This window comes from Rhodopirellula bahusiensis (assembly GCF_002727185.1).
In the GTDB taxonomy this organism is placed as follows: domain Bacteria; phylum Planctomycetota; class Planctomycetia; order Pirellulales; family Pirellulaceae; genus Rhodopirellula; species Rhodopirellula bahusiensis.
Window position 1 is genome coordinate 288,358 of the sequence record NZ_NIZW01000007.1, and the last position, 57,671, is coordinate 346,028.

The window sequence follows — 57,671 nt, forward strand, 5'->3', positions numbered from 1 at the left end:
ACTCGTTCTCGCCCCGCGTTGATTTTTGTATGGCTTCGTTGTTCGTCATTCGAGGACGTGACCAAGGAAAACACTTCCAACTCGCGCCCACGGTCACGCGATTGGGACGTGAATCCAGCAACAACGTGCAGTTGCTCGACAACGAAGCCTCGAGAAGTCACGCCGAAATTCGCGGCGATGGGACCGGACGCCGGTATGAGCTGGTCGATTTAGGCAGCAGCAACGGCACGCTGGTCAACAATCGAAAGATCACGCGACACGTCCTGACCAGTGGTGACCGAGTCGAGATTGGATCGACGCTGTTGATCTTCACTGGCACCGGCAACGTTTCGGCTCTCGATGCAGCTCACGGCGTCGACATCGTGCGACAGGTCCGCGGCGGTGACGCCAGCAACATTGTTTCGTCGCTGTCTCGCGAAGGGGTCGTCTCGCCGTACTCACCGAGTGACTCATCCTCTACCGGCACCTCATCGGCAAAGAAGTCGTCTTCGCCAGCGGTGTTGCCGCCGCCAATTCCACCGCCCATCGAAAATGGTTCGGCACCACCTCGCGAGGAAGACAAAGCGTCGTCGGTGGTCACTGCAGAACGAACCGGCCAATTCCACGGCCCGCCCGTTATTGGCCGACTCGATGCCGACCGTTCACTTGAAGTCATGTACCTGACCGCGATTGCCGTTGGGCGGACCGATGACTTGGACGAGGTGCTCGACCGTGTTCTGAGATTGGTTTTTGATTGGGTCGAGGCCGATCGCGGATGCATCATGCTTCGTGACCCCGAGTCCAAACGGCTGACTCCCGCGGCCAGGTGTGACCGCGATTCAGCGACCGATGGAACCAAACCCAACCGATCAGCCAAAACGCAAGACCGCATCCAAATCAGCCATACGATTTTGGATTACGTGCTGCAACACAAACAAGGCGTTCGCACCAACGACGCACTCGACGACGAACGATTCGATTCCGCTGCATCAATTGTTCAAGGCGGAGTTCGCGAAGCCCTTTGCGTTCCGTTGCAAGGTCGATATGAAATCGTGGGCATGCTCTATGTCGACACCTACACCACGCCGGGCGAGCTTGTTCGCAAGGGCGGGGCAACGCGATTCCACGACGAACACCTGCGGTTGATCACCGCCGTGGGACACCAAGCCGCGCTCGCGATTGAAGACACGTTCTATTACTCGGCGCTTCTGCAAGGCGAACGCTTGGCTGCGATGGGTCAAACAATCGCGACGCTGTCACACCACATCAAAAACATCCTGCAAGGGGTTCGTGGTGGCAGCTATTTGATCGAATCGGGTTTACAGAAGGACGACACCGAAGCCATCCGCCGAGGATGGTCGATCGTCGATCGCAATCAAGAACGAATCAGCAACCTCGTGCTCGACATGCTGACGTTCTCGAAAGAACGCGAACCGGAAATGCACGAAGGCAACCTCAACGAGGTCGTCCACGACGTGGTCGAGCTCATGCAGAGCAGGGCGGGGCAGGGCGAAATCGAATTGACCGCCGACCTGGAAGAGACGCTACCGATCGCGAAGTTTGACGGCGAAGCGATTCACCGAGCCGTGTTGAACCTGGTCACCAATGCCATCGATGCAGCGACCAAGACAGTGGTCGTGAAAACGTTCTACGATGCCGCTCAAGGCTGGATCGTCGATGTGGAAGACGACGGTGAAGGCGTCCCCGAAGAAGACCGCGAACAAATCTTCTCGCTGTTTGAATCCAAGAAAGGTGCTCGCGGAACCGGGTTGGGCCTGCCCGTCAGCGCCAAAATCCTTCGTGAACACGGTGGCTCGCTGACCGTCGAAGACTCACCCAGTGGCGGAGCTCGTTTTCGAATGATCCTGCCCGCCACCGGAACTGACATCAGCGAACTGTCTCGCAGCGAAACCCAGGCGTAGAACAGTGCGAAAGAACGTGGCCCCGGGACAATCGCTTTACTCTGATTAGGCGACGATTTATGAGTGAGACATTGTGGCCAGGGTGAGATGCCGTCACTTGAACTCCAATGATTCGAAGAACTCGGAAGGCTTGTCCAGCTCACTCTCGTTGGATCTTGGTTCGCGTTGGCCGCCGACGAGGTCACGGATCTCGGAATAGGGCGAGTACATTGCAACGATGAGATTTCCGTTGTGCACGAAGATCTCGCAATCGGAGCCCTCGATTCCGCCCACGCCTGATTGCATCGTTCCCGCCATCCCGTTCACGCCCGATCGAGTGACCGGGTATTGATTGGACAAACGGATCAGCATGTCCCGCAACAACTCCTCAATGGGAATGTTTTGTCGAATGACCGAGGGCAACTTCGCCACCACCAATGAATACTGAGACCCGGTTTCTTTCCGCCGGCCCGTCAGCTCATGAACCGTTGTGCCGGGGAACTGTTGCGACTTGTCTCGCCGATCTTCGCCCGCCGGCATGTTGATCGTGTATCCCTTGTACTTCACCGACGTCCAACCACTGTGCCGCGAACCCAAGTATCCGATCGCGAAAATCCCTCCCGCACACATCAGGATGCTCAGCACCCCGACACCGGCGATCGTGCTGATGATTTTCAGAGCAGCGTTTGAACCACCGCCACGCTTCTTCGCGGCCTTGGGTGGCTGGTAAACGGTGACGGGTCCCGCGGGTCGGAAAACCGAACTTGGTGGCGAAGCGTTCGATGCACCCGAACTGGGCAAGCTATCGAACAGGTTTTCTTCGGGCACACTGACGGTCGCAGGAGCCCGGACGGCCAGCATCCGTTCGCACTTCGGGCACTTTACTTTTCCCGCACCCATGGTCGCGGGAAGCTGCAATGTGGTGCTGCATTGAGGGCATACAATTCGACGTCCGGTCATCGAAACTCCCACGCGGTCCATCACAGAAAACGTGATGCACGGTCAGTTTGGCTCTGACGCCAGTTTAACCCAGCGCGGCGGCGAGTGCTTCTCGAACGACGGGGAGAACTCGGCCCTGGACATCATCGAGCGTCCCTTCCAAGAAGGCTCCCGCGGCGGCCTTGTGACCTCCGCCGCCGAACTGCCGAGCGACCTCGTTGCAATCCATCCCGCAGCGACTGCGGAAGCTCAGCTTGAACCCGCCGCGAACTTGGCCGACGAAAATCACCGCGGCTTGGGTGCCGCGAATGGCGAGGGTCAAATTAATTGCATCTTCCGTATCGTTCGGCTGTGCACCGCACAACTCGAAGTCTTCTTTTTTGACGGAGGTGTAAACCAACGTGCCGTCCATTTCGGTGGTTGTTCGGGACAGAATCAAACCGCGAAGTTTTAACCGCCCGAGCGTGTCACGTTCATACAAGTCGCCATACACCTCGCTGGGGACAACGCCCGCATCCATCAAACGCCCGATCGTTCGGTACGTGTCCGAGGTAACGCTTGGGAACCGGAACCATCCGGTGTCGGTTGCGATCGCAGCAAACAACGGAGTGGCCATCGTTCGGGTCAGCGGTACGTTGAGCGCATCCGCGGCTTGAACGACCAAATGTCCCGTCGCTTCGGACTGGTAGTCCTTGTACATCCGAGCATCCAGTTCATCCTCACCGACGTGATGATCGAGCACCATCTTGTCGGCGCGAGAGGCACGGATGACGTCTCCCATGTCGCCGAGCTGAGCCCACGCACTGGTGTCGAGGATCATGATGCAGTCGGCCTTCACGTCTTCGGCTTCCACCGAATCACCCAGCACCTCAATGTTGCCAGCGGGATCCAAGAATGACAAAGCCGCAGGGGTTCGGTGAGCGTTGATGATTCGGACGTCTTTGCCGATCGCTCGCAGCACTTCTGCCATTCCGAGTTCACTGCCCAGTGCATCGCAATCGGGACGAATGTGGCTTACCAAGACAAACGATTGGTAGTGCTGGATTTGGTCAACAAATGCTTTCCAATTGACTCCCACGAGCGGATCTTTCTTTCAAGGACGAGAAGGCAGAGAAGAAACCGTCTCTCGAACGGTTTGCAAATCGATTTGCAATTGTTGTTTCAAAGCGGATGCGTCAACGAATCGTTGAACGCCGCGGACTTGGCTCACCAGTGTCAGTGACAGCATTTTGCCATAAAGATCACCCTCGTAGTCGAGCAGGTGCGCTTCAATTTTTGTTTCTTGGCGATCGTTGAAAGTCGGATTGGGCCCGATGTGAACCGCAGCGGGTTGGTTTGTCGGCTCATCACTTCCTTCGACGCTGGCCAGCGCCGCGTACACACCGTGTTCGGGCAGCAACGTCTGAACGCCATCCAAGTTCGCAGTCGGAAACCCGAGCGTTCGCCCGCGTTGTTCACCCGTCGCCACCGATCCGGTCAAACGGTACCGGCTGCCGAGCATTTGATTGGCCAGCGGAAGATCACCGGATGCGATCGCCTCACGGATTCGAGAGCTGCTGACCATCCGATCGTCTCGGACGGATGGCACCACAATTTCAACATCGATCTGACGTTCATCAGCCAACTCTTTCAAGCGAGTCGTGTTGCCAGCCCGATCGCGTCCAAAGAAAAAGTTGGGGCCCTCGATGATCGCCTTGGCCGACAATTGCTCCACGATCAGGCGCTGAAAAAACGCTTCGGCGGTCTGATTCAAAAATTCGCGAGTGGCCTCACAAACCAGCAAATGATCGATTCCCAAATCGGTCATCAGCTCCGCCCGACGGGGCAGGGCGGTCAAGCTGGGCGGCGCTCCATGAGGCCGCAACACCGACGCCGGATGAGGATCCATCACAATCGCGATCGCTTTGCCACCGACTCGATCGGCTTGCCGCCGAACCCGCTCCAGCAAAGCACGGTGTCCCAAATGCACGCCATCAAAGTTGCCAATGCTGACCGCGCCTCCTTGAAGCGATTGTTGCAGGTCGGAGTCGCCCGCAAGGTCGCTCAAGTGGATCAGGGAAGTCATTCAGTCGGGGCAGGGCAGGGGAGAAACAAGGAAAATCAGGCGGCGGCGGGCCAGTATGCCTGATTCACCTCGATTTCGTCAGCTCCCCTGTTCGTTTGCCGCTTCGGTCATCTCGTCGGCGACCAACATGAGTGCGTCCAAGACTTGTTGAGCGGTCATCCCCGCGCGACTGAACCGTGCCGCGGCTTCATCCCCGCTGCGACCATGAATCCAAACTCCCAACCTGGCCGCATCGGGGCCGCTTAATCCCTGTCCCAGCAAAGACGTCACGACTCCGGTCAAAACATCGCCGCAACCCGCAGTGGCCATGCCAGGATTGCCGGTCGTGTTCCGCCAGACATCAGCCTCACCGTTACCGTCCTGATAAACCACATGTGACGGGCCGCCTTTGACAACAATGGTCAGCCCCAAACGATTCGCCATCTCCGTGGCGGCCTCGAGTTGTCCATCGACTTCGCTCGCCGGTGCTCCCGTCAATCGCTGCAGCTCACCCGGATGAGGCGTCAGCACGCAAGCGGCATCGTCCTTGTTTCGTCCGAACCGGTCATCTGCAAACCAATTCTGCTGGGCGATGAGATTGAGCGCGTCCGCATCCAAAACCAACGGCAGGTCTTTTTTCGCGAGCAGTCCTTCCACCATCTTCGCGCCTCCGGATCCCGTCGTGATCCCAGGGCCGCACCCCACCGCGGCTTGAGCCGACAAGCGATCTTGCGTCGATTCCCACGCCGCATCCGAAAACCTCTGACCGTCATCCGGCAATCCGATTGTCATCAGAGCCGGATGAAAACCAGCCACACAATCCAAGATGCAATCGGGGACGGCAGCGGCCACCAATCCCGATCCCGTGTGCAAGGCCGCGATCGACGACAATGCGATCGACCCCGCCATGCCTCGCGAACCACCGACCAATAACACCCGACCAAAATTGCCTTTGTGTGCGGAGACTTCACGACTTGGAATCCGCAGCGGCGGCGGGCTGGTAGACTGAGTCACGATGGATGGCATTTCTAGCTCGCGGGTTGTTCGATCGTCGCATGCGTGTGGCGGTCAACGTATCAATTCGGGAGTCATAGGTGCAAACGGCGTGCTCTGTTTGCACCGCAAAGCTTGAGCCAGATTCACCAGGTGACTGGCTTTCTCCGATCCACTCATCTCTCACCGTTCACTTAATCGCCCACTTCCGTACGCCATGCAGCCCACACCGCTTCGTCGAATACTGCTCGGCCTCGGCGTGTTCTTGATGATTTGCGCGATCGCGATCGTTGCCTACATCCAAATGGGATGGTCAGTCAGCGATGCGATTTACATGGTTGTGATCACGATCTTCGGCGTCGGCTACGGCGAAGTCAAACCAGTCGACACACCCGCACTGCGGACCCTGACCATCGCGATCATTGTGCTGGGATATGGAGCCGCGATTTACACGGTCGGTGGATTCATCCAGTTTTTGGTCGACGGCGAACTACAAAGCCTCTTAAGGAATCGAAAAATGAGCCAAGGCATTGCCAGTCTTCGCGGGCACACGATCGTCTGCGGATTCGGACGAATGGGAGTTCGCGTTGCCGAGGAACTTCAGCAGCTCGACCAACCGTTCGTGGTGATCGACGAAAATTCATCGCGAGTGGAACTAGCTCAGCGAGCGGGCATGCTAGCGATGGTCGGCAATGCCACGGACGAAGACACGTTGCTGTCCGCCGGCATCAACCACGCTCGCGGTTTGGCCACGTTGCTTCCCGATGATGCCGCCAACGCGTTCATCTGCGTCACTGCGAGAGACCTGGCCGACACCGTCGAGATCGTTTCTCGAGCGGAGAATCACTCAGCTCAGAAAAAGCTGATTCGCTGCGGTGCCAACCACGTCGTGATGGCCGCGACGATCGGTGCGATGCGTGCGACTCAGTTGCTGGTTCGCCCCACCGCGTCCGCCGTTTTAGAATCCTATGGGTTGTCACACGGGATCAGTGAAGAACTGTCCGCGATCGGGTTGAGCCTGGAAGAATTGGAACTGTCCGGAAGCTCGCCCCTGGTCGGCAAACCGCTCGGCGACATCCAAGTTCGCGGCAATCGAGGATTTCTGATTGTCGGTGTGAAGCGGGGCGATGACCCGATTCAGATGAACCCCAGTGGCAGCTTGATCTTGAAAGCCAAGGACACAGTGATCGTGGTCGGCCATCAAGACGACATCACTGCCTTGTGTTTGGCTCACAAAGTTCAGCGGCACGAGATGCTCTACCGCGGCGTCAAAGTCTGACTCAAATCAACCGCCGCGACGCTTCCAACATCCGGCCGATCAGGCGTCTTTCGACGAAGCCGCCTCAGATTTCGCACTAGCGATTCCGCTGGCAATCAAACCGGCCATGTACCCGCCTTTGAATCCAGCATCGATGTTGACCACCGCCACGTTCGCGGCACACGAAGTCAACATTCCCATCAAGGGCGTCAGACCAGCAAAGTGGGCACCGTATCCCGTGCTGGCGGGAACCGCGATCACGGGAGTCGCCACGTGACCGGCCAATGCGGCGGGCAGGGCACCTTCCATTCCCGCGACTACCACGATGGCGGCGGCGGATCGCAATCGAGGCACCGCGGCCAACAAACGCTGCGGTCCGGCAACGCCGATGTCGTCGATCCGCTCGCAAGCGATTCCCATCCAAGCCAGTGTTTCAGCAGCTTCGTCGGCCACGTGCGCATCGGTGCTCCCAGCGGTGACAACAGCGACATGAGTCGAGTGGCCCTCGACGCCGATGGGTTCCAAGCTTTCGTCGCCACAACCAATTCGCAACGTGCGAGCGGACGGGTTGTACCGGGTGTTCTCGAACACCCGCCGCAGTTGAGCCGCCGCAGTCGCGTCGATTCGTGTGATCAAGCACGCTTGACCAACCGCGATCTGAGTTTGCACGATTTGGGTCATCAGGTCCGTTGATTTCCCCTCGCCGTAAATCACTTCGCCAAAACCACAGCGAGCCTGGCGTCCCAAGTCCACGGTCGCACCGGGCACCGTTTGCATGTCCGCAGACGCTCCCAACGAACTGGCCTGAATGGATTCCACCGCGGCTTCCACGTTGGTTTGCCCGGAAGCGACATCCTGCAGAATTTGAAGCAGGGCGGGGGAGGGCGGTTGATTGGAGGGTGGGTTCATAGCGTTCTGCTTGACTTTCCGGCCAGGATCCTTCTGACCGTCCTTGCGTGTTTCGCACCGGACAACTTAAATGCGAGACCTTCAAACATAGCCGATTCCCCCGCATTTGGATGCAGATCTGAGATGAAAAGTTGTGTGCTAGCCTATTCCGGTGGTCTCGATACGTCCGTCATTCTGGGCTGGCTCCAGGACCAAGGCTACGAAGTCCACTGCGTCTACGTTGATCTTGGACAACCCTGCGAGGACCGCGACGCCATCATGGAGAAGGCTCGCACCTGCGGCGCGAAATCGTCTCGCCTGGTCGACGTTCGCGAAGAATTGTGCCGCGATTTTGCGTTTCCCGTGTTGGCGTGGCAAGCCAAGTACGAGCAAATCTATCTGCTGGGCACCTCGATCGCTCGCCCGCTGATCAGCAAGGTCTGCCTCGAAGTCGCTCGCGAAGTCGGCGCGACCGCCTACGCTCACGGAGCAACCGGCAAGGGCAATGACCAATGTCGTTTCCAACTGGCCGCGGAAGCTCTCGATCCAGGCATCGAGATGATCGCTCCTTGGCGGATCAAATCGTTCCGCGATGCGTTCCCGGGCCGAACCGAATTGATCGAGTACTGCGACGTCAAACGAATTCCCGTCAAAGCCTCGACCGCGAAGCCATACAGCAGCGACGAAAACGTCCTGCACATTTCCTATGAAGCTGGCAAGCTGGAAGAACTCGACGTCAACGGTGTCGAGTTGGTCGAATTTGGAATGGGAGTTTCGCCACAAGAAGCCCCCGACAAAGCAGAAGAAGTCACGATCACGTTTGAGTCCGGTGTGCCCAAGACGCTGAACGGAAAAGCCGTCAACGCGTTGGAAATGGTTGAGCAACTCAACGATATCGCTGGCCGCAACGGTGTCGGCCGGATCGACATGGTCGAAAACCGATTTGTCGGCATGAAGAGCCGTGGCGTCTACGAATCACCCGGCATGACCGTGCTGTACGACGCGTTGATGTACATCGAACAACTGACGATGGATCGCGACCTGATGCACCTTCGCGACCGGATGGCTCCCGAAGTCGCAGAGATGGTTTACTACGGTTTCTGGTACACACCCAAGATGGACGCGTTGATGTCGTTCATCGAAACGGCCCAGCGCCCCGTCACCGGCGAAGTCACGCTGCAGCTCTACAAAGGCAACATCATGGTGTCTTCGCGAACCAGCCCAAACAGCTTGTACGACGAAGAAATCGCGACCATGGAAGGCGGCGGCTCGTACAACCAAGACGACGCCGAAGGATTCCTGCGAATCCAAGGCTTGCCTTCGCGAGTCCAAGGCCGCGTTTCACCACGCAAGTTCTAATTTGCGACCGAGATTCATTTGACGGCGGCTGAGTCCGCGATCAATCAACGCAAACGGCGAGGTTTATCCCTCGCCGTTTTTTTGTCGCTGAAACGTTTCCATACCAAAGTGTTTCAGTTCAAAGACGACAGCGAGTGCCTCAATAAACTCATCGTTCTGTCGAGGCCCATTCGTCCAACACGTCATCGGGCAGTGGCTCGCCGCCGGCAGGAGAGATCAACGCCTGAACGGTCAACGGCGGTGTCGTATCTGGCAGGAAATACCCCCTGCCATCCACGGTCGCAACGCAAACGCCACCTTCGGTTGCTCCGCCAAGTCCATTTCCGGATGGGGCGTTGATGAGACCGCCAATCGATGCGACATCTAAATCGTAAGGCTCCATCCACGACTCGGTCATGGAATTCATCTGACCTTCCGCCAACAGGATTGTCTTTGCGGCTCCGTCGGTCACCTGCCTGGGCCCCATCGGCCCGGTACTGGGAAACAAAGTTCCAGCCCCCGTCACCAAATGGTAGACAGTCCCGGCCCCCCAACCGCTACTCTCAGGATGCCGGTAGACCGCAGGAATTTGCCAGGAGAGCTGCTGATTCTCGCCCTCGTTCCACGGCACGCCCTTGTCGATCTGACTGAACAGAGCATCCTCGTCGAGGTAAGGCAGGATCGTCACTCGCCATGAATGCAACTTTCGTCCCGTGCCATCCGTGGTGTATGGGGCAGGGTAGACACCGTGATCGGTGGCGTAAGCGTTCAACGCGGTCGCGATCTTTTCCATGTTCTTGATGCTGCTCAATCGCTGACGCCCCGTGCGAATCTTCTTGGCCGTCCGACTTCCGACCTGGATTGCCGCGATCAAACCGGCTCCGATGAGCAACAACGCCAACCCAGCCGCGACGAACCAAATTGCCGATCGTTTTCGATTCGTAGGCCGACTTCCCTGTCGCCGCGCACCAGCGAATACAGGCATTGTGATTTCGCGACCACACACGACGCAGTCACCGGTGCGTCCGCTGAATTCATCTTCGACTTCGGTTTGCGATTGGCAGTGTGGGCAAGTGAACAGAAACGTCATACGATCCTTTCCAGCAAATCTGTGATGCACCGCGTGTGCGTCCAGTCACCAATTTAGCCCATCTCGCCACGACTTGGATCGCGAACCGACCGATGAAAATTGTTTTGCAACGCAGCGGACAAGCCAGCGTTTCAGTGGACGGAGAAATCGTTGGCCAAATCGACCGCGGATTGGTGGCATTGATCGGGATTGGACACGACGACACGGAAGCGACCGCAGCCGCACTGGCTGACAAAACCGCTGGGCTTCGGATCTTTTCCGACGAAAACGGAAAGATGAACCGAAATGTGATCGATGCCGGTGGGAATGTTCTCGCGATCAGCCAATTCACGCTGCTGGCCGATTGCCGAAAAGGACGCCGGCCCGCGTTCACCGACGCCGCGCCTCCCGAGCGAGCCAAAGAGCTCTACGAGCATTTCGTCAGCGAGCTTCGCAAAACGGGACTGTCGGTCCCATGCGGCATCTTCGCTGCCGACATGGCCGTTTCGCTGACCAACGACGGACCGGTCACGATCATCTTGGAACTCTGAGAAAGAGCCAGCGAAAACCGACCGGCGGATCACCGGGCGGCTCGCGCCGCTCAATGCGGAAGCGTTTCGGGACCGTCGCTTAGCGTCGGGGCAGGGCAGTGGGCCAATTCGGGCGAGCAACCTGTTGTCCCATTCCCGACTGAATCGCTCCCGGCGGAACAGCTCCCGGCTGCGGTTGAGAAGGCTGAGACGGCCAACCAAAGTTCGAAGGCGATTCTTGCGGCGAAGTCATCCGCGGCTGCCACTGCGGCGGCTCACGAGATTCCCACGGCGCAAACAATGACGGATTGGTGTAGTCCGGATTGATCTCGTCCTGACTCGGAACGGCGTAGCGATCTCGATCCATTCGCACACGCTGACGCAAGCGATCCAAGATTTCGTGATCGCCCCAAGCCAAGTAAATGAACAGCCCGAGTTGGCCCCAGACAAAAATGTTGGCCAGCGGACTGCTGCCGAAAAATTTCAGTGCCGTCCCAAAGGATTTCTTCACTCGCATCGAGCCGCGGCTGAAATCCAACGACCAGATCTCGTCCAAGATCAAATGGGTCAAGAATCCAACCAACACCGCACAGGATTTGTAGACGCGGACGGCTTCGCTAGCGCAAGGCATGGCCATGTAGGCGATCAGCCCCGCGACCAACGCCGCTGGAATGCTATGCCACATCCCTCGGTGAACCGTGAACTTGCGGAATCCTTCCACCGCAACAAACCGAATCGCGATGTAAACGATCATCGCCGCGAGCGCCATCGCTTCGTGTGACAGCCCCAGATCTCTCCATCGATCGATCATCAACATCGGTACGACCGCCGCCAGAAACAAACTCGTTTCGCGAAGCGGCACCCCAGAATCGCTGTCCAAATCCGGCAACATCCCCGACACGCTGCACAAACCTCCGGCGAGCAGCGAACTCTCCAGCGACATGCCCTGATCGACGACACCCCAATATCCATAGGCGCATCCGACAACGGTGCTCGTCGAGATATGGGTTTTGAAGCCAGCCAATGAAACGCGAACGGAAAGGAGAGCACGGATGGGGAAGGGCGGTCCGACACTATTCCCGAGACAACAGCCACCACCAAACCGTGAGGGCGGAGCAGGGCGGTCGCGCACCGAGAACCATTGGCGTTACCAAATCCGGATGCCCGCCCGCCATGGGGAAAAATATTCGATCTGAACTGCGAAACAGACGAAGCTTCTCGGCTTGCCTCCAAAGCACGCAAAATTGCTGTTCGCCCTGCCCCTCTGCTTTTGCTACAAGCGTCAAAACGGTTCGGATCCGTTGCAGCGGTGAAAGTGCGCACATGCAGACTTACGACATCCTGATGACGATCATCCTGGTCGGCGCAACCCTTCTGGGCGCGATCCGTGGATTTGCATGGCAACTCGCTTCGATCGCTTCCATCGTCGTCAGCTATGCCGTCGCGTACCACTATCGCGAACCGTTCAGCCAGAACATTCATGCTGCGCCGCCTTGGAATCAATTCCTGGCGATGTTCATCCTGTTCGTCGGCACATCCTTCGTCATCTGGGTCGCACTGCGAATGGTCAGCGGAATGATCGACCGAATGCGGCTGAAAGAATTCGACCGCCAGATCGGAGCTCTCTTTGGACTCGCCAAAGGAGCTCTGCTGTGCACGATCATCACGCTCTTCGCGGTCACGCTTTTTGGCGAACGAACTCAGCGAGCGATCGTGGCCAGCGAGAGCGGCCGATTGATCGCACGCGTGCTCGCCGAATCCAACTCGATCATGCCGCCGGAACTGAACACGGTCGTCCGACCCTATTTGGACCAATTCGGTGATCAGCCAGACTCAGACGAATCTTGGCTGTCGCGATCCCAAACGCCACCGAACGTCGATCCAAATTGGAACAATCAGAACGCTCAACCAGCGAATGACTTCGCGCCGCAAAACGGCTTTCAGCAAGCTCAAAACAGCCCGCGAACACAGCAGCCTTTCGGCGGCTTTGGCGGAGGCTCAACATCAACCGCTAGCTCGACACCCAACGCCGCCGCGAGCCCGCAACAGCAGGCGCCGACATGGCGACAATCCGCGACGCCGCGATGGCAAACTCCGCGACGATGATCGCTCGGCCGGCGTTCAAAACGCGACAGCGAAACGATCGCAATTTTGAATTCGCAAGGACGGCGAAAATCCGCGACGCCGCGATGGCAAACTCCGCGACGATGATCGCTCGGCCGGCGTTCAAAACGCGACAGCGAAACGATCGCAATTTTGAATTCGCAAGGACGGCGAAAATCCGCGACGCCGCGATGGCAAACTCCGCGACGATGATCGCTCGGCCGGCGTTCAAAACGCGACAGCGAAACGATCGCAATTTTGAATTCGCAAGGACGGCGAACGATCGGGGCGGGGCGTCCTCCAGATCACCGGCGCCCAGACATCTGCAACGTCACGAAACCAAACCCCAGACGCAAAACACGCCTGAAACACTGGTTTTACGCACCTCGAATACAACATAAGGGGCATTATCGGACGTTGCGGGGCGGTCGAAATCCGCCCTGATTCGCCGTGCGGATCCTAACGCGAGCCCTCCGTACGGCGAGACCGGGCGGCTCGCGCCGCTCCGCTGAAAGACGCGACGACTCTTCAGCGTCGGCCTCAGCTCTCTTCCAAGAAGACGCCGAGCCGGCGGAATTTTTCGTAGCGTTGCTCGAGCATCTGATCGACCGGCATTTCTTCCAATTCAGACAACTGACGCGACAAATAAGTCTTCATCCGAGTCGCCATTTGATGGTGGTCACGATGAGCGCCACCGAGCGGTTCTTCGAGCACATCATCAACGACGCCGAGACGCAACAAATGGTCGCTCGTGAACCGAAGCGCGGCGGCCGCTTTGGGCGCGTGTTCGTGACTCTTCCACAAAATTCCGGCACAGCCTTCCGGGCTGATGACGCTGTAGTAAGCGTGCTGCAAAACCGCGACTCGATCGCCAACGCCGATCCCGAGAGCACCACCGGATCCACCTTCGCCGATCACAACGCAGATGACCGGCGTTTTCAGATCACTCATCATGAACATGCTTTCGGCGATCACTTGAGCCTGGCCGCGCTCCTCGGCACCGATCCCCGGATAGGCTCCGGGCGTGTCAATGAAACAAATGACCGGCAAGCGATATTTCTCGGCCATTTTCATTTTCACCATGGCCTTGCGATAACCTTCCGGATGAGCGCAACCAAAGTGACAAGCCGCACGTTCCTTGTAGGTCCTACCTTTTTGGTGACCGATCACCATCACCTTGAATCGATCCAATTTCGCGAAACCGGACAGCATCGCGCGGTCATCGCCAAAGTGCTTGTCACCGTGCAATTCGACAAACTCGTCAAACGCTAAGTTGAGGTAATCGCGCGTGTAAGGCCGGTTCTTATGACGAGCCACTTGGACCGTTTGCCACGGATCCAATGATGAGTAAGTCTCTTTCAATTTGGCAACGCGTGCCAAACGCAACGATCGAATCGCTGTGTCAATTTCTTCGCTGCGATCGGTGTTCCGTTCCAAAGAAGCAATTTGCCCCTCCAGATCAGCGATCTCGTTTTCGAATTCCAATCCAGGTCCGGCCATTGCTCAAGCTTCCTCTTCTTCGTCGTTGGTTTGTTCGGGACGTTTGATCATGTCTTCGGGAGACTTCATCGAACCGTCATCGTCAAAGACGCTGACTTCAGGACGACGTGGTCGCTTCCGCCAAACTTCGATGTTGCGAAAGACCTTCAAGAATTCCCACACCGAGTCCGGTCGCGCGTCGGGCGACTTCGCCATCATGCTTTTCACCAAGTCAGCGAAATCCTTCGTCACGTTGTCGTTGTGGACGATCGGACTTGGGATCGAAGCGGACAGGTGCTTCGAGAGCAAATCGTTGGGAGTCTGCCCGGTGTACGGTGGCTTGCCCGTGCAGGCTTCGAACAGGACACAACCGAACGAATAGATATCGCTGCGTTCGTCGCAAAGCTTCCCGCGAATTTGTTCGGGAGCCATGTAACTGCGTGTGCCCTGGATGTTCTTGGCTTTGTAGAACATCTTGCTCAAACCGGTCCGCTTCGGTTCGGTGATTGTGAAGTCAATCAGCTTGGTCTCGCCGTCATGGGCGACCAGATAGTTGTCTGGCTTGATATCGCGATGGATCCAATTCTTCGTGTGCATGTAGTAAAGACCCTCAGCGGCCTGCTCGATAATTTTGTCGAGCATGTACGCGAGCGACTCAGGCCCCTTCCGAAGCGCCTGCTTCATGTTCATTTCACTGAACAATTCCAGCACTAGAAATGGCCGGCCGTTTTCGACGCGGTGGTCGATCATCTTGATGATCCGCGGACTGTTCAGCGCCTTGCCGACGTTGTACTCGTGCTTGAGCGATGCCAGTTCGCCTTTGTCATTCGACATCGACTGACGCAAAATCTTGAGCGCGTAACGTTTCTGGTCCCCTTCATCAATCGCTTCCCAAACTTCAGCGGTTGATCCGATGCGGATCAATCGAGCGAGTCGGTAGGGGCCTAGAAAGTCGCGTGATTTAGACATCGAGCGGCTGGGGCTTTGTCGGAAACGGGACCATCGAGTTGAACGATCAAAACGATTTTGTGGCCTCGCATGATAGTCCAACCTCCCCCACAGCCGAAAGACGTGTGCCCGGCGGCGAAAATCGCTTGGCGGGCGACGGGATACCGCCGCAGAAAAGGGCACTTCGGTACCCAACCACCCTGCCCTCCCCTTGGTTCACGGACGCAGAGCTCACGCGACGATTGTCGAGAGGTGGAGCGCCGTGACGGAGGGCCGCTCAGTTGGCCGCGATCAGTTCCGAATACAATTCGCGAATTCGGCGAGTCATCGTCTCGTGCCGGAACAGATCCGTGAACCGGGTTTGGCCTTCACGCCCCATCCGCTGACGAAGTTCGGCGTCGCCAACCAAACGAATCATCCGGTCTGCCAGTTGGTCGAGCTCCCCTGCCCCGACCAAGTATCCGGTCTGGTCATCGATCACAACTTCGCGAGCGCCATCGATGTCGTAGCTGATCGCTGGTCGACCCGCGATCAAAGCTTGCGGCAACGCCCGAGCCAAACCTTCTCGGTAGGAAGCGTGAACCAGAACGTCCATCGCACCAATCATGGCGGGCACCTCCGACGGTGGCACCAACCCGGTAAAAATGAAGTTCTCCTGCAAACCCAGCGATTCAATCTGCTGTTCGAGTTCCGCACGAAGGATCCCATCCCCCACAAGCAAGAACCGCACGTTCGGGTATCGGTCCGCAACACGCTTCGCAGCGGGGATCAAATCCACGTGACCCTTCAAGTGAAACAGTCGAGCAATCTTGCCCACCACAACATGCTCGTCCCGCAGACCGTACTTTTGCCGAACCGCTTCGCGGTGATCCGCCGCATGAACAAACGGGTCGACGTTCATCCCGCTGTGAATCGTCACGAACTTTTCGCGAGGTGCGACGCCCGCATCCACCATCAGATCCGTCATCGCATCGGCGACCGAGATCAATTTGTGACAACGGGACGCGGCCCAACGCTCACACCGTACGAAGAAGTCATGAGCCAGCTTGGATTGGTACTCATGAAAGGGAGCGCCATGAACCGTGTGGACGACAACGGGACGTTTGCCAGTGGAGGTTCGCTTCAGCCCCCATCCGACGTGTCGGCCAAGCAAACCACCTTTGGCGCTGTGCGTGTGGACGACATCAGGATCAAAGCCCAACAACGTCCGTCGTAAATCGCGAGCGGCTTTCCAGTCGTTCACCGGATGAATCGCACGACGAAGGGAGTCGATCAGCTCGATTGGCAAACCGTCCAGTTCGAACCGCCCTGCCCTGCCCTGAGTCTCAACCGCAGAATGGTCGCCACTGCGTGCATCAGACGGGACACGTTTGGAAAGCAAGTCTCCTTCCGGTCCAACAGCGGGCCCGGTAACGAGCAAGACCTCGTCCCCATGAAGATGAACGAGGTCCTGGCAATTGTGCAGCGTGTTTTCTTGCGCGCCGCCAATGATCATTCGGGTGATCACATGGGCGATACGCATGAAAGGTCTTAAGCCCCGAACTCAAGGCGACGAACGCCGAGTTGCTGTTGCAAACGATTGACGATGGCGGTGTGCATTTGGCTGACGCGAGATTCGGACAGGTCCAAAGTGGCCCCGATCTCTTTCATCGTCAGTTCTTCGTAGTAGTACAGAATGATGATCAGACGCTCGTTGCGGTTCAACCCTTTGGTGACCAAACGCATCAAATCGTTTTTCTGGACACGACGAGTGGGGTCTTCGCCCTTCTTGTCTTCCAAGATGTCAATCTCACGAACATCTTTGTAGCTGTCCGTTTCGTACCACTTCTTGTTCAGCGAGACGACGCCGACGGCGTTGGCTTCGCTTTGCATCTTTTCCACTTCTTTGATGTCGATCTCCATGTGAGCCGACAACTCTTGGACGGTTGGTGCACGACCAAAGCGAGCTTCCAAGGTTTTGGTCGCGGTGGCCAGTTTGCTGGCTTTACTGCGAACCAAACGTGGAACCCAGTCCATCTTGCGAAGTTCGTCGAGCATTGCTCCCCGGATCCGAGGCACGCAAAACGTTTCGAACTTCACGCCGCGTTCGGTGTCATAGGCGTCGATGGCGTCCATCAGGCCGAACATACCGGCACTGATCAAGTCATCCAGTTCCACGCCATCGGGAAGTCGTTGCCAGATGCGTTCGCCGTTGTAGCGAACCAATTGCATGTAGCGTTCCACCAACTGGTTCCGCAGCGGCTCGTAGTCAGGAGCATCCTTGGTGGTGGATTTAAAAGAAGTCCATACCTTCAAGATTGGGTCGTCAGCAGTTGCGGTAGCCGGCATAGAATCCTCCGTGATGATCACTGATTGCTCGTTTCATATCCGCAACGGAAATCCGCTGCGTGTCCGTCACTAGCAATGAAATAAGTCTTGGTGTGTTTGAACGTGCGAGTCAATCAGCATCCGTGCCGTCAACAGTCCGCCGTCATTTGGTTTGGTTTTCGGTTTCTTCCGCTGTCGTTTCGGCGACACCTTCCTGAAACCACTTCACTCGTTTGCGATACAAGTCTTCCACTCCGTCTCGGATCAACTGATCCGCAATGGTACCCGCCAAACCTCCGATGCCCATGAAAACGATCAGAGTTCCGATCGCTTCGGAAGCAACGTCTCCGGCCATCTCTCCATGCCAGATTCCGCGAAGGACAACCAGTCCCATTGCGAAAGATCCAAGCGATAGAGCCAATGATCGGGTCATGTCACCGTCCAGACAGTGAAGGCAGGCCAGAAAATAAAAACGGGCCGAATTCTTCTATCCCAAACTCGTTAAACGGACACTTCAAAAAAAGTCTCAAGTGACTTTCGTCGATCACGTGCCGTCGCAGTTCAGAGTATCGGTCGACTTCCCGTTGATACTTCAGTCAAAATCTTTGAAATTAGGCGGCCTCGCCATAGTGCAAAGATTCGTACCCGTCCATTGTTTCAATCCCCATCTCCCCCAATCCAGCCGTGGGCATGTGTGGCAACAATTGTGCCACCAAGCCTGCAGCGTCAGCCACGGCGATGTCATCGGGGACTTGTTGACCATTGGTCAAGTAACTCAGCGGAGGCGCGACGATGCGATCACGCCCCGTCAAAGCGGCCAACACGGCCGCCATGCAAGGTGTCTCGTCGAGCTTGGTCAATGTGACCGCATTGGCTCGCACCGGGGCGAAGCCTTCCAGCGTCGTCCGGATGTTTTCACCCGAACTGGTCGCACTGAGAACCAAGTGTGTTTCATCAGGATGCGCCGCCCGTAAAAACTCAGAGAGTTGTTCAATGCGGGCGTCACTTCGTGGGCTGCGGCCGGCGGTATCGATCAGTACAAGATCCACATCACCGAGCGCACTGAGCGCCGTTTCCATCTGTTCCGGTTTCTCAACGACCTGCATCGGCAGGTCCATGATCTCAGCGTAGGCCTTCAGTTGCTGCACCGCAGCGATTCGGTAGGTGTCAATTGTCAGCAATCCAACCCGCCGGCGAGCTTCAATGCGGAAGCCTGCCGCTAGCTTCGCGACCGTCGTTGTTTTGCCCACTCCAGTCGGTCCGACTAACGCGACCACGTGACGATCACCCGGTTGAGTTCGAATGGGTCCGCATAGGTTCAATTCGCGAGCCACGGCACGTTGCAAGTGCTCCATCCAACGCCGATCGGTCTGTGCCGCAGGATCGGAATTCGCGATTCCTGCAGCGAAACTGGACGCCGAAGCCATCCATCTGCGTGCGGTGGCTTCTTCCACACCAGCCTGAACCAGACGCAATGACAAGGAATCGGCTGGACTCAGTTCATCGGACGAATAACCCGAGCCATAGAAACCGCCCTGCCCTGCCCCGGTCCCAGACTGAAGTTGGTGAGCGGCATCATAATTTTGATAATTTGCTTCAGCAGAATTCTGCCCTGCGGAAACGGACATCGAACCAGCAGCATTGCTCGGCGTGCCGGTCGGTGACGTCCCGTAGCCGGAAGACGCCGCAACGGAATTCACCGAACGAACATCAGCGGGCGGCAACGGTTCGTCCCCGTAGTTTGCCGGGATGCGACCGCCAGCGGCATCACGAGAGGATCCATCCACGGAACCACCATGCAAACCTGCGGTGACTTCCACATGAGTTCGGCCAAGCCAACCCATCCAACCATTGCGGACCTGCCGCGTATGCAGCACGGAAGCTTCCGGGCCCATTTGGTTTCGGATGTCGGCAAGCGCCGCTTGCAGATTCGCTGCTCGAAAAGTTCGGATATGCATCAATCACTCACCACGCCGTGTGACTGGATTTTTGTGTCCTGTGTGATTTCGTTGTACGACAGCACACGAACGCGGGGCATGGATCCGGCAATGATCTGGCGAAGTCCTGGACGAATCCGAGGGCTGACCAAAAGGACCGGGGTATGTCCCAACGTGACTAGTTTCTTAACGGCTTGGGAGATTTTGTCGCAAGTCGAGTCCACCGCTTGGGGACTCATCCGGACAAAAAGTCCTCGCTCGGTATGTTCGATTCCTGCCGCAATGCGGTCTTCCATCGCTGGGTCGAGCGCCACCACATGGAGCTGGCCCAATTCGTCGCGATATCGCGTGCTGATTGTGCGAGCCAAACGATGACGCACATATTCACTCAGCCAAATCGGATCTTTGGTTCGTCCGGCGTGGTCACCCAGCGTTTCCAGGATGATCGCCAATTGTCGAATGGGCACGTCTTCGCGAAGCAACGTCTGCAGAACTTGCTGAACATCACTGATTTTCAGCATGCCTGGAATGAGTTCCTCCACGACCGCGGGGGCAGCCTCTTTCAATTCGTCGACCAAGTGTTTGGTTGCATCACGGGTCAGCAATTCGTCCGCGTGCCGACGAGCCAACTCTTGCAAGTGAGTTGCCAACACCGCAGCAGGCTCGACGGTCGTGTAACCATAAATCGCGGCTTGTTCGCGGCGGATCGGATCGATCCAAACCGCGGGTTCACCAAAGGTCGGATCTTTGGTCGGTTCCCCATCGATCACTCCCGTCGTGTGCCCACTGTCGATCGCCAGCAAGCGATCCGGCAGCACACGTTGTTTGGTCAACGGGTTTCCAGCGATTCGAATTTCGTATTCGTAGTCGTGCAAATTCATGTCGTCGCGAATTCGAACTTTGGGAAGCACGACCCCAATGTCGCCCGCGATGGAATGCCGGACACCAGTGATCCGCTGCATCAGATCGCCACCTCGGTTGGGATCCGCCAACGACAGCAACCCCAAGCCGATCGCCAATTCCATCGGGTCCACATTCAAGTAGTCTTCGACCCGTTTCTCGGGTGGCGCCGACGCGGCAGCTTGCTCGGCTTCTTCGGCGTCCAACTCGTCTCGTTCGTCTTGTTTGTTTTGTCGGTTCATGACCACGGCCAAACCGATGCAACTTGCTCCCAAGGTCGCCATGGGAAGTGCTGGCAAACTGGTAAGGATCAACAACGACAGGAACCCACCGGCAACAGCGAGCGCCTTTGGATTGCTGAATAGCTGCTGCAAGAACTGCTCGGGCAAACTGGCTTTGCGAGCACTTCGCGTGACCAACAAACCCGCCGCCAATGAGATCAACAGCGCGGGGACCTGGCTGACCAAACCGTCACCGATGGTCAGTTTCGTGAACAGTTCCGCAGCCTCGGACACTGTCATGCCATAACGCATCACGCCGATGTAGAGCCCGCCAGCCACGTTGACCAACGTGATCACGATGCCCGCGATGGCATCCCCACGGACAAACTTACTGGCACCATCCATTGCCCCGTAGAAGTCAGCTTGGTTCGCGATTTCTTCGCGGCGACGTTGAGCTTCTTTTTCGTCGATCAAACCCGCGTTCATGTCCGCATCGATCGCCATCTGGCGACCCGGCATCCCATCCAACGCGAATCGGGCGGCGACTTCACTGATCCGAGTCGCACCCTTGGTGATCACGATGAACTGAATCAACACGATGATCACAAAGATAATGATTCCGATTTCGATCCGGTCGCCGGCGACAAACTCGCCAAAGCCTTGGATCACTCCGCCGGCAGCGCCCCCACTGCCGGATTCGGTGCTGGTCAGAATCAGCCGCGTCGTGGCGACGTTGAGCACCAATCGAGCGAGCGTTGTGGCCAGCAACAACGACGGGAAAATACTGAATTCGAGCGGTGTCGAGACGTAAACCGTCGTTAGCAACACGATCACACCTACGGTGATGTTGGTTGCCAGCAACAAGTCCATCAGGAACGGCGGCAGCGGCACGAGAATCACCACCAAACACATGATGATGCCAATCGGCAACACCAAATCTCGGTAGCGCATCAATAACTGCATCGCCGGTCGTTCCTTCGGGCTTGAGCGAACTCATGTCATGGCAACACCTTCCCGGTGTTACCCAAGCCCGACGGTATCAAAACTTTTTTTTCGTCGAAAGTGAAGAATCCGACTCAAGTTAGGACGCTGGCAAACCGACGGATTTCGACAGAATCTCTCGCAGCTCGTGTTTCACGACGCGGCAGCCAACCCCGGTTCGGCTCAAGCTTTCACTTGCAATCCTGAAAAGGCTTTCTGCAGTCCCAACTTGCCGATTTCGACTTGGATCGCTGCCGCATCGGCGTCTTCGAGCGTCAGCGAAATTTCGTCGGCCAACAACTGAGCGAACAACGACCGTGCGATCGGCAACTGCCGCTTCACTTCGGCGGCGGACACACTCCGTTCTGCCAACTCAGCGATTCGGCCGGCGATCACCTCAGACGATTCGCCCGAATGATTCGTGACCATCCGCAACACGTCGTGAACCAGGTCGTTGGCAGGCTCTTCCGACTCAGCACTTTCCACCTCATCAATTTTGGCTGACTCAACTGTCTGAGTTCGCGTTCTTTCTCGGTGCTGCTCTCGCTCGAGAGCCCGCCAAGCCCGCTGCATCAGTCCATCTCGCCAATAGCTGAGCCATTCACGAGATTCCGTCTTGGCCGAGTCCAGATCCAACTCTCTCGAAATGACAGATTCGCCGGCCTTTTTCGCTTTGGATTCGATCTCGGTCGCCCGAGCCTTGGCGGCTGAACGAAGCCCAAGGATCAAGAAGTCTCGCAGCCGACCCTTCGCGTGCCCTGAATAGCCCGCTTTGACCAAGTGCGAAATCAAAATTGCCAACGCCCGGTCGGCATCCGATTCACTGCCCATAACGTCGATCAACAACCGACGCATTGGCGGGAGGTACCGAAGGACAAACCCGGCGGCACTGCCCGCACCCGTCCAGGTCTGCCGAGACCGGCTGAGCCGAACCTCCGACGAGTTCGTCAGCGAGGACGATGTCAAATTGCCCGAATTCGCTGGTTTGGATTGGCCTTCGCGAGCCGAAGCGTCGGTGTCGGGCGAAGAGCTGGGATTGGAAACGGCCGGAGGGTTCATTCCGGTATTCTAACTCAGTCCTGTGGTCAGGTTGACACGAAGCTTCGCGAATTGCGGCGTCTTGTTGCCAAATTCGGCTCTCAATAACCTTTCAGCGGTCGTGAAAACCAGCTTCCCTCAATCCGTTTTCCACCGAACAGCCAATCCAGGGGCGAGCTCCAGCGAACGGTCTCGAGAATTGAACCGGGTGGGATCTCCCAACCATCCTTCCTGCGACAAAACCAGCGTGACCACACCGGTGGATGAACGCAGAAAGTCGTCCAGTGCTTTCGAAACAAAGCGAATGCCGTCCGGTCGGTCTTTCAGGCCTTCCCCGGAATTGTCGAATTTCAGTTCCCCAAGTGGTACCATTCCATCCATGCCATTCGCCACGGGACTGTTTGCAAACCTCAAAAAGCCGTCGCCCGTTTCGCTCCAATCCAGCGGCCCAGTTCCATTGGAAGTCGACAGGTCCAGTGGCCACCCGTGGACCAAGATCCGCCCCGCACCGGGGTGCGATTCAGGAGCCATGCTCAACAACAATGCGGAACGCTCAATCCGCTCGAGCACGGAGCTCGCCGAATCGGATCCAGCTCCCGCAGGCGGATTCAACTGAGTCAAATCGAATCGAAGGAATGCAATCGCCAAGACATTGCTGCCGTTTGCCCCATCTCGGTGAGCGACCACAACGGGTTGCTTGCCAAAGTCCTCCGTGCTTCCCTCGCGAACATAGGTGTCGGCACCTTTTCCCGCTCGCGTTCTGACCGTGTCAAACCCCAATAAGTCGCCGGACTGCAAGTTCTCGGCGACCTCGAACTGCGACGTTGTTGAGTCAACAAGTGCGCCCGCGGGCGATTGCAATTCAAAGATCACATCAAACTGTTCCTGCGCCAAGTTGTTGGTCAGAAACTGAATCTCGATCGACTGTGTCTCGCCAGGAGCCGGCAACTGCCTCGGCGAAAACGATCGAGGGAACGCGGGAGCCTTGCGTTTCAGTTGACCTTCTTGTTGCAAGTAAGTCGTGATGCGGGCGACCTGTCCAGCCTGCGAATACCGAACTCGCGGATCGGTTTCGGATGACTCCGCCTGATTGGTTAGCTGAAGCCGGAACCGGGCCATTTCACCAACCGGAATCTCCGGATCGGCGATGACTTTCCCAGTCAATTGCAACGCTCCCAACTGAGCTGCCAGCACAGCGGGTGACGCTTCGGGAGAGGATGCCTCCCGCACCGGGGCCGCAGGTGAATCCTCAGCTGGCCGATCACGCAGTGTCCACCACGCACCGCCACCGATCAAAACGGCGGCAGCCAAACCGCCGACCGCGAGCAAAACTTTTCCACTTCCCCCACGAGTTGCCTTTTTCGCGGCATTGGAATTCGATCCTTCTTGGACCGACGAACCATTGACTGCATCAGGTTCGACTTCGATCGCCAGGCCGGCTTGCTTGGACTCGTGAATTTGTTCGGACACCGACGACAAAGCTTTGCGGAAGTGCCCGGCAGTCTCGTATCGTTGCCCAGGTTCCTTGGACAGCAATCTCATGATCAGTCGCTCGAGCGGCTCGGGCACGTCCACTGGTTCGCCGCTTCGCTTTTGCTGCGAGAGCGTCAAAGGTTCGCGGCAGAGAATGTTGACGAGCTGGGTTGGCGTGTTCGATGCGAGCAACGGAACTTTGCCAGCACACAGCTCATACATCACCACGCCAAGCGAATAGAGATCGGTGCGTTCATCGACGGTTTCGTTTCGAGCTTGCTCAGGCGACAGATAGCCGGGCGTACCGACAACGCTGTCGCCTCGGGCCAATCCTTGAACCGCGGATCCGGCGACCGCCAAACCAAAGTCCAAAATTTTGACGCGTTCGGTGGGCGACTGAATCCACAAATTCGCGGGCTTGATGTCTCGATGAATGATCCCACGATCATGAGCCGCTTCCAGCCCCAAGGCGACTTGATCAGCAATCGAGATCACTTCATCTGGATTGAACCGGCGACCAGATCGCAACAGTTGCTCCAGCGTCGCTCCTTGCAACAACTCCATCGCCAAAAAAGGCGTTCCGTTGCGTTGGCCAACTTCGAACAGTGTCGCCACGTTGTCGTGGTGCACCGCGGCCATTGAGCGAGCCTCTTCGACAATCCGCTTGCGGCTGTTCGGCGATTTCGCGAATCGCTCGTTCATCACCTTCAGAGCAACCGTTCGCTGCAATCGCGTGTCCTGGGCTCGGTAGACATGACCCATGCCGCCCTGCCCCAGCAATTCGATCACACGATACGGTCCGAGTCGGCCTAATTCGCCGGCAGCTTCTGGGGGATCCAGAAACTCAGGCGGTGAATCGGGTGCGGACGATGAATCGGTCATGATTTGCCGGGATGCTAAGAAATTCCAGAGGAATCCACCCTCCTTCGGAGCGATTCGCCGACCCAACAGCCGACTCGCCGTTCTTCTTGGGCAGAATCCGACCCTGCAGGGTAAACACTGGCACATCGTGCAACAACTCTCCCCACGGAAATCTGTCCCCATGGAATCCATCCCGGGTCTTGATACGATTGGCCGCTGAATGCCGCCCTGCCCTGCTCCGAACATCTATTCGCCTTCTACCCGCGACGAGCCCGTGTCACGAACCGCTATCCATGATCTCGCCGACGGAATGACGTTGGCCCAGCCGTTCCAAGCCGCTGACAAACAACTGCGAGTCAATCGACAGGGCGGCAAATACATTCTGCTGAAACTGTCCGATCGCTCCGGCACGATCGTCGGGATGATGTGGAACGCGGACGAAACCACGTTCGACACCTTTGATCGCGGCGACTACATCCATTGCACGGGCCGCACTCAAGTGCACAACGGTGCATTGCAAGTCATTCTGACCGAGATCCAACGCATGGATCCGGCGGAAGTCGACCAAAGTGACTTCGACCGCTTTGACGCGACTCAAGCCGACAACAACTTCACTCGACTGCGGGAATTACTGGCCACAATTTCGCATCCCGCCCTGCACGCGTTGGCTCAGTCGTACCTAAACGATGACTCCTTCGTTCAGTCGTTCCGACAAGCCGCCGCGGCGGTTTCCAATCACCACGCTTACCCCGGCGGGCTGCTCGAACACACCGTCAACATGATGGAATTGGTTCGCCTGATCTCGCCCCGCTACGCCAACGTGGACACGGACCTGCTGTTGATGGGAGCCTTCCTGCATGACCTCGGCAAAATCGACGAACTACGTGCCAGCGGTGAGATCAGCTACACCGACCGCGGCCAGTTCGTCGGGCACATTGTCATTGGTGTTCAGCGTCTGGGTGAAAAGATCACGGAAACCGAAGCCACCACCGGCCAAAAGTTTTCAACCGGGCTGCGACACCAACTGGAACACTTGATCGTCAGTCACCACGGCGTGTTGGAATACGGCAGCCCCAAGATCCCAGTCACTTTGGAAGCCGTCGCCTTGCACCACATCGACAACCTCGACGCCAAGCTCGCCTCGTATTCTTCGATCATCGAATCCGATATCGCTGCGGACGGAAACTGGACGAACTACAACCCATCGATCGGACGCAAACTTTGGAAGGGCGACTCGTGAATTCATCCTCGCAACGACAAGCCGAGTTTGCACAGGAAAACGCTGGCCGAGCGGTGGTGTTGCTTTCAGGCGGACTGGACAGCGCGACCTGCGTTGCGATCGCTCGCGACAAAGGGTTCGAAGTTCACGCCATCAGTTTTCGGTACGGACAGCGTCACGATGGCGAACTGGACCGGGCAGCGAAACAAGCCAGTCTGATGAGTGTCGCCTCACATCGCGTGATCGATATCGATCTGGCTCAGCTCGGTGGCTCCGCCCTGGTGGACTCGTCCATTGCCGTTCCCAAATCCGATCATGTCGACAAAATTGCCGGCGACATTCCGGTGACCTATGTCCCGGCTCGCAACACGATCTTTTTGTCTTACGCTTTGGCAGTCGCCGAAACTTTGGGCTCGCGAGACATCTTCATCGGCGTCAACGCACTTGACTACAGCGGCTACCCGGATTGCCGCCCGGAGTTCATCGACGCATTCCAAACGATGGCACGCCTGGCAACCAAAGCGGGTGTGGAAGACGAGCACTCGCTCACCATTCACACGCCACTGTTGCACTGGACGAAAGCCGAGATCATCCAACGTGGAATCGAACTCGGCGTGGACTACTCGCAGACACTGTCATGCTACGACCCGCAAGGCAGCGGTGACGAGATGCAACCGTGCGGTCAGTGCGACGCGTGTTTGCTAAGAGCCAAAGGATTCGCGGAAAACGAAATCGCTGATCCCGCGATCGGTTGAGACAACAACTCGGTCGCGATTCTCCGACATCGCCCCACCTCGCATCACGACCACGCCAGATCGCCCCGGAAGGGGCCGCCGTCCTTAGCTCGGGGCGGAAGCCCCGAAACGATCGAGAACAACAAAACGTCGCTCCGGACGGGGGCCCGTCGTGGTCATTCCCGCATTGTCCAGCAGCGTGAAGCCAGCGGTTGATGTGAGCTTGGTTGCGACGAGGCTTGGCCGTTAAGGCCTGCCCGACGGAACAGTTGAGGACAACCGGTCTACTCTCGCACCCCGAAGGGTTAGCTCACTTCAACAAGAACCCGTTGAGGTTCCAACCAGTTTCCGTGGTTTCGACGAAACCGAATGCGTTGCGGAAGTATTTTTCGACTTCACTGAACGCGGGCCATTTGCTCACGTTGAGACGCTCGATGGGTTCATCCACTTCCGGTTCGTCTCCTTCGAACATACGTCTGACCAAAGAAGCCAAAACGGAATCGCTGTTCTTCAGTTCGCCTTGACGTTGCAGTTCGTACTTCGCTCGCAATGACTGACGCAATCGCACGACGCGTTGGAATGCGACCTCATCGGCTCCCATCTCGCTCGTCATTTTCAGTAGGTCTTTGACCTCAGCCAGATCAGCTAACTTCTCGCCTTGGCCCGTCTGCATTCGCGTTGCGACATCCACCAACAAATCGACATGGCTGCTGAAGACCAAGTGCGGTTTGGCGGATCCTTTGCCGGCGGGGACCATGGCAATCGCCCAGGTGTTCAAGAGCGGCGATTGCTTTTCGTCAATTTCTTCCTCGAAGCCGAGGTCATCAAAGAACTCGTCATCCAGTTCGTCATCCCCGCTGCCGTGCTTGACTTGCCAAATTTCTACGCCGGGAACGAGGTCCACCTTGAACACATCGGGTTCCACTTCCATCGCTTTACGAACCGCTGTTCCGATCGCATCCGCATTGCGAAGCTCAATCGCAACCAAGACTCGTTCAGAATCCACGGTCGCGGGCAGAGTGTTGTCCGTCAGCAGAAACACGTGCTCGGAAAGGTTTGGCAAAACGTTCTTCTCGATGTCGATTTGTGGCCCTTCTTCGTCGTCACGAATGCCTTCGATGCTGGGGCGGAAAATCTCGTTGTCGAATGCTTCGTCAACCAAAGTCTCGATCGCCCAAAACGCTTCTTCGATCTTCCAATTCACTCGCGTCAAACTGGCCGTGTTCGCGGGAACCCAAGCGGGCACTTGGTCCAAGGGCGTGTTCGGGAACTGCAATATTCTCGCGGCCAATCGGTAGCGACTGGGCTCTTCCGTGACCGGAGGAGCGTGCACGTACCCGCGATGCAACAAATCGAACTTGCCCTGCCCCACAACCGCGATGCCGCCCGCTGCTTGCACAGCGTCAAACCCTTGGTTCTCCAACAGGTTCAGAATGCGGACTTTGTTGCCGCGATCTACCTTGGCCACGTCACGAACAATGCGACCCATCGTCAACGGTTTCACGAACCATTCGACTTGCGAACCTTCGGTAACAATTTCGCTACGCGAGAGAGCTTGTTTCCAAACCGTTCGCAACAGAGGCGCTTTGTCCAAGGAATCTTCCCGGCCATCGTTTGCAATCGCATCCAGAATTTCAAACACGACCGAATCACGATCCGACGCGATCACACGGTCTTTGGTGAGCGAGACAACGACCTGTTCGATCTTCAATTGCCCGGGGCGTGTCTTTGGCCGGTACACGCGAACGGTTTCGCCGGCGTGAGTGACGTCGGTGCGAGTGGCACCGTCGGCCTTCAGATCGTTGTCCACTCGTGTCAAAACAGCTTCCGCTTCCGCGTGCTTGCCTCGGATGTCGGCGACAACGCACACGGAGGACGGGCGGCGGTTGTCGTTCTCAAAGGGCAACCAAACCGCGATCACTTCTCCGGTCGCGATTTCGTACAGTTCCTTGGGACGCAATCCAACCTTGTCGCCCAGCTTTTCCCACACGGCACCTTGGCTGCCAAAATTGGCATCGATCAGCGGCTTCATCGCGGGATCATCCGTTATGCCGGACAGTGTGGTCTTCTTCCACGAATCGCACAGCACGGTCAGGTCGGGAATTCGCACCACGCCAGCCGCTGTGTCGGGCAGTAACTTCAGCGCCGTCATCAAGACCGGTTTTGCATCGCCCTGCCCTGCCCCGTTCTCTTTCTTGGGCGAAGCGTCTTGAGCGATCGATTGTGATCCCATCAAACACACGACCAAAACGGCTGTCATCACATGGAGCATCGCGACGCGTCGAGCCCGTGGTCGACCGTCGAAGTTGGAAAAATATGTTCGTGTGGGATAGATCACTCGTTTGTCCGCCACTTGCACCCGTTGAAAATTCATTCAAGATCCGTCTGAAATCATCGGAATCCATCCGAGCCCGCGTCTCTGCGCGACTGGCTCAGCCGGCCGATATCGTAAACCCTTCCATTTCGGGCCGAAATGCCGATGTCACCATCCATCGCCTGATTTGTGCCCCCGCAAGAGACCAAAATGACCGAAACGCAGGAAACACCGTACCAAAACCCCCTGATTGAGCGTTACGCGTCACGAGAAATGGCGTTTCACTGGGGACCGCAGCGGCGATTTGCATCCTGGCGAAAGGTCTGGATCGCGCTCGCGGAGGCCGAACAAGAACTTGGAATCCCCATCACCGACGCCCAAATCGAGCAGCTCAAATCGTTTGAGACCAAGCTGAATCTCGATGAGGCCAAGAAATACGAGCGTGAATTGCGCCACGACGTGATGGCTCACGTCCACGCTTACGGCGATCAATGCCCAGACGCCCGTGGGATCATTCACCTCGGCGCGACCAGTTGTTTTGTAACCGACAACGCGGATCTGCTGCTGATTCGCGAAGCCCTGCAACTCACCGCAAAACGTTTGGCGGCCACGATCGACCAAATGGCAAAATTCGCGGCCGAGCACCGCGACCTGCCCTGCCTCGCCTTCACCCACTTTCAACCCGCCCAGCCAACCACGGTCGGAAAACGAGCATGCTTGTGGATCTACGACCTGGTCCTTGATCTCGAAGCGATCGAACATCGTCTCGAAACGCTGCGAGCACGTTCGGCCAAAGGCACCACGGGGACCCAAGCCAGCTTCCTCGAGTTGTTCTCGGGCGATCAAGACAAAGTGCGAACCCTCGAGAAACGAATCGCGGAAAAGCTTTCGTTTGATTCTGTCTACGCGGTCACCGGGCAAACCTACCCTCGCAAGGTCGACGCTCAATTGCTCGACGCCCTGTCCGGCATTGGCCAAAGCCTGCACAAGATCGCCACCGACATCCGCTTGCTCGCCGGTCGTAAAGAAGTCGAAGAGCCGTTTGAGAAGAAGCAAATCGGCAGCTCGGCGATGGCCTACAAACGCAACCCGATGCGGAGCGAGCGAATCTGTGCACTCGGCCGATTTGTCATGAGCCTGCAAAGCAGCCCCGCGATGACCGCGGCGACTCAGTGGATGGAACGCACGCTCGACGACAGCGCCAACCGCCGCTTGGTCATCCCGCAAGCGTTCTTGGCGATCGACGCATCACTGGTGTTGATGCAAAACGTTGCCGACGGAATGGTCGTCTACCCAGCCACGATCGCGAAAAACCTGGGTGCAGAACTTCCGTTCATGGCGACCGAGAACATCTTGATGCAAGCGGTCGCTGCGGGCGGTGACCGTCAAGATTTGCACGAACAAATTCGCGTGCACAGCCAAGCCGCGGCACTGGAAGTCAAACAGAACGCTGGCGACAACGACCTGCTGGAACGTCTCAAGGGCGACAAGAACTTCGCCGGCATCGACTTGGAAGCTGCGATTGATCCGCACGCTTACGTGGGGCGAGCTCCCCAACAAGTCGACGAGTTCATGGAAGCAATCATCGCCCCCATCCGCCAGCGATACTCCGGCGGCGACGATCTGAGCGTCGAAGTCACCGTCTGATTTCGACGGGCAAATGCCATTCAACGCAAAGATCTCGCCGGTCCACATGGCACCGGCGAGATCAAGTTTCTCTCTTGGATCGTCTGTTTCTTAGAACAAGAAGATCGTGTCGATGCCGAACGTGGTTTGTTCGTCTTCGTCATTCTCGAGAATGCCAGTCACGTCGGCTCCGTCAGCCCAGTCCCAGCGAATTTCGGGACGGATCAAGACGTTGGCGTGCGGTTTGACGTTGGCACCCAAAGTCAACGCGTAGACATCAACGTTGCCGTTGAAGACACCGGCGTCGGCGTCATACCACTCGAAACGGCTGCCCAAAGCCAAGCAATCGCTGACCGTGTAGATCAGGTAGTTGTTCAGGCCGTAGGTTTCTTTGAAGTTGGCACCGTTGCCGTCTTCCGCGTCGATGTAGTCCGATTGCAAGATGTATTGCAGTTGCTCGGTCAACGTGATGTCGGTGACGATCGAGTGCATGTAGCCTTGCGAAGTGGTTCCGCCGGGCTGATCTGCGAAGCGACCAGCAACCGTTGCGTAGGTGACCGTGACATCGTCACTCATTGCAAGCGATGCACCACCCAAGAACGAGTCGCCGTTGTCTTCGAATCCGCTGTCCCAGCCCAAGGTGTAACCACCGTAGAGAGTCAGGTCTTCGCCAGCGGCGTAGGTCGCCAATGCACCGGTGTGGGTGAAAGGCTCGCTGTTGTACATCGTGTAAGCATGGCTGTAGAAGAAGTTGTCAGGAGCACCGACGACTTCGTAACCAATGATCGTGAAGAAGTGACCAAATTTGACCGACAGGTCGCCGTAACCAACTTCACCGTAAACTTGCGGCAACGCACTGCCATACTCGCCGTGGTCCCACGAGTTGTCCCAGTGACCGTTGTCAATTCCGAACGCTTGCGTGTCCTGGGCATCGATGCCGTAGACGTAGTCAATGCGTCCGCCGAAATCGAACCCGTCCGAGGTGTCGATCGCTTTCTCGGCGTAGAACCAAGCTTGATGCAAGTTGTATTCGTCGGGACGGTTATTGAACAAAGGCAACGCTTTGCTGTGGTATCCCATTTGGACCCAACCGCCGACGGTGTAGCCACAGGCTTCGCCGAACAGAGTGAACGGATCGCCGAGATCGCAATCGAACATTCCGCAGCCACCATCGTCAAACAGGCCGCCTCCCATGTCCCCACAACCACCATCGCAACCGCCGTCGCAGGTCAGTTCGCCGCAACCACATTCCATTTCGGGAAACGTGTCACACGATTCATCACAACTGGCGTCGAAGTGCCCCACGGGGAGGACTTCGGCTTGCGTCGTGGGCATTCCGCCCTGGTAACTTGCGTCGGCCACGAATCGGTCGGCGGCAGAAACGCCATTGAGGCTTCCCAATCCAACCAAGCCACCGAGGGCCAACCACAAAGCAGCTCGTTTCGATTTCATCTTGCTCGTCCCTGATCAATTTCAAGTGGATTCGCCTCGTCCACAGTGACTGTCGCCTTCCATGGCAACAAACCCGTCAACCGTGTCGACCGCCGAGTACTGGCGATTCCTTGAAGGGATGTATCGTCGACGCGGCGCGTTGCAATTGAGACCAACGCCACAGAAACCCCAGCCCGAAACACCGGAAAATCCGGCACAGCGTTAAACTATGCGGGTTAGGAGGCTGATCCGGCTGGTTTCGAACGCTCGTCCGTTCCCGCTGAGATCTTGAACGCAAACGAAAAAAAGCCGGCTCATCGCATTTCTGCGGTGAACCGGCCTCTTGGGTCTCACGAAATCGTCGTTCGGGGCAGCTTAGAACGTGAAGATCGTATCGAAACCGAACGTGGTTTGATCGTCGTCGTTGTTTTCCAAGATCCCGGTGTAGTCGCCATCAACCCAGTCCCAACGAACTTCGGGACGAATCAAGACGTTGGCGTGAGGACGGTAGTTGATACCGGTCGTCAAAGCGTACACGTCGCTGTCGACATTGTTTCCATCGTCGAAGACGCCTTCGCTTTGGTACCACTCGAAGCGGCCGCCCAAAGACAGGCAATCGTTGACGCTGTAAACCAAGTACTGGTTGATGCCGAACGTGTCACGAACGGTCGCACCAGCAGCATCTTCGGTGTCCAACAAGTCGGACTGGATGATGTACTGCAGGTTGTCGCTGACGGCGTAGTCAGCAACCAGCGAGTGCATGTAACCCTTTTCAACGCCACCGGCATTGTCTTCACCGAACGTACCAATGGTGGTTGCGTAGGTCAGGGTCAGGTCATCCGTCAGGCCAGCTGAGAAACCGCCGAGGAAGTTGTCGCCGTTGTCTTCGAATCCGCTGTCCCAGCCCATGGTGTATCCACCAAAGACGCTCAGGTCATCCGACACGTTGTACGTCGCCAAAGCACCGGTGTGGGTGAAAGGCTCGCTGTTGTACATCGTGTAAGCGTGGCTGTAGAAGAAGTTGTCCGGAGCGGCAACAACTTCCCAACCGATGATGGTGAAGAAGTGACCCACTTTGACCGACAGGTCGCCGTAGCCCATTTCAGTGTACAACTGAGGAATCGCGGAGCCGTAATCGCCACCGTTGTCCCAGTCGTTGTCCCAGTGACCGTTGTCGATTCCGAACGCTTGCGTGTCGGGTCCGTCGGTACCGTAGACGTAATCGATGCGTCCACCGATGTCGAAGCCACACGAAGTGTCGATGGCTTTTTCAGCGTACAACCAAGCCTGGTGCAACTGAACGTTGTCAGGACGGCTGTTGAACAAAGGCAATGCCTTTGTGTGGTAGCCGATCGACGCCCATCCGCCGACTTCGATGCCGCAGACGTCGCCGAACAGTGTGTAAGGGTCGTCCAAGCAGCAGTCACCCAGTCCGGGCAAGCAGCTGCCAGCACCACAACCGAAGGCCGAGTCGCAACCGCTGTCGCAGGCCGAATCGCAACCATCGTTGCAGCCACAGTCGCCCAAGCAACCGACAGTTTCGCAACCGCAAGTTACTTCGGTGTCGCATCCGGTGCTGCAGCCAACAGGCTCGCAACCGCACACGGGCTCACCACAATCGCAAAGCGACGAGGTGCAAGAGACCAATCCAATATCGTTTGCTGAAGCGCCGGTCAGGTTTGTGGCGTTAACGCCGCATGCTACCGCTGCGATCAGAGCTAGTTTACTAAGCTTCATTGCTTTCTCCGTTGATATCCCAATCCAATTGGGTCGTTTCGTGTCACCAAGATTCAAAATGGATGCTGTTAGAACGAGAAGCTGTGCCCCCGCATTTGGGGAGGTCGATCTCTCACTCTCAACGATGTAACAAACGCAGTCCATCGCTTTTTCAACGCACACGCTGCCTGCCGCCGATGGCACATCGAAACTTCCAGGCAATCGCTTCGGAATTCGAATCAATCACCTCGAAAGATTTCGAGTGAGTTGAAAGCAATCCATCATGTCGTCGGGAGAATTCATCGGTGAGTTGGCGGGATCTGTCCTCACCCGGTGCTCAAATCGACTTAGAAACCAGCAGCAGAGTGCGCAACGCGCCTGTTAATCCTCATCTGCAGGTCCTTCTCATAGTGGCGACTGGGAAAACTTTGACGCTTCCGGGCCCGAACACGCCCCACAACTGAAAATCCTGCTTTCAAAAAAACGTTCCACCCGCTATCCTGCGGGGCTTCTCCCTGAAATCAGGGATTTTGACCGTCTCAAATCACACACATGACAATCACCGCGAGCGGTGGCGGAGAATCAGATGGCACGACAGTGCGAAGCGTGCGGCAAGAAAGTCCAAATGGGCAACCGTATCGAAACCCGGGGTAAAGCGAAGTACTTGGGCGGTGTCGGTACCAAGATCACTGGTTGTACTCGCCGTAAATTTGTTCCCAACCTGCAAAAAGTTCACGTGACTTTGCCAAACGGCACCAACAAATCGATGCGAGTTTGCACGCAGTGCATCCGCAGCGGTGTCGTTCGTAAAACGGTGAAAACCAAACCGTTTGACGTCAGCGGCAGCAAAAAGTCCTGATGTCCAGTTCCGGCAACGGCAGCGGCGGTTCAGTCGACATCCAAAAACTGGCTCGATTGGCTCGCCTTCAGCTAACGGAACAGGAGCAAACCGATTTTGGTCCGCAAATCTCGGACATCCTCGGTTTCGTTGAACAATTGTCTGAACTCGACACTTCCGGTGTCGAGCCGATGACCAGTGCGCTGGATGTCGAGAACCGATTCCGAGACGACACCCCTGACGAGAGCTTGTCAGCCGAGGTTGCGACGCGAACGGCTCCCGCCTCCCAAGACGGCACGTTTCTGGTGCCGCCCGTTCTCGGGAACACTTCTTCCAAGAAGTGAAGCTCGCTCAAATCCCTCGCGATCAAGATTCACCACCACTGAATTCCGCGAGATCCTGGATCAGCGAAGCCGTTTGGCTGGGCCACTGAATCAAACCGCGCCACTGAATCAAACCGCGCCACTGAATCAGACCGCGGCTCGGAAACTAACAGCCCAAGCTTCAGACCCAACGGCAAAAACGCCAATCGATCAAAGATCGACGACTGTATCGCTGGCTGAGTCATCCTGGTGCTTCCGAAGCTGCTCCATCGCCGCCAACGTCGCGTCGCAATACGACGAAACGGCCGTTCCCCACGCCTGCTCCTTCGTGGCTTGGCGAGCTTGCTGCAACAACTGGTCTACATTTTGCCAGTCCAGCATCCAGTTGCGTTCTTCTGAAGTTTGCCGCAACTGGGTGATCACATCGTCCATACGAAGAAGAAACGCCTCGTGCGAATTCGCCCTGAATCGCCGATAGGGCCCGGTCCCAAGAGCAGTCTCCCCACTGCCGATGTCAAGCGATTCGCCTGAATCCCAGCCGGTACTGACCGACCCCGCGTCGTTTGAGCCACCCTGCCCTGCCCCGGATTGGTCAGGAATTCCTGATCCAGGACTCAAACCGGCACCTGAATCACGTGCGCGACGCGTTTTCAACGGACGCCGGCGCTCGTTTGGCTTGAAGACTCCACTCGCCCAAACCGCCGCGGAAATCGCCCCGAGAATAAAGGCGACAATCGCCGACCCGACAAACCGAGGGCTGACCAATGCCGACGCCAATCCAAAGCCGACGGCTCCCGTCCAACAAAACGCGGTGGTCCCGATCAACGCCCGAGAAGAGACCTCATCCGCTCCCAACGATCGAGACTTTCGCGGAGGACCGTCATTCTGAGTCAATCGCTCATCAACCACCTCCACCACGATCAAGGTGATGTTGTCCGGGCCGCCTCGCAAATTGGCCAAATCGATCATCACTCGAGCTGCTTTGTCGACATCGAGAGAATCGAGCAAAACAGCCAATTCGTCGTCTTCGATCTGTCCGGTCAGCCCATCGCTGCAAACCATGAAGCGATCGCCCACCTCCAGATCAAATGGACCTTCTAGATCCACCAAGACCTCCGGCGAAGGCCCCAGCGACCGGGTGATCACGTTCTTGGGGATAGATTTACTGAAGACGCTGTCACTGTGAACTTTTCCGCTGGCCTGCATCTCCCAAACCAGCGAGTGATCAAACGTCAACTGCTCCAGCACGCCTTGTCGGAGGCGATAAACACGTGAATCACCGACATGGGCCACGTAAGCTGCGCCGTTGACCAAAACCAGCGAACTGGCGGTCGTCCCCATGTTCAGAAACTCGGGATTGCTTTGACCACGCTTGTAGATTGCAGCATTGGCCAGATGCACCGCTTCGGAAATCGCGTGCTCGGGAGCCTCTTCCCGAGACTGATAGTAGTGCATCGAGATGCGTTCGCTGGCGATTTGCGATGCCAGCTCGCCTGCCGCGTGGGCCCCCATCCCGTCCGCGACAACAAACAGGTGCCCGCGTTGGTTCAGACGTTCGGCGGACTCAGCGATTAAAACCGCCGATGAATCTTGATTGTTCGCACGCCGCATCCCCACATGGGTCTGCTCAGCGAACTTCACTCCGGGGCGCCATGAACCTGACAAACGATTTGTGACCGAGAACTTGTGACCGAGAACACATTCAACCGACGAACTTACACGGCCTCTTGGAGACAGCTTCGCCGATTGTAAGTCGCCACGCGCCCTGAACCTAGTGTATTGAAGGCTGCAGGGCTACGATTTTGATGACCTTCGCCCGCGACGAGGCCAAGCGAGACGGAACGAAGCCCTGGATCCCTCCGAGCGGGCTGCTCAATCAGTGAACGCTGCCACTCGACCGGCAAGAGCGGGCAAACCCCCGCTTCACACGGAAGCGATCAATTCCGTGGCCAAGCGGCAAGCAGCCAAGTATTCGTCGACCATCAGAAACTCATCGACCGTGTGGATGGACGCCTGACCACACCCCAGCGTGACCGCCTCGATGCCATGAAGCATCAACCAGTTGGCATCCAACCCACCATTGGCGACTTCGCACTGCGGTTCTCGCCCTAGTTGAGAGATCAACTCCGTCGCCGCAAGCACTGATGGATGGTCTTCCGGCAACCGAAACGCCTCGTAATCGACGCGACTGCTGAACTCCAAACCGCCCGTCCGACCTTGGACATCCTTCACCGCTTGGACCGCATTTTCAAACGCAGCTTTCATCTGCGAAACGATCTCGGTTCGGAATTTGGCGTCGTGACTGCGAGCCTCGGCTCGAAGCTGAACCTCCGGCGTGATCACGTTGGTCGCATCGCCGCCTTGAAAAACACCCACATTCGCGGTCCCGCGACGCCCATCTTTCTCGACCAAGCCCAGCCAACCATTGCGATGCAGGCTGCTGATCGCTTCGGATGCGATCACGATTGCACTGACGCCTTTTTCGGGTGCAACGCCGGCGTGGGCTGCGTGCCCGTGAACGGTCATTTGAATCCGCTCGCCGCCGATCGCTCCGTGGCGAATTATGTCCAGCGAACCACCGTCGAAATTGAACGCTCGATCCACTCGGCCGACTTTGGACACGCCCAAATGGCGAGCTCCTTCCAATCCGACCTCTTCTTGAATTAAAAATGTGATCGCGGCTGGAGCCAACTTCAGATCAGGATTCTTCGCCTGACGAGCCAGTCGCTCGACGATCGCACTGAGAATCACCGCACAACCGCTGCGGTCATCGGCTCCCAAACCGGTCGGCCCATCGGCCACAACAATCCGCCCCAATTCTTCGTCGTCGCGAATTTCCGGGTTGGATCCGACGCAGATCGGAACGGTGTCCATGTGCGCGGACAGCAGTGTCCGCGGCAGCGATTCGTCACCAGGCAAGGTGACAATTAAATTGCCCGCGTTGCCGCTCAATCGCGTCTTCGTTCCCGCATCATCGGATTGAATCCATTCCGGATCCACTCCCGCATCGACCAGCATCTTTTCAATGGCGGCCGAAATCGCGGCTTCATCACCGCTTTTGCCAGGAATTCGCGTCAGTTCAAGATAGCGATCCAGCGCCGCCGACTCATCAATCGCAGCCCACTGCGAAGCGTCGTTTGTGCCTGCATTCATGGCTTCGGATTGGCTCATCGAGTACGACTGGCGCGGCGGGTCGCACGGTCTTCCACGCGAATTGGCTGAGCTGCGGTGCCCGATTGCGATTGATTCAAACGGCCGATCGCGAACCAACCGGCAGCCAATAGCAATCCGCTGGCGACAAACGAAGCCAACATCGGAACAGCGTGCGCGGGTTCAGCGGCGTAGTGAGTCAAACCTTCCGTGCTGCCGTGGCCGGGGTGTGCCGAAGCGGGAACGGCAAAAACCAATGCGGCAATCGAGCCAATCAGTGAACGCGACAAAATGAACTCACAAGATTCAAGAGAATGGAGAAGGGCCAATCCACCGGCAGGACAAATGAAGCCAGGAACATGGAGCTGGATCAGCGAGGTGATTATACGCCCTGGTCGAACTGCTGTTGACGCATCCGGCGACGTTTTCGCTGATCGTCGGTCACGTCCGCGGCACAACGCGAACAAGCGACGCCACGTTCGTAATCAGAATGCTGCTTCATTTCCGGGGTCAAAGGCCAACCACATCCGTGGCACAACTCGTACTCCCCGGCCTGCAATTGGTGATCGACCGCGACGCGATTGTCGAACACAAAACATTCGCCCTGCCAACGAGATTCCTCTTCGGGCATCTTCTCCAAATAGTTCAGAATCCCGCCCCGCAGGTGGTACACCTCCTCAAATCCGCGTTCCTTCAAATATGCGGTCGACTTTTCGCACCGGATCCCCCCGGTACAAAACATCGCGACTTTGGGGTGCTTCTTCGGATCCAGGTTCTCTTCCACGAACTGCGGAAACTCGCGAAAGGATTCCGTGTGAGGGTTGACAGCTCCCTCAAATGTCCCAATCTCGATTTCGTAATCGTTTCGCGTATCGATCAGCGTGACATCGGGATCATCGACCAACGCGTTCCAATCCTGAGGCTCGATGTAGGTGCCGACCGATCGCAGCGGATCGATGCTCGACACTCCCATTGTCACGATCTCTCGCTTCAGACGGACCTTCGTTTTGCGAAATGGAACCTGCTCACAGAACGACCATTTGACATCCATCCCGCGAAAAGGGGTTGCTTGGTCGTCCAGCTCCATCGACCGCAGCCACTCAATGAATGGCTCCATCAACTCCCGAGGCCCCGAAATCGTTCCGTTGATTCCTTCGCCGGCCAGCAACAATGAGCCGCGAATGCCATCACTGGACATTCGCTGACGCAGTGGTTCACGCAGCGATTCGAACTGCGGCAACGGGGTGAAGCAGTAAAGTGCCGCGACCGCCACCGGCAAATCAGCGGCACCGGCCTCAGCGGGCAATTCAGCGGGAACGGAAGAAGCGTGTGATTCGGTCATGGCCGAAAACTTACCAAGTCATTTGACCCATTGCAGCCAAGCATCCACGTAGGCGATTGGCGTCAAGTTCATGCCGGCCTGAAACGCTTGCGGGAACGGCTGGCCCGACTGCAGGTTTCTCATCACGGCGTCAAAGCCACGTCGGTTCTGACGAGACAGCAAAGACTCCGCGATTGCAACCGCCATCCGGTCAGCTCGTTCGGGTGGTAACTTGCCGTTGAGGAAGTCCTTGCCGGACTTCAAGCTCCCCACCGCGGTGACCAATTCCGCCTGCCGACGCATGTTCTCGTTTCGATCGCGTTTGGATTCGCCACCCGAAACCGCAGTCCCGAGCCCTTGGGCGAACCACCGAGGCACACCGTCGCCGCGACTGACCACGGCGAGACTTGCGACCGGAGCCACCACACGCTCGGCGATCTCTTCCTCCGTCGCTCGTTCGGATGCAACCACCGCGACGTAGGCTCGAATCCCGTCGTACTTCCAGTGCGACTGCCAATCGGTGGGCACGCTCCTGCCCTCAACCATTTTGGCAAACTCGCTGTAGTCATAGCGTTTGGGCAAAACGCAGATCGACGCTTTGCCGTGGAAGAAATCCTCCGGAGTGCCGCCTGCCGTAGGCAAAAACTTTCGAGCTTGCACGAGTGCCGCTTCCGCTGACTCAGCGACTGTTTCAAGCGTTGCTGGCGAGACTTCGCCCCAAACCGCGAAGTGGTCGCTCTGGTGATTCTGCATTCGATTGACGTCAGCACCTGCCAAACGGAAGTTCTCTTCCGCGATTTTCGCTCGTCGCTGGCTGACCTCAGTGGATGCCGCCGCGGACAACCAAGCCTGCGCGGTGACGACCTTCATTGGCGTTTGCACCAAAGACTCGTCCACCTTGGCACCTTCGCTGATCCAGGTCGAAATCAACTGGATGTCGCTGTCCGAAAGCGGCGGACGACCACCGGCCGGCATGCGATCACCGGCGCTGCCGCGAAGTTTCTGAACGAGCAGGCTTGCTTCGCCATCACCAGGTTTCATCACGGATCCGCTGTCGCCGCCTCGAAGCATTTGAGCGAGCGTGTCCATTCGTAAACCGCCGCGAGTCTGCATCGCGTCCAAGTGACACCCGGTACAGTTCTCCACCAACAGCGGTGCCACGTCCTTCGAGAACGAAACGGTTTCATTGCCGGTTGGCTTGCCGACCATCGTCGGCTGATCGGGTTCTGGTGTCGCTGGCGTGTCGGGAGTTGCCTCGCCGCTTTTCAAGCTGGTCAGCATCGCGGTGGGATCAGGGCCATCAAACTTGGCACCTTGCGTGACCCACTGCTTCAACGTGTCCAATTGTTCCTTGCTGACTTTTCCTCCGCCGCGAGGCATGTCGCCGGTTTCGATCGTTTCAATCAATCGACTGGCAATCACATCACCGGGAAAAACTACGACTCCCTCGGGGGGCCCTTCCATCAACTTGGCAAACGTCGGCATCGCGAATCCACCTTTGCTGCCGCGAATGTGACAGCTGCCACATTTGTCGACCAAAATCGGTGCGACCTCCGAGACAAAACTGACGCCATCGGTACTGGGCTGATCCGACGGATCCGACGATGATTCGGCCATTGGCTCGGTCGTCGCCTTGGGTCGTTCCGGAATTCGGAATGGCGGCAGCGTGACTCCTTCCAGTTCCAACATCGCGCGAGCGTTGACGATTCGGCGCATCATCGGCAGCAATGCATCGTGCAGGTCGGATGACTCGGCATTGCCGGCCACTTCGATCTGCTTGATCGCTTTACGAAGAGCATCACCGGACGTCTCGTAGTCGCCACCGGCATACGCGGCACCGGCTCGCTTCACCTGCATATCGACCGACTGAACAATCGTTCGCGATCTCGCATCCAACGGTTTGGCGACCGCTCGCGAATTGGTTTCTTGCCCAACAGCCGGAGCGATTCCACCGGAAAAGGACAACAGTGCCGTCCCAGCAAGCAACGTCACCGCCGCGAAAACGCGGAGGGCCGGGCGGCGAACGTTCCACTTTGAAACGATCGAAATCCCCTTTGAAACGACCTGAATCATCGTCACCAACATCTTTGTTCGAGTATCTGCCAATCACTCCATCATAGACAACAAACGCAGTTCTTCCCGAAAAAGACTCACTCGACGTGCTGTCTTCGCCTGGAGTTGCCCGCGTGATCGGCAACACCCTACTCACGCCATTCGGGCCTCCCCCTGCCCTGCTCCGCGAAGATCGCACGTCCTGTGGCGAGATCTTCGATCGCGGAAGGACGTCCGCCGCCCCGCTTGGCCCTTCCCCGTTTCCCCCTTGCTCTTTTACACTGCCGCATTGGCCTTTCCCGCAATATCCGGCAAGAACACGATGACCTCATCTGCGAACACCACCTCGCCCGCCATCGCTGAAACCACCTGGCTCACCGACCAACGCATTTTGGTCCTCGATTTTGGATCTCAGTACGCCCAACTGATCGCCCGCCGCGTCCGCGAACAAAACGTCTACTGCCAAATCGTTCGCCATGACATCTCGGCCGAACGCATCGCGGAACTGGCCCCCAAAGGCATCATCCTCTCGGGCGGCCCCAACAGCGTTTACGAAGAAGGTGCCCCGAAGTGCGACGAAGGATTGTTCGACCTTGGCATCCCCGTCCTCGGTATCTGCTACGGGATGCAGCTCGCCTGCCAAGCCCTCGGCGGCAAAGTCGACAATACACCCAGCCGTGAGTACGGCCGAGCGATGTGCGACTTCGTCGATCGCGATTCGATCTTCCGCGGCATGCAAGAATCCGAACAAGTCTGGATGAGCCACGGTGACCAGGTCTCACAGATCGCCGATCAGTTCACCGCGATGGCCAAGACATCGACTTGCCCCTACGCCGCGATTCGCCACAACGAGCGTCCGGTGTTTGGAATGCAATTCCACCCCGAAGTCACGCACACGCCACACGGCGGCCAAATCCTTCGCAACTTTGTCATCGACGCCTGCGGTTGCGATGGCAGTTGGAAACTCGGCGACTTCGCCGATGCAGCAATCGAATCCATTCGAAAACAAGTCGGCGACAAACGCGTCATCTGCGGCCTGTCCGGCGGAGTCGACTCATCGGTCGTCGCCGCGTTGCTCTACAAAGCCATCGGGCCACAACTCTCTTGCATCTTGGTCGACAACGGTCTGCTTCGTAAGAACGAACAACAGATCGTCTTGGAAGAGTTCAGCAACCACTTCAAGACCGACCTGCACGTCGTCGAAGCCGAAGACCGATTCCTGGCCGACCTGGCGGGCATCGATGAACCGCAAGAGAAACGTCGCCGCATTGGCCACGCCTTCATCGAATGCTTCAAAGACGAAGCCGCGAGAATCGAAGACGCACACTTCTTGGCTCAAGGAACGCTGTACCCCGACGTGATCGAAAGCGGTGCCGACAAAGACGGCCCGGCCGCCACGATCAAGCTGCATCACAATGTCGGCGGACTTCCTGAAGAATTGGGGTTTGAATTGATCGAACCTCTGCGAGACTTATTCAAAGACGAAGTGCGTCGCCTTGGTTTGGAACTGGGCCTGCCCGAACAACTCGTTTGGCGACACCCTTTCCCCGGCCCCGGATTGGCCGTGCGTTGCCTGGGTGAAATCACCCGAGACAAACTGGCGGTGCTTCGAGAAGCCGATGCGATCGTGGTCGAAGAAATCGAAAACGCGGGACTGTACCGAGACACCAGCCAAGCGTTCGCGGTTTTGCTGCCGGTGCAAAGCGTCGGTGTGATGGGCGATGCCCGCACTTACGACAACGCCGTCGCGGTTCGCTGCGTCAACACAGACGACTTCATGACCGCGGACTGGAGTCACCTGCCCTACGAACTGCTGGCTCGCATCAGCACCCGAATCATCAACGAAGTCAAAGGCGTCAACCGAGTTTGCTACGACATCAGCAGCAAACCGCCCGCGACGATCGAATGGGAGTGATGCACGTCGCTGCACCACACCGCCAACATCATCACTTTGCAATTTAAACAACTGCAACCGTATTCTCCGCCTCCACCTTCAGCCCTCCAAGCGAAAACATGGCCGGTCAATTCATCTACCAAATCATCGACCTGACCAAGAAACACGGTCAGCGAAAGATCCTCGAGAACGTCAACCTCGCCTTCTACCCCGGCGCCAAAATCGGTGTGCTCGGCCCCAACGGTGCCGGTAAATCCACCCTGCTGAAAATCATGGCGGGCATGGACACAGAGTTCGAAGGCACCGCCCGTTTGGGCAAAGGCTTTACGGTCGGCTACCTCGAACAAGAGCCACCACTCGATCCGACCAAGACCGTTTTTGAAAACGTTCAAGAAGCCGTCGCGGAACGCCAAGCCATCGTGGACCGCTACAACGAGATCAGCGGTTTGCTCGGTGAAGTCACCGACGACGACGAGATGCAAAAACTCTGCGACGAGATGGCGACGTTGCAAGACATCATCGACGCCAACAACCTGTGGGAACTGGATCGCTTCGTCGAAATGTCGATGGCGGTCATGAACTTGCCTCCCAAAGACGCCGAGATCACCAACCTGTCCGGTGGTGAAAAACGTCGCGTCGCACTTTGCCAGTTGCTCATCCGCCAACCCGACTTGCTGCTGCTCGACGAACCAACCAACCACCTCGATGCCGAATCGGTCTCGTGGTTGGAACAACACCTGGCCAGCTATCCCGGAACCGTCGTGGCCGTCACCCACGATCGTTACTTCCTGGACAACGTCGCGCAGTGGATCCTCGAAGTCGATCGCGGTCGTGGCATGCCATTCGAAGGCAACTACAGCGCGTGGTTGGAAAACCGAGCCAAACGAATGGCTTTGGAAGAGCGTCAACAAAAGGCTCGCGAAAAGAACCTGGCTCGCGAATTGGAATGGATCCGTATGAGCCCCAAGGCTCGCCAAGCCAAGTCGAAGGCGCGGATCAAATCGTACGAACAAATGTCCGCCGAGCAGTTCGAGGATCGTCCCGACGATTTGGAAATCCAAATTCCTTCGGGCAAACACCTCGGCTCGTTGGTCATCGAAGCTCACCACGTCAACAAAGCGTTTGGTGAAAAGACCTTGATGACCGACATGAACTTCCGTCTGCCACCCGGCGGGATCGTCGGCATCATCGGCCCCAACGGTGCCGGCAAAACGACTCTGTTCAAAATGCTGACCGGGAACGAACCTGTCGACGGTGGTGAAATCAAAATCGGTGAAACCGTTGACCTCGGTTACGTCGATCAATCTCGCGACAAACTGGATCCGAACAAGACGATCTATCAAGAGATCAGTGGCGGTCACGATTCGTTCGAAATGGGCGGCCGCGTCATGCACGCTCGCACCTACGTTTCGCGATTCAACTTCAAAGGCCCCGACCAAGAAAAGAAAGTCGGCGTGCTGTCCGGTGGTGAACGCAACCGAGTTCACTTGGCATCCTTGCTTCGAAAGGGCTGCAACGTGTTGCTGCTGGACGAACCAACCAACGACCTCGACGTCGACACATTGCGTGCTCTCGAAGAGGCCATCGCGAACTTTGCGGGATGCGTTGTTGTGACATCTCACGACCGCTGGTTCCTCGATCGCCTTGCAACCCATATCCTTGCGTTTGAAGGCGACGGGAAAGTGGTTTGGTGCGAAGGCAACTTTGACACCTACGAACGCAATCGTCGTGAACGCATGGGCGAAGACGCCGACGATGATTCGCCCAAATCCCGATACAAGAGCATTCACGCGGGCTGATCCAGCTCCGCGATCGCTACCTCCGCGACACACGCGGAGGAATCCACTCATTCACCCATCTGTTTCCTTTCCACCTTTTCAAATTCATGACGATTCTGCGCACAGGCACCAACGAAAAGTACGCCGAAGGCTTTGCAGCCGCCTTCGGTGGCGGATCAACCGCCGCGAAAAAAACCGCTAAGAAAGCGACCAAGAAGGCAACGAAAAAAGCCAAAACTCAGCCCGCTCAATCGAAGAAAAAAACCGCCAAGAAGTCGGTGAAGAAAGCTGCCAAGAAGAGCGTCAAAAAGGCTGTCAAAGCCAAAGCGGCAACGAAAACGGCAGTCAAGAAATCCGTCAAAAAGTCGGTGAAGAAGTCTGTCAAAAAGACCGCTAAGAAATCGGTCAAGAAGGCAAAGAAGAAGAGCTGAATGCGTCTTGCGGAGTGGCCGGGAGGACCAAGCGTTTTCCCGTGCCCCTCGACATAACCGGCACGTCCTCCACAATGACGTTGCCCCCGCCAAGCGTCCCGCCTTCCAACTATCTTCGGTTCCCTTGATGCCCGCCTCACCGTCCCGCGAACCAAACGGCAACCTGCCCGACCATCAATTGGCCGCCGCAGCCTGGTCGCCGCCCTCGCAGGACGTCCGCACGGCACTTCAAGCCCTGGTGGGCTATCTGAACTTTTCGTCCGGCCCCGCACCCACGGCTGTTTTTACGGCCTGGAACCAAGTTCACGACGAAGCCTCCGGTGGAGACGTGCTCAACGGCCCTCCACCTTTCTTGATCATGCGAGACTGGCTGGAAGAAGCCGCTCAGTCTCTGAAAGAAAGCTCCCCCGCATTCGCGAACATCGATCGTGTCCTGGGACTGACCAACCTGCTTTGGTCTGGTTTGCTGCCCGCCTATTTGGACTTTCATCGCGACCTGCTGTTCCATCAACCTCCTGAACTGCTCTTCAACGGCTTCTTCTTGGGACGCTGCGCCGAAGTCATGGTGCAACAGATCGGAGAAGACGAAACGATCGGCAGTGTGGACGACGAATCCGATCGCCTGCGTCAAATCATTGGCACTCTGAACGACTACGTCGGCTACCGTCCCGTCGCAGTGCTGGAAAACCGAGCCTGCCAACCCTACGCCCACGAGTTCGTTCGCCCGATCCCGCAAGTCGTTCAAGGAGCTGGCATCACCGCCGGTCCCTACCGCGAATTGATCGAGCGTGCGGTGCTGGCGATCGAAGAAGCCCCGGATGACATTCTTCGTTCCGCGGCGATGGATCCAAAGCAGCTGCGTGAACTTTGCTTGGACCCACGAGCCTACGACTTTGATCACCCGGTCAATCGTCGACCGAACTATCACTTCGGCGGATGGGACGAGCACTCAATCGATTCCGATGGACGTTACGATCGATTCATCCTTCGCAGCGTGACGCTGGACTCCTTGCTCGCACGAGTCAACGAGACACCGGAACTGCCTCGCGACGAACTGCTCGAAGAAGCCGCTTCGGTGTTGGCTGGCACAATGCTGATGGCATCGGGCATCTCCGGTTGGGGTCCTGGATGTTACAGCAGCGACGTGACCCTTCGTTCCCTGATGGTTCCGATCGCGAATTTCCGTGACGAGTTTTACAACTGGCGGATATCGCAGATCGGCGGCGAACACGGCCAACGTTTGCTCGACGAAGTCAAAACTCGACATCAAGCCTTCGGCGCCGCTCGACAAAACCTGAATGCGGCTTTGGCAAGACGTCGCGCCATTCAGTTGCAACACGTTCAGCTCGCCCGCATCTACGCTCGCGTGGGCTACCCCGATTCCGCAACCAAGCAAGCCGATGTGGTTCCGGCCACCTCCGCACGTTTGATGTGCCGCATCGATTGCGGCATGACACTGGGCCTTCGAGCTCTTCGAACAGATCGCTTTCCCGACGCGGTCGAAGTCCCCGAGCAAACGTTCGATCTGATTCGCCGCGCGATCGAATGCGGCGCATTGATGGACCCGTGGGACATCCTCGGCTTCACCGGCAACTTCAGTCTTTACCCCGGCATCGAAAATTCGATCCACGACAGTCGACTCGATGAGTTGCTGTACATCATCGAGAATCTGTTTGGCTACATCGCTCGGGTGTGGAGCGAAGCTGCTGCCCGCGACGACGAAGTCGCCTACGAACGAATGGACCGTCAGTACCGCGAAGTCGCCCAGTGGTGGCGAACTTTCGCGGCGCACACCGTCGAGTCGGTCGAAGCGACCGACCCATGGGAATCATACGAATCCGCTCGCTTGGTCGCACAAGCCCTCCGTCTATGGCATCGAGGCGGAGCCCAACGCGGCGACATCGCTTTCTGGGCACCTCACGCGGATTTGTTTGATTCGCCGCGAGCCTACATGCTGGTGATCTCGGCTCTGCTGGAACGCAAAGACTTCATCCCCGCACAGGCGCTTCTGATTCACTGGCTCTGCCAAGCCGACCGGGTCGGACTTCGCAGCGGAGCAAACTCGTTGCCGCGATTGGCTGAACGTTGGCTGCTGCAACTTCGCGCTCACATGCGTGATGACTCGCAAGCTTTATGGCCGCGGGTGAACAAGTTCTTCGACTACCTCGAAGCCAACGCCGAATCATTCTGGTCAGCACCGCGTTTCGAAGTCGGTGACGAAGAACCTCGGGATCGCCATCGCGACAATTGGGAACAAGAGCTAGCGGAAGCCAACGAGGACCCGTTCGGCTCACAAGAGGATGACGAAGAAGCGGGGCTGTTCGATGCCGCGTATGAAAACGTCAGCTATCGCGACACAACCGATGACGGCAACGAAGGTTCCATCTTTGACACCAGCAGCGACAGCAGCAGTGTTGATGAGCTGGAAGCCGAAGTAAAACGACTGGCCAGCCGGCTGGATTTCCTGCAGTCATTGGCACGCATGTGGGCCGTGGGTGCCGACGTTGCTTTGTCCGAAATTCATTCCGCCAATGAGTCGACTGGCCAAGCCGATCCAACGGACTCGGCCGACCCCGCCCGCCGGCAAGAACAGATCGAAGCGTTGTCTGCATGGGCTCGCCGTGCGGTAGCCAACCGGATCGGATTGCTCGAACTGCTGGGCGATGTTCGTGCCTACAAAATCAAACCTGCGGGCACCGACAAAGATTCCATGCGAATCTACGATCGCCGCCGCGTTCTCCGCGACAGCCTCATGGAACGGGTCATCACCACCGCGGTTGAAATGGCGGATGCCAGGCGACTGATCGCCAGTGCACTCGGTGCCCTGCAAGGCAAACTGCCCGAAGACGTGGGTGAAGAATTCGCTGAAGATGACGCGGGTGCGATTGAGCTGTTCTCAGCATTGATCGCGGGCGACTCCGAACGTGCTCGCGAGCGTTTCCCGACCTTCATCGAAGCGATCCTCAACCGCAGTTTGCTTTACATCCCGCTGTCCCGCGGCGGTGACCCGGTCAAGATTTACGTGACCCGGCTGCGAGAACGTGTGCTCAGGCACTTGCTGCATTGGCTCCCGCGTCGCGGACTTTTCGCGGAAACTTGCCGACTGATCGAAACCGCTCGCCAAATGGAACAGCGGCATCCGATTGGTGCCGGTGCCGTGACGGAATTCGATGGCTTGTATCGAGCCGGGTATCGATCATTGGTGGGCTCCATCGCGGAGGCCGTCTTGCACGCCACCGCTGGCGAACCGCCCTCCCCTGCCCCGGCCGAAACTTCCGCGACAACGCGAGAACTCAGCGTTACCGACCAAGACGCAATCGCCGATCGTTTGATTCCTCTGCTGGAACGATTGACGGAAACGATGCTGGGAAGTTGGTTGGCTCACAGTCAAACGCTTCGCTTGTCGCCGCTCGAAGCCGTCAGTGATCCCGCTAAGTGGGAACGCCTCATCGAGTTCATTCAGCGTTACGGCGATCCAATCTTCACTCAAGGCTTCTTGCAACTGAGCAACGTTCGCGCGGTGCTGCACCAGGACGTCTCATCGTGGCTGGAGCGTGCCATGACGGACGGAGACGACTTGCTCGAAGACACGCAGCTTTTCCGAGATCTCGAGATCGGCAAGATCAAGATCAACGAAGCCTCGCGTTGGATCACGCTGGTGTTCGAATCCTTGCTCGATCATCACGCTGAATACCAAGACTACAACAGCACGACGACTCAGAGCGATCGTGGCGAACTGATCTACACGTTCCTTGATTTCCTGCGCCTTCGCACTCGATACGAGCGCGTCGCGTGGAACCTGAAACCGATCATGTGGACCCACGAAGTCCTGGTTCGAATGGGACTCGACCAAGCGTCGCTGGGCTGGCGAGAAAGTCTGAATGAACGCATCGCCGCAGAAGCCGAACTGTACGTTCAAAAGCTTCGCGAATTGCAGCGTCGTCATTCCATGCGAATGCCGACCATTGCCGACCGCATCGAAGAACGATTTGTTCAACCGATGACGATCGACCGAATGCGGTCGTTGGTGGAACCCGCCATGAGCGACGCCGAAGCGGATCGATTCAGCGCAGCATTTGAACAACTCGAAGCGGAAGCCAACGAACTTTCGCGAACTCCCGTGGGCGTTGGTCTCGACCTGCCTCCTTGGTTGAGCGCGTTGGAAGACGAGGTCGAAAAGATCGGCAAACGAAACCTCATCAGCGAGATTGACCCTCAGGAACTGATGACGATTCCGGTCAGTCCGCTGACGCTCGATGAACTCCAAACGCAACTCACGACGGCCCAAACCCAAGGCCGCCGGCTTCCTCACATGCGTCGCCGAAAATCGTAGGCAGCCTCGGGGCGGTCTAGCACGAAGGCTTCTCAAGCGTTTTGCAGATTCAAAACCTTGTTTCGGACGCTCGACCATTGCTAAGTGGCGAGCCGACCGAAAAAAGAATCTTTGGTGGAATCGTAAAAAGTCAAAAAAACTTTGACTCGGGACCGACCGAAAAAGCCCTTCGCAAACCCGAATTCAGCGGTCAACGCGAAAGACATTGCGGGAAAACTGGGGAGCGATCTGCTCCTCTAAGCACCTTCATTCAACCTATCCTTCCTATTTTCACCTGTGGCGATCATTCAGCGGGGGCATTCAAGTGGGGCGGACAGGGTGCCGATCTAGATTGGCTCTCCCTTATCCCACCGATATACTCCCGTCTTCTAGTCTCGTCCTTGAAACGTTGAAAATCGATGTCCAACACGCTTTCCGCTCCGCCGAACGCTTCTCAGACCGACACCTCGTTTCCACATCTTGAGTTGTCATCGGAACTAGCTCGTCACTTGACGATCACGCTAGGACACGACTTCACAGGCGACTCGACTGACAAACAAAACAGTGAATACCTGTACCAGGCATTGGCCATCACGGTCCGCGATCGCTTGGTTCCGATCTGGCTCGAAACTTGGAAAAAGACCTGCCTGAGCGAAGATCGCAAGGTCTATTACCTGTCGCTGGAATTCCTGATCGGCCGTTCACTTACCAACGCGGTCGAAAATCTGGACTTGGACGAAGACGTTCGCAAAGCCTTGCGGGCTTACAGCGTTGGAATGGAAGAAGTCGCTGACAAGGAACTCGATGCTGGGTTGGGCAACGGTGGCCTCGGTCGTTTGGCCGCATGTTTCCTGGACAGCTGTGCGAACCTGCAGCTTCCAGTGGTTGGCTACGGCATCCGTTACGAATACGGAATGTTCCACCAGCACATCGAAGATGGACGCCAAGTCGAGGACCCCGACCGTTGGTTGCGAGACGGCAACCCTTGGGAAATCAAACGCCCCGAAGACACGCGTCGCGTTCGCTTCTACGGTCGCACCGAGAACTACTACGACGAGCACGGAACCCTGCGTCCTCGCTTGGTCGACTCGCACGATGTTCTTGCCGTTCCATTCGACATGCCCGTCCCTGGGTATCGCAACGACACGGTCAACACGCTGCGTCTGTGGAAAGCGTCAACGACCGACGTTTTCAACCTCAGCGAATTCAACGCGGGCTCGTACCCCGAAGCCGTCGCCGCAAAGAATGACGCCGAACAAATCTCCATGGTGTTGTACCCCAACGATGCCAGCGAAAACGGCAAGGAACTGCGTCTAAAACAGCAGTACTTCCTCGTTTCGTCTTCCTTGCAAGACGTGATCGCTCGTTGGGCGGAACAGCACGGCGAAGACTTCAGCGACTTTGGACGCAAGAACTGCTTCCAACTCAATGACACTCACCCCGCTTGTGCCGTTCCTGAACTCATGCGGTTGCTGATGGACGAGCACGGTTTGGAATGGGACGACGCATGGGACGTGGTCACACGCTGCATGGCATACACCAACCACACATTGCTTCCGGAAGCCTTGGAACGATGGTCGGTCGGTTTGTTCAGCCGCCTGCTGCCACGTCTGCTCGATATCATTTACGAGATCAACGCTCGGTTCCTGAAGTTGGTCGATCAGCAATGGCCAGGCGATGTCGCCATGCGTCGCGAAATGTCGCTGATCGAAGAGGGCGACAACCCACACATCCGCATGGCCTACCTGGCCATCGTAGGCAGCTTCTCCGTCAATGGTGTCGCCGGCTTGCACACCCAGTTGCTCGAATCGGGACTGTTCAAACACTTCAACACGTTGTGGCCGCGCAAGTTCAACAACAAAACAAACGGCGTGACTCAACGTCGCTGGCTGTCGCACTGCAACCCCGGCCTGCGTGAACTTCTGAACGAAACCATTGGCGATGGCTGGCAAAAAGACCTGACCAAGATCAGTGACTTGGCCTCGCACGCAACCGATGCCGACTTCCGCAAGAAGTGGATCGAAGTCAAGCAACAAAACAAAGCACGCTTGTCCGATTTGGTCGTCGCCGAAACTGGTGTTCGGTTCGACACCTCGTTCATGTTCGATGTCCAGGTCAAACGGATCCACGAGTACAAACGTCAGTTGCTCAACGTCCTGCATATCGTGCATCTATACGATCGCATTCTGCGTGGCGAAACAGCCGGCATGGTTCCGCGTTGTGTCTTGATCGGTGGTAAAGCCGCACCTGGATACCACGTGGCGAAACTGATCGTGAAATTGATCAACGACGTGGCCAAGAAGGTCAACAACCACCCCGCCGCCAACGACCTGTTGAAAGTGGTGTTCTTCCCGAACTACCGTGTTTCCTCCATGGAAGTGATCTGCCCGGCAACCGAGTTGTCCGAGCAGATTTCGACCGCTGGGAAAGAAGCCTCCGGTACGGGCAACATGAAATTCATGATGAACGGTGCATTGACGATCGGAACACTCGACGGTGCCAACATCGAAATTCGTGAAAACGCCGGTGCGGAAAACTTCTTCTTGTTCGGTTTGAACGCCAGCGAAGTGACTGAGCTGAAGAAGGACTATCGCCCCAACGAGATCATCGCCGCGGACGACGACATCGTTCGCATCATGAACCTGCTCGAAAGCGGTCACTTCAATCCTGACAATCCAGGTTTGTTTGATCTGTTGACCAGCGGCCTTCGAAACCCTCAGGATCCTTGGGTCACCATCGCCGACCTTCGTGCGTACATCGACTCGCAAGCCGAGGTTGCCAAGGCGTACCAGGACGTGGATCACTGGAATCAGATGAGCATCCTGAACACGGCCGGCAGCGGCTGGTTCAGCAGTGACCGAACGATCCAGCAATACGCCGACGACATCTGGGACGTCCGCCCGCTGAGCTAGTTCCAATGGCGAGAACGCTGGTGATCAAAAGATCGCCAGCGTGAACCAATTGGTCGATGGCCTTCCCAGGCCGTCGAGCCTCTTCATTGCCGCATTGCATGTGACTGCCTTCGAAGGCAGTCCATCGTCGCTGGCACCGACGGACTTGGAAGTCCATCGTACATCACCAACTCAAAATTGTGGGCGTGCCAAAGCCTCCAAGGGAGGCAAGGCAGTTCAAGAAGGGTTGGCTAAGCCGCTCCCAATCCCATCGCGCGTCGCCACGCACTGAATTGGCCCATGTGAATCATCATGTGGCCGCCTAGATAAAACGCGTGCATCGAACCGATCGTCCCGAACTTGCTTTTCATTCTTTCGTTCGTGTTCACGGCTGCGAATGTAGAATCATCCGCTGCTAGAAGTGTTTCGATCGCGGCTGCATGCGCTGACGTGAATTTCGAAACGATCTCTTCCATCGCTGGGTACAAGTTCCCGTCTGGATCATCCAAACAAGTTGCTTGAGGTGAAAACAAAGCTTCGTACTTTTCCGTCGGAGCAATCGAGCTGGCATCAGCGCCTAACTCACTGACAACCCGCGACGGGTACAAACTCAGGTGCCCGAGGATAAATGCGGGATGGTTCGATTCGACGACTTGCCCGCCCACTGTGGCAAAGCGAGCAAATTGTTCGGAGGACACCCCAGAAACCATCCTGTCCGCATAGCCGACGCACAGTCGAGCCGAGTCGGCAATCATTTGACCAATCATGTCTGTTTCTCTAGAAGTTGCGAGTCATTTCTGCTGTTGTAGCGGCCTCCTGATCCTGAAGAAAGCCAGGGCCCGCGGGTGAGATGCAGGCGTAAGAAGACACAGCAAGAATGCTCGTCCGATCAAGCAGCCCGACGGGCGTTTTCTGTAGACGAGTGGTCCGCAAGGCTTGCCTCGGAAACCCAGTCTTCACATCCCATCGCCGAGCCATCCAGAGTTCCCGGATGAAACCAGGGCTCCGGATAATAAACCCGTCGCGAAGAATGAGGTCGCCCCAGGTAGGCCCCCCACCAACTGAACGTGCTATTTGCGATCACCACATGCCGACACTGTGCAATCAAATGCAGATCTTCATGAGCCGTTTGTCCATCAGTGTGCTGCACCGGCGTGAACGGGATGCCGACATCCAGATTGGCTTCGCACCAGGGCACATCGTTGGAAAACAGATAGAGTTTCAAACCCGTTTCACGAGCTGCCAAATCAAGCAAACAACTTCGATAGTAGTCCGCATTCAAAGTTCGGTAGATCTGCTTGGCTTTTGCTGAGGTCACATAATCGCCTCGCCGAACATGAATCGCAACGCTGTTTTCATCGGTCATCTGCGAAGACAACTTCTGAGTGGTTGTGGACGGTTTTTCTTTCAACCGAAACTCTTCTCTGAGACTGTCTCGCAATCCGGGAAAGAACTTCTCGCTCTGCCAATAGCCATCCAAATAGAGGTCGCGTTCAGGGTTCAACAGCGATTCGCGAAACCCAAACGGTTTTTCTCTGCGGACCGGCAACGCCCCTTCATATCCTGGGACAATCCGGCGACTGACATGGTCCAATGCTCGTCCAACTGGAGTCCGGCGAAACTTCCCTGGCACGCGAGAATGGTCCGCACCTGAAAGACGGTTCGCAGAAATATTGAAGTGATCGATCGCTAAGGGATGCAACCGATACTCCTCAAATGCGGAGTCATCAATCAGCAAGGTTTGATAGGTGCTTCGAGCAAGGGAGTGCCCGAACGCATACTGAAACAATTGGTTCCCAAGACCGCCAATCAATCGCGTCACAATCATCGGTCAAGCCACCTTTCGAATGTGAGTCCGTCGTACAACGGCTGCATGCGCTTCGTCCAACGTGCGAGTGAGACGCTCTAGCTTCAAATCGTCCATCATCGGGCTGAGTCCCAAGTAGAAACCCTGCTCGTGAATCCACTCTGCTCCAGGAAAATCCTTTGGATCGACGTCACCGAGCAATTTGGCGGCAGGTTGGCGGGCAAAGTTGCCGGTCACGACTGGACGAGTTTCGACACCTGCTTGCTCCAGATAGTCCAAAAGCTCAGCACGTGAACCTACGGCATCACCCTTCAGTAACATTGGTAGTGCGAACGGACTGACAACACCTGAAGCGGGCGTGTCAAAGCATTCAAACCAAGACTGACTGTCGGCATAGGTCGCAAAACGGTTGGCCAATTCACGACGACGATCGTTCATGCCATCCAGCTTTTTGAGCTGTTCCAAACCAAATGCAGCCTGCAGTTCAGTTGGCCGAAGATTGAATCCCCAGTTTACAAAGCGATAACGGTCATCCACCACAGTGGGACCACTCGCTGCACTTCCCAAGCCAACCTGATTTTTCGCGGCCGGCGTCTTCAGTCCGCGTGACCAACCATGCGCACGCAGAACTCGCAGCGCGTCCGCGTCCTCTTCATTGTGGCATGTCACCATGCCACCTTCCATCGTGGTCATGTGGTGTGAGAAGAAGAAACTGAAGCTCCCCCCCAACCCAAAGTTGCCAACGTGTTTGTCGGCGAATTTAGCGCCAAGCGACTCGCAACAATCTTCGATCAATAGTAGCTCGTGCTCATCGCAAAACTCCTTCATCAACTTCATGTCGATGGGATTTCCCATCAAGTGCACCGCGAAAACGCATTTGGTTTTTGATGTGAGTCGACGACGCATGTCGTCAAAATCCACGTTCAGTGTCGCCGGATCCACGTCGACGAGAGTGACTTTCAATCCTGCCATCAAAGGCGACCAAATCTGAGTTGGCCACGTCACAGCGGGAACCAAAACTTCATCACCAGCCGACAATCGCGGGTTCGAGGGATTGACGAGGTTGTAAGCCAACAAAAGATCAGCGGACGACCCGCTGTTCACCATCACCGCATCATGACATCCAACGTACTGAGCAAATTGCTTTTCGAATTCGCGAGTCATCGCTCCCATTGATGTTTGGTAGTTGACCAAACAATTCATGGCCGCGGCGATCTCGTCACGTCCGAATGTTGGTACGGTCAATGGATACCAATAACGACCAAACTCGCTGGATGCAGGTTCGAGATGGTCATCCATCCACGATTCAAATGCTTGCAGAGATTCCGGGGTCATGCCGCGTTCGCTGAGTAGGAGTTGGAACTGAGTGTCTGCCGATACTCTTGAATCGTCATGGCGATTCCATCACAAAGCGAGACACGGGGCTCAAACCCCAGTTTTTTCAATCGAGTGTTGTCGGTGCATTTACGAGGCATGCCGTCGGGACGAGTGGTGTCCCAAAGAATCTGACCTTCGAAGCCCGCCTGTTCCGCAATCATGCCAGCCAGTTCAGAGATACTGACATCATTGCCGGGCCCGAGGTTGATGACTTCGCCCTCGGTTTCTGCATCGAATAGATGCAACATGCCGCGAACCGCGTCTTCCACATGAATGAATTCACGTTTGGCGGATCCGGTTCCCCAGAGCGTTACCGACTCGGCTTCCTGATCCACTGCGTCGCAGAACCGCTTGACCAATGCGCTGAGCACGTGACAACGTGTCAGATCAAAGTGATCGCCGGTTCCGTAGATATTGCAAGGCATGGGCAAGACACACTGCATGCCCATTTGCTTTTGATAACTTTGTGCCAATCGCAAGCCCGCGATTTTTGCCAACGCGTACCCTTCGTTGGTAGGTTCCAACGGCCCGGTCAAAAGTGAGTCTTCCGTCATCGGCTGCGAGCACTCACGTGGGTAGATGCAAGTGCTTCCAAGAAACAGTACTTTCTCCACACCAGCTTTGGCACATGCACTGAGTTGATTGACGACCAAACGAAGGTTCTCGTCCAAGAAACCAACCGGATCGGCGATATTCGCTGCAATTCCGCCGACCTTTGCCGCCAGCAAAAACGCGTGCTTCGGCCGATGTTGCACGACGAAGTCTTGCACCGCGTCTGCTGAGCAAAGATCCAGTTCACTTCGCGTCGGAGTCAACAGATTGGTGTAGCCCTCAGATCGTAAATGCCGCGTCAACGCTGCACCGACCATACCGGCAGCACCGGTGATCCATATCGGTTCGTCTTGCCGCACTGAAAATCCTTTTTCTTGGGGCAGATTTCGTCATGATTCGCTTAGTCGCTCAATCGACAGTTTCCCGAGTGACTGAAGGCTCTTGTAGGAAACGACTTGTAGCAAATTCAATATCAATTCTTCTTTCAGGCAGCGTCCCTGCGGGACCGCGTAGCAATTTGAAAACGATAGATCGGTCGCAGCACTTCTCTCTTGACTCGATCAGCCACAGGCCTCTTTTTGCCACCACCGATCGTGCTGCCACCCAAATTCGCGGACACTTCATGCACGCACGAGGGTTGCATCACCACCACGCGAACTCCGGTGACCCATCGCATTTGAATAAAAGCATCCACGGGACGATCGATCTGCTCCGAAGC

Annotated in this window: 44 protein-coding genes (1 of these 44 running past the window's edge); 15 read left to right on the plus strand and 29 right to left on the minus strand. The window is 56.8% G+C overall.

What is annotated here, in order from left to right; all coding sequences use genetic code 11:
* Positions 1-29: 29 nt before the first annotated feature.
* Positions 30-1,901, plus strand: coding sequence for an ATP-binding protein (locus CEE69_RS10810; protein ID WP_099260660.1), 1,872 nt, complete (start codon positions 30-32; stop codon positions 1,899-1,901).
* Between the two features lie 93 nt (positions 1,902-1,994).
* On the opposite strand, the gene CEE69_RS10815 is transcribed toward CEE69_RS10810, so the two are convergent.
* The 4 genes from CEE69_RS10815 to CEE69_RS10830 form a co-directional block, all read right to left on the minus strand.
* Positions 1,995-2,840 carry a zinc ribbon domain-containing protein gene (locus CEE69_RS10815; RefSeq protein ID WP_099260755.1) on the minus strand — a complete coding sequence of 282 codons (846 nt, stop codon included), beginning with the start codon at positions 2,838-2,840 and terminating at the stop codon, positions 1,995-1,997.
* Positions 2,841-2,904: 64 nt separating this feature from the next.
* Positions 2,905-3,897 (minus strand): DHH family phosphoesterase, encoded by a 993-nt coding sequence (locus CEE69_RS10820; protein ID WP_099260661.1) that lies wholly within the window; start codon positions 3,895-3,897, stop codon positions 2,905-2,907.
* Between the two features lie 15 nt (positions 3,898-3,912).
* Positions 3,913-4,884, minus strand: a complete 972-nt coding sequence (locus CEE69_RS10825) for a bifunctional riboflavin kinase/FAD synthetase (protein WP_099260662.1) — start codon at positions 4,882-4,884, stop codon at positions 3,913-3,915.
* 78 nt (positions 4,885-4,962) lie between these two features.
* Positions 4,963-5,889 carry an NAD(P)H-hydrate dehydratase gene (locus CEE69_RS10830; RefSeq protein ID WP_099260663.1) on the minus strand — a complete coding sequence of 309 codons (927 nt, stop codon included), beginning with the start codon at positions 5,887-5,889 and terminating at the stop codon, positions 4,963-4,965.
* Between the two features lie 184 nt (positions 5,890-6,073).
* Here CEE69_RS10830 and CEE69_RS10835 point away from each other — a divergent pair, with 184 nt between their 5' ends.
* Positions 6,074-7,135, plus strand: a complete 1,062-nt coding sequence (locus CEE69_RS10835; protein ID WP_099260664.1) for a potassium channel family protein — start codon at positions 6,074-6,076, stop codon at positions 7,133-7,135.
* Positions 7,136-7,174: 39 nt separating this feature from the next.
* Here CEE69_RS10835 and larB read toward each other — a convergent pair whose 3' ends face one another.
* On the minus strand, positions 7,175-8,023 hold the full coding sequence (gene larB, locus CEE69_RS10840; protein WP_099260665.1) for a nickel pincer cofactor biosynthesis protein LarB: 849 nt from the start codon (positions 8,021-8,023) through the stop codon (positions 7,175-7,177).
* A gap of 123 nt (positions 8,024-8,146) precedes the next feature.
* On the opposite strand from larB, the gene CEE69_RS10845 reads away from it, so the two are divergent.
* On the plus strand, positions 8,147-9,361 hold the full coding sequence (locus tag CEE69_RS10845; protein WP_099260666.1) for an argininosuccinate synthase: 1,215 nt from the start codon (positions 8,147-8,149) through the stop codon (positions 9,359-9,361).
* A gap of 148 nt (positions 9,362-9,509) precedes the next feature.
* Here CEE69_RS10845 and CEE69_RS10850 read toward each other — a convergent pair whose 3' ends face one another.
* Positions 9,510-10,430, minus strand: a complete 921-nt coding sequence (locus CEE69_RS10850; RefSeq protein ID WP_099260667.1) for a DUF1559 family PulG-like putative transporter — start codon at positions 10,428-10,430, stop codon at positions 9,510-9,512.
* Positions 10,431-10,522: 92 nt separating this feature from the next.
* Here CEE69_RS10850 and dtd point away from each other — a divergent pair, with 92 nt between their 5' ends.
* Positions 10,523-10,960: a D-aminoacyl-tRNA deacylase gene (dtd, locus tag CEE69_RS10855; RefSeq protein WP_099260668.1), complete on the plus strand. Its 438-nt coding sequence runs from the start codon at positions 10,523-10,525 to the stop codon at positions 10,958-10,960.
* Between the two features lie 79 nt (positions 10,961-11,039).
* Here the strand turns inward: dtd and CEE69_RS10860 are convergent, their stop codons facing one another.
* Positions 11,040-12,071 carry a metal-dependent hydrolase gene (locus CEE69_RS10860; protein WP_099260669.1) on the minus strand — a complete coding sequence of 344 codons (1,032 nt, stop codon included), beginning with the start codon at positions 12,069-12,071 and terminating at the stop codon, positions 11,040-11,042.
* Positions 12,072-12,262: 191 nt separating this feature from the next.
* Here CEE69_RS10860 and CEE69_RS10865 point away from each other — a divergent pair, with 191 nt between their 5' ends.
* Positions 12,263-13,045 (plus strand): CvpA family protein, encoded by a 783-nt coding sequence (locus CEE69_RS10865; protein ID WP_099260670.1) that lies wholly within the window; start codon positions 12,263-12,265, stop codon positions 13,043-13,045.
* Positions 13,046-13,582: 537 nt separating this feature from the next.
* On the opposite strand, the gene CEE69_RS10875 is transcribed toward CEE69_RS10865, so the two are convergent.
* The 9 genes from CEE69_RS10875 to CEE69_RS10915 all read right to left on the minus strand — a co-directional run bounded on the left by CEE69_RS10875 (position 13,583) and on the right by CEE69_RS10915 (position 25,208).
* Positions 13,583-14,542 carry an acetyl-CoA carboxylase carboxyltransferase subunit alpha gene (locus CEE69_RS10875; protein ID WP_099260671.1) on the minus strand — a complete coding sequence of 320 codons (960 nt, stop codon included), beginning with the start codon at positions 14,540-14,542 and terminating at the stop codon, positions 13,583-13,585.
* A gap of 3 nt (positions 14,543-14,545) precedes the next feature.
* The gene (locus CEE69_RS10880; RefSeq protein ID WP_099260672.1) at positions 14,546-15,490 is read right to left on the minus strand and encodes a serine/threonine-protein kinase; all 945 of its coding nucleotides are present in this window, start codon (positions 15,488-15,490) and stop codon (positions 14,546-14,548) included.
* Positions 15,491-15,746: 256 nt separating this feature from the next.
* Complete coding sequence (locus CEE69_RS10885; RefSeq protein ID WP_099260673.1) at positions 15,747-16,991, minus strand: glycosyltransferase family 4 protein; 1,245 nt, start codon at positions 16,989-16,991, stop codon at positions 15,747-15,749.
* 8 nt (positions 16,992-16,999) lie between these two features.
* Complete coding sequence (locus CEE69_RS10890) at positions 17,000-17,818, minus strand: FliA/WhiG family RNA polymerase sigma factor (protein ID WP_008658619.1); 819 nt, start codon at positions 17,816-17,818, stop codon at positions 17,000-17,002.
* A 121-nt stretch (positions 17,819-17,939) separates the two neighbouring features.
* On the minus strand, positions 17,940-18,209 hold the full coding sequence (locus CEE69_RS10895; RefSeq protein WP_233215127.1) for a hypothetical protein: 270 nt from the start codon (positions 18,207-18,209) through the stop codon (positions 17,940-17,942).
* Between the two features lie 178 nt (positions 18,210-18,387).
* Positions 18,388-19,734 carry a flagellar biosynthesis protein FlhF gene (gene flhF / locus CEE69_RS10900; RefSeq protein ID WP_099260675.1) on the minus strand — a complete coding sequence of 449 codons (1,347 nt, stop codon included), beginning with the start codon at positions 19,732-19,734 and terminating at the stop codon, positions 18,388-18,390.
* The gene (gene flhA, locus CEE69_RS10905; RefSeq protein WP_099260757.1) at positions 19,734-21,785 is read right to left on the minus strand and encodes a flagellar biosynthesis protein FlhA; all 2,052 of its coding nucleotides are present in this window, start codon (positions 21,783-21,785) and stop codon (positions 19,734-19,736) included. Before flhA ends, flhF begins: the two co-directional genes overlap by 1 nt.
* Positions 21,786-21,998: 213 nt before the next feature.
* Positions 21,999-22,874 carry a hypothetical protein gene (locus CEE69_RS10910; RefSeq protein ID WP_099260676.1) on the minus strand — a complete coding sequence of 292 codons (876 nt, stop codon included), beginning with the start codon at positions 22,872-22,874 and terminating at the stop codon, positions 21,999-22,001.
* Positions 22,875-22,991: 117 nt separating this feature from the next.
* Complete coding sequence (locus CEE69_RS10915) at positions 22,992-25,208, minus strand: serine/threonine-protein kinase (protein WP_233215128.1); 2,217 nt, start codon at positions 25,206-25,208, stop codon at positions 22,992-22,994.
* Between the two features lie 253 nt (positions 25,209-25,461).
* On the opposite strand from CEE69_RS10915, the gene CEE69_RS10920 reads away from it, so the two are divergent.
* Both CEE69_RS10920 and queC read left to right on the plus strand, forming a co-directional pair.
* A complete protein-coding gene (locus CEE69_RS10920; RefSeq protein WP_099260677.1) occupies positions 25,462-26,427 on the plus strand; it encodes a 3'-5' exoribonuclease YhaM family protein in 966 nt (321 codons plus the stop codon).
* On the plus strand, positions 26,424-27,161 hold the full coding sequence (queC, locus tag CEE69_RS10925; RefSeq protein WP_099260678.1) for a 7-cyano-7-deazaguanine synthase QueC: 738 nt from the start codon (positions 26,424-26,426) through the stop codon (positions 27,159-27,161). The genes CEE69_RS10920 and queC overlap by 4 nt, the downstream gene beginning before the upstream one ends.
* A gap of 289 nt (positions 27,162-27,450) precedes the next feature.
* On the opposite strand, the gene CEE69_RS10930 is transcribed toward queC, so the two are convergent.
* Positions 27,451-29,514: a membrane or secreted protein gene (locus tag CEE69_RS10930; RefSeq protein ID WP_099260679.1), complete on the minus strand. Its 2,064-nt coding sequence runs from the start codon at positions 29,512-29,514 to the stop codon at positions 27,451-27,453.
* A gap of 150 nt (positions 29,515-29,664) precedes the next feature.
* Here CEE69_RS10930 and purB point away from each other — a divergent pair, with 150 nt between their 5' ends.
* Complete coding sequence (gene purB, locus CEE69_RS10935) at positions 29,665-31,101, plus strand: adenylosuccinate lyase (protein ID WP_099260680.1); 1,437 nt, start codon at positions 29,665-29,667, stop codon at positions 31,099-31,101.
* 90 nt (positions 31,102-31,191) lie between these two features.
* Here purB and CEE69_RS10940 read toward each other — a convergent pair whose 3' ends face one another.
* Together CEE69_RS10940 and CEE69_RS10950 are read right to left on the minus strand one after the other, a co-directional pair.
* On the minus strand, positions 31,192-32,532 hold the full coding sequence (locus tag CEE69_RS10940; protein WP_099260681.1) for a porin: 1,341 nt from the start codon (positions 32,530-32,532) through the stop codon (positions 31,192-31,194).
* Positions 32,533-32,886: 354 nt separating this feature from the next.
* Positions 32,887-34,116, minus strand: coding sequence for a porin (locus CEE69_RS10950; protein WP_099260759.1), 1,230 nt, complete (start codon positions 34,114-34,116; stop codon positions 32,887-32,889).
* Between the two features lie 697 nt (positions 34,117-34,813).
* Here CEE69_RS10950 and rpmB point away from each other — a divergent pair.
* Positions 34,814-35,086, plus strand: a complete 273-nt coding sequence (rpmB, locus tag CEE69_RS10955) for a 50S ribosomal protein L28 (RefSeq protein ID WP_007334954.1) — start codon at positions 34,814-34,816, stop codon at positions 35,084-35,086.
* Positions 35,086-35,409: an Asp-tRNA(Asn)/Glu-tRNA(Gln) amidotransferase subunit GatC gene (gene gatC / locus CEE69_RS10960; protein WP_099260683.1), complete on the plus strand. Its 324-nt coding sequence runs from the start codon at positions 35,086-35,088 to the stop codon at positions 35,407-35,409. Before rpmB ends, gatC begins: the two co-directional genes overlap by 1 nt.
* Before the next feature lie 189 nt (positions 35,410-35,598).
* Here the strand turns inward: gatC and CEE69_RS10965 are convergent, their stop codons facing one another.
* The 5 genes from CEE69_RS10965 to CEE69_RS10985 form a co-directional block, all read right to left on the minus strand.
* Positions 35,599-37,029, minus strand: a complete 1,431-nt coding sequence (locus CEE69_RS10965) for a PP2C family protein-serine/threonine phosphatase (RefSeq protein ID WP_099260684.1) — start codon at positions 37,027-37,029, stop codon at positions 35,599-35,601.
* A 282-nt stretch (positions 37,030-37,311) separates the two neighbouring features.
* On the minus strand, positions 37,312-38,559 hold the full coding sequence (locus CEE69_RS10970; protein WP_099260685.1) for a M20/M25/M40 family metallo-hydrolase: 1,248 nt from the start codon (positions 38,557-38,559) through the stop codon (positions 37,312-37,314).
* Positions 38,556-38,828 carry a hypothetical protein gene (locus tag CEE69_RS10975; protein WP_233215129.1) on the minus strand — a complete coding sequence of 91 codons (273 nt, stop codon included), beginning with the start codon at positions 38,826-38,828 and terminating at the stop codon, positions 38,556-38,558. The genes CEE69_RS10970 and CEE69_RS10975 overlap by 4 nt, the downstream gene beginning before the upstream one ends.
* 92 nt (positions 38,829-38,920) lie before the next feature.
* On the minus strand, positions 38,921-39,880 hold the full coding sequence (gene trhO / locus CEE69_RS10980; protein ID WP_099260686.1) for an oxygen-dependent tRNA uridine(34) hydroxylase TrhO: 960 nt from the start codon (positions 39,878-39,880) through the stop codon (positions 38,921-38,923).
* An 18-nt stretch (positions 39,881-39,898) separates the two neighbouring features.
* Complete coding sequence (locus tag CEE69_RS10985) at positions 39,899-41,944, minus strand: c-type cytochrome domain-containing protein (RefSeq protein WP_099260687.1); 2,046 nt, start codon at positions 41,942-41,944, stop codon at positions 39,899-39,901.
* A gap of 289 nt (positions 41,945-42,233) precedes the next feature.
* On the opposite strand from CEE69_RS10985, the gene guaA reads away from it, so the two are divergent.
* The 5 genes from guaA (at position 42,234) to CEE69_RS11010 (ending at position 53,238) form a co-directional block, all read left to right on the plus strand.
* Complete coding sequence (gene guaA, locus CEE69_RS10990; protein WP_233215131.1) at positions 42,234-43,826, plus strand: glutamine-hydrolyzing GMP synthase; 1,593 nt, start codon at positions 42,234-42,236, stop codon at positions 43,824-43,826.
* A 98-nt stretch (positions 43,827-43,924) separates the two neighbouring features.
* Positions 43,925-45,604 carry an energy-dependent translational throttle protein EttA gene (ettA, locus tag CEE69_RS10995; protein WP_099260688.1) on the plus strand — a complete coding sequence of 560 codons (1,680 nt, stop codon included), beginning with the start codon at positions 43,925-43,927 and terminating at the stop codon, positions 45,602-45,604.
* A gap of 86 nt (positions 45,605-45,690) precedes the next feature.
* A complete protein-coding gene (locus CEE69_RS11000; RefSeq protein ID WP_099260689.1) occupies positions 45,691-46,014 on the plus strand; it encodes a hypothetical protein in 324 nt (107 codons plus the stop codon).
* Between the two features lie 127 nt (positions 46,015-46,141).
* Positions 46,142-50,347: a hypothetical protein gene (locus CEE69_RS11005; RefSeq protein WP_099260690.1), complete on the plus strand. Its 4,206-nt coding sequence runs from the start codon at positions 46,142-46,144 to the stop codon at positions 50,345-50,347.
* A gap of 398 nt (positions 50,348-50,745) precedes the next feature.
* Complete coding sequence (locus CEE69_RS11010) at positions 50,746-53,238, plus strand: glycogen/starch/alpha-glucan phosphorylase (protein ID WP_099260691.1); 2,493 nt, start codon at positions 50,746-50,748, stop codon at positions 53,236-53,238.
* Between the two features lie 230 nt (positions 53,239-53,468).
* On the opposite strand, the gene CEE69_RS11015 is transcribed toward CEE69_RS11010, so the two are convergent.
* The 5 genes from CEE69_RS11015 to CEE69_RS11035 all read right to left on the minus strand — a co-directional run.
* The gene (locus CEE69_RS11015; protein WP_233215132.1) at positions 53,469-53,972 is read right to left on the minus strand and encodes a DinB family protein; all 504 of its coding nucleotides are present in this window, start codon (positions 53,970-53,972) and stop codon (positions 53,469-53,471) included.
* Between the two features lie 134 nt (positions 53,973-54,106).
* Complete coding sequence (locus CEE69_RS11020; protein WP_390179970.1) at positions 54,107-54,721, minus strand: alpha-1,2-fucosyltransferase; 615 nt, start codon at positions 54,719-54,721, stop codon at positions 54,107-54,109.
* Positions 54,722-55,048: 327 nt separating this feature from the next.
* Positions 55,049-56,359, minus strand: a complete 1,311-nt coding sequence (locus CEE69_RS11025) for a DegT/DnrJ/EryC1/StrS family aminotransferase (RefSeq protein ID WP_099260694.1) — start codon at positions 56,357-56,359, stop codon at positions 55,049-55,051.
* Positions 56,356-57,312, minus strand: a complete 957-nt coding sequence (locus tag CEE69_RS11030; protein ID WP_099260695.1) for a GDP-L-fucose synthase family protein — start codon at positions 57,310-57,312, stop codon at positions 56,356-56,358. The genes CEE69_RS11025 and CEE69_RS11030 overlap by 4 nt, the downstream gene beginning before the upstream one ends.
* A gap of 125 nt (positions 57,313-57,437) precedes the next feature.
* A protein-coding gene (locus CEE69_RS11035) for a glycosyltransferase family 25 protein (RefSeq protein WP_158230991.1) crosses the window boundary here: on the minus strand, positions 57,438-57,671 show its 3' portion. 504 nt of this gene lie beyond the right edge of the window; the window shows 234 of its 738 coding nt (coding positions 505-738); the start codon falls outside the window, past its right edge — the gene reads right to left on this strand; its stop codon occupies positions 57,438-57,440.

Bases quoted from the DNA above. Each gene is read 5' to 3' on its own strand.
- CEE69_RS10810 (WP_099260660.1), top strand. From the start codon at position 30: ATGGCTTCGTTGTTCGTCATTCGAGGACGTGACCAAGGAAAACACTTC.
- CEE69_RS10815 (WP_099260755.1), bottom strand. From the start codon at position 2,840: ATGACCGGACGTCGAATTGTATGCCCTCAATGCAGCACCACATTGCAG.
- CEE69_RS10825 (WP_099260662.1), bottom strand. From the start codon at position 4,884: ATGACTTCCCTGATCCACTTGAGCGACCTTGCGGGCGACTCCGACCTG.
- CEE69_RS10830 (WP_099260663.1), bottom strand. From the start codon at position 5,889: ATGCCATCCATCGTGACTCAGTCTACCAGCCCGCCGCCGCTGCGGATT.
- CEE69_RS10835 (WP_099260664.1), top strand. From the start codon at position 6,074: ATGCAGCCCACACCGCTTCGTCGAATACTGCTCGGCCTCGGCGTGTTC.
- larB (WP_099260665.1), bottom strand. From the start codon at position 8,023: ATGAACCCACCCTCCAATCAACCGCCCTCCCCCGCCCTGCTTCAAATT.
- CEE69_RS10845 (WP_099260666.1), top strand. From the start codon at position 8,147: ATGAAAAGTTGTGTGCTAGCCTATTCCGGTGGTCTCGATACGTCCGTC.
- CEE69_RS10850 (WP_099260667.1), bottom strand. From the start codon at position 10,430: ATGACGTTTCTGTTCACTTGCCCACACTGCCAATCGCAAACCGAAGTC.
- dtd (WP_099260668.1), top strand. From the start codon at position 10,523: ATGAAAATTGTTTTGCAACGCAGCGGACAAGCCAGCGTTTCAGTGGAC.
- CEE69_RS10865 (WP_099260670.1), top strand. From the start codon at position 12,263: ATGCAGACTTACGACATCCTGATGACGATCATCCTGGTCGGCGCAACC.
- CEE69_RS10875 (WP_099260671.1), bottom strand. From the start codon at position 14,542: ATGGCCGGACCTGGATTGGAATTCGAAAACGAGATCGCTGATCTGGAG.
- CEE69_RS10880 (WP_099260672.1), bottom strand. From the start codon at position 15,490: ATGTCTAAATCACGCGACTTTCTAGGCCCCTACCGACTCGCTCGATTG.
- CEE69_RS10885 (WP_099260673.1), bottom strand. From the start codon at position 16,991: ATGCGTATCGCCCATGTGATCACCCGAATGATCATTGGCGGCGCGCAA.
- CEE69_RS10895 (WP_233215127.1), bottom strand. From the start codon at position 18,209: ATGACCCGATCATTGGCTCTATCGCTTGGATCTTTCGCAATGGGACTG.
- flhF (WP_099260675.1), bottom strand. From the start codon at position 19,734: ATGCATATCCGAACTTTTCGAGCAGCGAATCTGCAAGCGGCGCTTGCC.
- flhA (WP_099260757.1), bottom strand. From the start codon at position 21,785: ATGCGCTACCGAGATTTGGTGTTGCCGATTGGCATCATCATGTGTTTG.
- CEE69_RS10910 (WP_099260676.1), bottom strand. From the start codon at position 22,874: ATGAACCCTCCGGCCGTTTCCAATCCCAGCTCTTCGCCCGACACCGAC.
- CEE69_RS10915 (WP_233215128.1), bottom strand. From the start codon at position 25,208: ATGACCGATTCATCGTCCGCACCCGATTCACCGCCTGAGTTTCTGGAT.
- CEE69_RS10930 (WP_099260679.1), bottom strand. From the start codon at position 29,514: ATGAATTTTCAACGGGTGCAAGTGGCGGACAAACGAGTGATCTATCCC.
- purB (WP_099260680.1), top strand. From the start codon at position 29,665: ATGACCGAAACGCAGGAAACACCGTACCAAAACCCCCTGATTGAGCGT.
- CEE69_RS10940 (WP_099260681.1), bottom strand. From the start codon at position 32,532: ATGAAATCGAAACGAGCTGCTTTGTGGTTGGCCCTCGGTGGCTTGGTT.
- rpmB (WP_007334954.1), top strand. From the start codon at position 34,814: ATGGCACGACAGTGCGAAGCGTGCGGCAAGAAAGTCCAAATGGGCAAC.
- gatC (WP_099260683.1), top strand. From the start codon at position 35,086: ATGTCCAGTTCCGGCAACGGCAGCGGCGGTTCAGTCGACATCCAAAAA.
- CEE69_RS10970 (WP_099260685.1), bottom strand. From the start codon at position 38,559: ATGAGCCAATCCGAAGCCATGAATGCAGGCACAAACGACGCTTCGCAG.
- trhO (WP_099260686.1), bottom strand. From the start codon at position 39,880: ATGACCGAATCACACGCTTCTTCCGTTCCCGCTGAATTGCCCGCTGAG.
- CEE69_RS10985 (WP_099260687.1), bottom strand. From the start codon at position 41,944: ATGTTGGTGACGATGATTCAGGTCGTTTCAAAGGGGATTTCGATCGTT.
- guaA (WP_233215131.1), top strand. From the start codon at position 42,234: ATGACCTCATCTGCGAACACCACCTCGCCCGCCATCGCTGAAACCACC.
- ettA (WP_099260688.1), top strand. From the start codon at position 43,925: ATGGCCGGTCAATTCATCTACCAAATCATCGACCTGACCAAGAAACAC.
- CEE69_RS11000 (WP_099260689.1), top strand. From the start codon at position 45,691: ATGACGATTCTGCGCACAGGCACCAACGAAAAGTACGCCGAAGGCTTT.
- CEE69_RS11005 (WP_099260690.1), top strand. From the start codon at position 46,142: ATGCCCGCCTCACCGTCCCGCGAACCAAACGGCAACCTGCCCGACCAT.
- CEE69_RS11010 (WP_099260691.1), top strand. From the start codon at position 50,746: ATGTCCAACACGCTTTCCGCTCCGCCGAACGCTTCTCAGACCGACACC.
- CEE69_RS11015 (WP_233215132.1), bottom strand. From the start codon at position 53,972: ATGATTGCCGACTCGGCTCGACTGTGCGTCGGCTATGCGGACAGGATG.
- CEE69_RS11025 (WP_099260694.1), bottom strand. From the start codon at position 56,359: ATGACCCCGGAATCTCTGCAAGCATTTGAATCGTGGATGGATGACCAT.